The organism is Peribacillus sp. NPDC097295 (assembly GCF_044761665.1).
GTDB lineage: Bacteria > Bacillota > Bacilli > Bacillales > DSM-1321 > Peribacillus.
Genome location: NZ_JBIWCW010000011.1, coordinates 1 through 57,671 on the forward strand (window position 1 = coordinate 1; position 57,671 = coordinate 57,671).

Consider the following 57,671-nt stretch of genomic DNA (forward strand, 5'->3'; position numbering starts at 1 on the left):
CACGGCAAGTACCTTGCGCTTCCTTAGTGGTTGGTCGATGTGTACCCCCACAGTGGACTTTCACCACCTAGATAGTTGCCATGCCTGGCACACAATTGAAAAGGAGGCTCGCACGGAGCCTCCTCACCATGATTTTTATTTATATTTAATGACCAGCGTTCCTGCCACCATATCGTGAAGAGCTTGTTTTCTTTCCGTAAATCCGGCCATGATATAGCCAATATAAAAGATAATCCCTGAAAGGATTGTAGCAAAGTATCGTCCTGAAGCCTTTCCGAAACCAATTCGCTTCCCATTCAAATCTACCACTTTAATGTTCAGCAGTTTCTTCCCGATAGTCCCCTGCCATTTTGAAGAGTGTAATAGCGTATAATAAAAAAAGCTAATAAGTACAGATAAAAACACCGTTATTAAAGTACCGCCCATGAATGCAAATATTTCCCCGCCACCCCCATAAGTGGGGTCATACATGTCTTCCTGTACGCTTGACATGCTGCCGATCCAGAATAGGTTCACGATTGTCATTAAGATTCCTGAGGGGATGCCGATTATAATCCCATCAATAATATTGGCACCAAACCGAATCCAAAAACCTGCATACTCTTTTTTTTCTTCTGGATAACTCTCTAATTTCTTTTCCATTATACCACCTCTTTTTCATATATATGGAAATTATAATAACTTCTTTATTATAACAAAGACACTTATCATATTTCCATCCATACGCTACGCTTCCAAATCAATTCATCTCTTTCGAGGCTTTTTACCTATTTTCAGCCAACCCTTTTTGACGAAGTATCCAAACATCATGAAGGCAATGCCACCCATCATACCAAGTATCACAAAGTACCCATAATGCCAATTCAATTCAGGCATGTACTTAAAGTTCATGCCATAAACCCCCACAATGAATGTAAGTGGCATGAAAATGGTCGTAATGACAGTTAACGTCATCATGGTAGAGTTCATATTATTCGAATTGACCGACAAGTAGCTGTCACGAATGTCGGAAGAGAAATCCCGATAGGATTCAAGCATCTCCGTTAGTTTAAGAAGATGATCATATACATCATGGAAATAAAGGTGCTGATCCTTTAAATAATTCAGTCGGTCAGAGGAAATCATCCTATAAAGTAAGTCACGCATCGGGAGGATTATACGACGGATTCTTGACAAATCCGTCCTCAAATCAAATAACTGATCCATCAATTCCGAAATCGTGTCATCTTGTGTGTTATCCTCGATACTGTTTAACTCACTTTCTATTTTGTAAACAGGAGGAAAGAATTCATCCACGATTCGATCTATCAGTCTATGCATGAGGAAAAAGGGACCTTGTTTCAGTGATTCCAGTTCGGGGATTTCATTCCAAACCTTTTCTAATTCCTCCAGCTCATCCTTATGAAACGTAACTAACCATTTTTTCCCGAGAAAGAGTCCCAATTCTTCAGCCTTGAAGACTTTCTGCCGGATTGCATGTATCACAAGGAACTGATAACCTTCATAAAAATCCATTTTGGGACGCTGAATATAATCATCCAGGCAATCTTCAATCGCTAAATGGTGAAAATGAAAATGGCTCGATAGCAGCTGTACTTCCTCCATCGTAGGTTTTGAAAAGTCCACCCAGAACCATTCAATATGATCTTCATTCAGTTTTTCGATTGCTACATCAAAAATGGCCTCATTTTCTTTTGTTATGGCACAAGTTCTAATCATTCTTATCATTCCTTAAATTCTATTGGTCTTTAATACATTAATCTTATAAAGTTATTTTTTCCTCTTCCCTTACAAAATGATAAAATAGAGTGGATTCGTCAAACCCCAATTCAATATACAACTAATAATGAAAAGTACAAGGAGGATCTTCTCAAATGGAACATTTAGTAAACCCGCTTGTAAAAGAGGTGCAAATATCGGGCATTCGAAAATTTTATAATCTAGTCGCCGATATAGAGGGGACCATTTCCTTAACGATAGGCCAGCCTGACTTCCCAACACCCCAGCATATTAAAGAAGCGGCAAAAAAGGCAATCGATGAAGATTATACAGTCTATACCCATAATGCCGGTTATTTGGAATTAAGAGAAGCCGCTAGTGAATATGTAAAAGAAAAATATCGACTTTCATACGATCCAGTCAATGAAGTCATCGTAACTTCAGGAGCAAGTGAAGGAATCGATATTACATTCCGGACGATCCTTACACCTGGAGATGAAGTGATTCTCCCAGGACCTGTCTATCCAGGCTACGAACCGATCATAAAAATGAGCGGGGCCGAGCCAGTTTATGCAGACACGACTAAGAACGGTTTTCGTTTGACGGCTGATATCCTTAAAGAATACATAACTGAAAAAACCCGTTGCATCGTTTTGCCTTACCCTTCGAATCCTACCGGAGTCACGTTGACTTCAGAAGAGCTACAGGACATCGCAGAGCTCGTGCGGGGCAAAGACATTTTCATTTTGGCCGATGAAATATATAGCGAGTTGGTTTTCGACCAAAATCATGTATCGATTGCTACTTATTTAAGAGAACAAACCATCGTGCTCAACGGTTTATCCAAATCTCATTCGATGACTGGTTGGAGAATCGGTCTGTTATTTGCTCCTGAATCCATCTCGAAACATCTGTTGAAGGTCCATCAATATAATGTTACTTGCGCAAGTTCCATTTCGCAACGAGCTGCTTTAGCTGCATTAACGGTTGGGAAAGACGACAGCATATCCATGAAAACGGAATATGCAAGAAGAAGAGACTATGTTTACGGCCGATTGCAGGCAATGAAGTTGGATGTGGTCAAACCGGATGGTGCCTTTTACTTTTTCGTAAAATTGCCTGCAGGCTACCCATCCTCCTTGGAGTTCTGCCTGGAACTAGTTAAACAGAAAAAGGTTGCTGTGGTTCCTGGCGATGCCTTTTCTCCATTAGGCGAAGGCTTCTTCCGTATTTCCTATGCCTATTCTATGGATACACTTGAGGAAGGGTTGAATCGCATGGAAGCCTTTTTGAAATAACGAATGAAGAGTATAGAAAAATGGCCATCAACAGTTGATCCGTTGAGGCCATTTTCATCATGAAAAAATGTTAATATAATCTCCGTAAAAAACGCACCTCGCGATAGCCTTCTTCCTTATTTGTTGTCGTAAGGCTCACTTCCACTATAGATCCCAATAAGTCCGTCATCACTTCTTCAAATTCCTTGGCGGTTCGCGGTTTTGAATGACCTAAATTTTTCAGCTCTCGCATCAATATCTGAAACCCGGCATCGGTCTCGATATGGCTGAATTTCACCGGTAAGATCAATGGACTTTCATTCATTAATTTCAATTCCCAACGGATGGGCTTTGTTTGGTGAATCGTTTTTTCCCTTTTATACCCTTCGATTCGGACAATGTATATGCCATCTTCTAATTCTTGAAACTTCATATGAATATCATCAAAGTCACCCATACGTCTCACTCCTTTTTGAAAGACTGTCGCTTACAGCTTATTCAAAAAAAGAGTGGTTAGCACTTTTAATTATAGTGTTTATATAATGCCTGGGTGCCACTGTTTTCCTCACCGGCCTCTGCCAGCCCATCATATAATGATTTGCTCAATGTTAATCCAGGAGCATCCAATCCCATTTTTTCCACTTCATCAAGGGCAATTTTCATATCTTTAATGAAATGCTTGATATAAAATCCTGGTTCAAAATCTCCCTTGACCATTCGTGGAACAAGATTGGATAGTGACCAGCTGCCCGCGGAACCCGATGAAATGCTTTGGAGCACCTTATCTGGGTCAAGCCCTGCCCTTTTGGCGTATGAGATTGCTTCCGTAACCCCTATCATGTTGGAGGCAATGGCGATTTGATTACACATTTTCGTATGCTGACCAGATCCAGCGGGTCCTTGATGAACAATATTGTTTCCCATACATTCTAGAATCGGGAGTATCTTTTCAAACGACTCAGGGTCCCCACCAACCATGATGGTAAGCTTTGCATCTCGGGCTCCAATATCCCCTCCAGAAACGGGGGCATCAAGAGCTTCCATTCCTTTTCTCTTTGCTTCCTTGGCTATCTTCACGGCAAGGGAAGGTGTGGAGGTAGTCATATCTATAAAAAGGGCCCCTTCTTTCGCATGTTCGATAAGCCCCTGTTCACCCAGGTATATCTCCTCGACATCGCTCGGATACCCGACCATGGAAATGATCACGTTCGTTTGCTGTCCAATCTCCCTAGCCGTTGCTGCCCATTTTGCCCCCTTATCGATTAACTTGCCTGCCTTTTCCTTAGTCCTTGTATGGACAAACACTTCGTAACCCGCTTTTAATAGATTGCCAGCCATGCTATTCCCCATAACTCCTGTGCCAATAAATCCGATGACCGTGTCTTCTTTTCTCGTCATGTTCATTCCCCTCTCGATCAACTTTTGTTAAATTTAGATGGACTTAACCATTCCGCCATCCACCAAATAAGATTGTCCGGTTAAATATGTATTCGCACCAGATACGAGGAAAGTGACGAACTTCGCAAATTCCTCTGGTTCACCATAGCGTCCAAGCGGAATGTTACTTAGAGATTGTCCGGTTACTTTCTCTACAGTGACCCCTTGTTTCTCAGCATTGAATCTATCCAAATGTTGGATGCGGTCTGTTGCGATCCGTCCAGGTCCAACCGTATTGATTAATATCTTGTCCGGCGCAAGTTCTGAAGCCAAGGTTTTCGCCAACCCGACGATAGCAGTCCGGAATGTATTCGATAATAATAGGCCTGGGATCGGCTCTTTAATGGACGACGAAGCAATATTAACGATCTTACCACCATGTTGTTTTAAATGTGGCAGGCTTTCCCGAATGGTCCGGATGAAGCTTAATAAATTCAATTCAAACGAATGTTGCCAGTCTTCATCATTGAAGTCTGCAAATGTCCCTCCTGGGGGGCCCCCGGCATTATTGATAAGGATATCGATTCCACCAAATTCCGTAGCCATTCTCGCCACTAATGACTTAATATCATCAGGTTTTGTGATATCAGTAACTTTGTAGGATATTTTCCCCTTACCCAGTTTCGATAATTCCTTTTGCACCGCTGCAAGTTTTTCTTCATTCCTTGCTGCAAGCATGACGTTGGCACCTTCTTTAACAAGCTCTTCAGCAATTGCCCTTCCCAGTCCTTGGCTTGAGGCTAAAACCAACGCATTTTTCTTCTGTAAATATAAATCCATCTTACATCCCCCTTATGCTTAGATTAAAACCCACTTTTATTATATCTTTATATGTATAAAGCGAAAAATCTGAATTGTCAATATTTATCTCTTCTAAAAAAAATCGCCGACTGGGAAATCCAGCCGGCTTTAAAAGGGGGAAATGAGAATGTCAGTTGCCTATAATCGAGCTAAACAACTGTGCTTGTTCTTTATTTACCCATGTATATTTTCGTTAAACTTCTTTTTTAAAAAAATCCTTATAAACTTTCACGGCGTTCCATCATTGGATGGAACGCCGACTTTTGTCTCTACTTCTTCACTTTCTCAAGTACAGCTGCCTTCACCTGGTCATTTGTATCCATTGTCAAGACATCTTGCGATAGTTTTTTCATTTCTTCATGTGAAAGTTTCCTGATTAGGGATCGAGCTTTTAGTATTGAGGTGGCACTCATGGAGAATTCATCGAGGCCCATCCCAATTAAAATTGGGACCGCCACTTCATCTCCAGCCATCTCGCCACACATGCCTGCCCATTTTCCTTCTTTATGGGCAGCATCAATAACCATCTTAACGAGTCGTAAAATCGCCGGATTATATGGTTGATATAAATACGAGACTCTCTCATTCATCCGGTCAGCTGCCATTGTATATTGAATCAAATCATTCGTTCCGATGCTGAAGAAATCTACTTCCTTCGCAAAAACATCTGCCATTACCGCAGTGGAAGGAATCTCAACCATGATGCCGATTTCAATCTTTTCTGCCACCGGGATATCATTTCCAAGTAATTCCTGACGCACTTCTTCTAACACAGCTTTGGCTTCGCGGAATTCCGTTAATGTGGCAATCATAGGGAACATGATTTTCAAGTTTCCGTATATGCTTGCCCGTAGCAACGCCCGTAACTGTGTACGGAAAATTTCTTGCTCGTTTAAGCATAAACGGATTGCACGATAACCAAGGAATGGGTTCATTTCCTTAGGAAGCTGCAAATAAGGTAACTCTTTGTCCCCGCCTATATCAAGTGTCCTGACGACAACTGACTTTCCAGCCATCCCTTCTAGGACAGCCTTGTAGGCTTCGAACTGCTCTTCCTCACTAGGCATTTCATTTCTTCCCATGTAGAGGAATTCTGTTCGGTACAAACCGATGCCTTCACCACCATTTTTGTGAACTCCCTGTAAATCCTTAGGTGTCCCAATATTGGCCGCAAGCTCTACTTGATGTCCATCTTTCGTAACCGTTTCTTCATGAACAAGTTTTGCCCACTCAGCCTTTTGCAAGGCATAGTTCTTCTGAATTTCTTCGTATCGCTTCAAAAGTTCAGCGGTAGGGTTGATATGCACCTCACCATTCAGACCATCAATAATGATCATGTCCCCATTTTCTATGGAAGCAGTCACCGTTTTAGCTCCTACTACAGCAGGTATCTCCAATGAACGTGCCATAATGGCTGAATGTGAAGTCCTACCACCAATATCGGTCGTAAACCCTTTAACATAAATCGGATTCAACTGAGCCGTATCAGAGGGCGTCAAATCTTCTGCAATGATGATCACTTCTTCGGCAATCATACTTGGATTTGGAATATGTATACCCAAAAGATGTGATAGCACACGTTTTGTTACATCCCGTATATCGGCAGCTCGTTCCTTCATATATTCATTATCCATTTGTTCAAACATCGAGATGAACATGCCTGCAATTTCCTTCAAGGAAGATTCAGCATTCACTTTCTCTGACTGGATTTTGTCCTGGACGGGACTTAACAGTTCCGGGTCGGAAAGCACCAGTAAATGAGCATCAAATATGGCCGCCTTATCGGGACCTAAATCCTGTTCTGCCTTGTTTCTAATGATTTCTAATTCGACTGTTGATTTTTGAATCGCTTCCTTAAAACGGGATATTTCAGCCTCAACGTCTTCAACGTTTCTGGTTTCGACAGATAATTCCGGCTCGATCAGACGATAGGCTTTAGCGATGGCTATCCCACTTGAAGCTGCAATTCCACTTATCAGTGTGGACATTACTCTGCTAAACCTTCTCTGCTCAATGTGTCAGATAGTGTTTTAAGAGCGTCGTTTTCATCGCTTCCTTCAGCAGTAATCGTGATTTCTGCACCTTTTCCGATACCAAGTGACATAACACCCATAATGGACTTAAGATTCACTTTTTTCTCTTTATATGCAAGGTTAATTTCTGAATCAAATTTACCTGCAGCTTGTACAAGCAATGTAGCCGGACGAGCATGAATCCCTGTTTCTGCTGTTACTGTAAATGTTTTTTCTACCATATCAATCAATCTCCTTTAAGATAAATTAAGAAGAATAGGCTATGTAAGGTTTTCCCCTATTCTTACTAAGAAAGTTACGAAAATCATATGATTTCCTATTCAGAATATCATTATCATTCTCAACAGACAAACCATAACTATCCTGTACTTATGAATCGTACAAAATTAAAGATAAAACTGCAACAATTACTTTACCGGAGTTTTAAGTTTAGATGGCCAATTGAGCGGTCTTTGTGAAAAATGCCTTAAAGCTCAACATGATAAAAAGAATGACCGTTATTGAAACGCTACCAAGAATCCCAATGAGTATCGCAATTTGATATTCTATGGCGATGAGAGGACTGATACCCGAAAGAATTTGCCCAGTCATCATACCCGGAAGGAAAATGATACCCATTCCTAACATGTTGTTCAGGGTCGGTAAAACGGCCGAGTCGAAAGCTGCATCGACATATTTTTTGACTGCCTTTTGCGGAGTCGCACCAAGCATCAATAATGCCTCCACCTTTTCGCGATTAGTGGTAATTCCGTCATGCAGATTTTTTAAAGCTAACGTAACTCCCGTCATCGCATTCCCGACAATCATCCCGGCAATCGGGATAAAGTAACGTGGTTCATACCAAGGCGTGAAGTGGATGACGACTAGGTTAAAATAAAACAAAGCCGCCATCGGCCCAGTGAGCATGCTTAAAATCACCATGCGTTTAATTCTCTTGTTTAGCGTAAATGATATTTGGTTAAAGATATTACGGATGGAAAACCAAGCCATCAAACACAAAAACCCTATCGATAGCAATGGATGAGGATTTTCGAATATATAGGTCAATACATAGCCAGCAAGAATGAGTTGGATCGTCATCCTTATTGTAGCAAGCAAAATTTGTTTTTCTCGTGATATCCCTCGCCATTTCACAATTACTAGTAGTAGTACGACAAATAAATAGGCCGCACATAACCGCCAGAGCTCAATATCTATTATCCCACTACTCTCCATTAATAGTCATCCTCCGTAGACTTTTTAAGGACAATCCTTCTCTCAGCGCAAGTATCCGCAAGTCGCTTCGAATGAGTGATCATGATCACCGTTCCCCTTTCCTGTTTCACTTCTGCTATAAATCGGCTCATGACCTCCAATTCTGTTTCTTCATCAAGCGCGGATGTCGGCTCATCCAATAAATACACGTCAGCCTTTAACAGAAGTAACCTTGCCAGTGCCAATCTTTGCTTCTCCCCACCCGACAGTTTCTCTGCATCAGCTGATAAAGGTTTCTTCAATAAAGTGGTCTCAAGCACTTTCATGAGCTCGTCCTTTGATCGCGGTTCCCTATCCGTCAACGCTAACCCCATTTGCAGGTTTTCTTCAATGGTTCCAGGTAAAGTAAGTGCTGTTTGAGAAAGCATCGTGACTTTTCGACGGAGCGCTACCGGGTTGAGAGTTTCAAGGAGTTGCCCTTGATAAAAAATCTCCCCCGTGTCAGGCTCATTCATTCTATTTAATAGTCGAAGCAGCGAAGTTTTCCCGGCCCCGCTCTCCCCAGTCAAACAGGTGATCGTTCCTGCTGGGATTTCAAGATGATCAATAGTTAGAATCCCTTTAGATGTAACGTTTTCAAGCTTGAACATAGTTTTCGTTCCTACCTTTCATGCCTCACGGTTTCATTATAAGAATAAACCATCAGAGAAAAAAATGGATAATATAAACATAGAATAATTTTCATTTTCTTTCACCATTCAATAAGGTAGTATTATTTTCGAACCCTTACTAATCCATGGCACCATGGAAAACAACTTGAATGGAGGAATAATGGTGAATACACATACATTTTTTAAATCTTATAGACATTTACTCATCCTGATGGCAATATGTCTGCTTACGTTAACAGGTTGCCAGGAAATGGTGGACGATTCAACAGAAGAAAATTCCACCGGGGAAAATACGACGTCTTCAACGGAAAACACCCTTTCTACAGACAACGAAGAAGCCAATGAATCAAAAGGGAAAACCTTCACGGCGAAAATAGTCCGCGTAGTTGACGGAGATACGGTGAAAATCAAAACGGCTAACGGCAAAGAAGAAACGGTTAGACTTCTTTTAATAGATACACCGGAAACCGTCCACCCGACCAAACCCGTTCAACCTTTTGGTCCTGAAGCTAGCAAATTTACTAAAGAGCTGATGCCCGCAGGATCGGAAGTAGAAGTTGAGACCGGAATTGGTGAAAGGGATAAATACGGACGTCTGTTGGCCTATTTTTATGTAGACGGAAAAATGGTGAATAAGCTTCTGCTAGAAAAAGGGCTGGCCCGGGTTGCATACGTATATGCCCCTAATACAAAATACCTTGACGAATTAGAAGCCATTCAGAAACAAGCGCAAAAAAAGGAAGTTGGCATCTGGTCGTTGGAAAACTATGCCACTTCGAAAGGCTTTGATGATTCAAAGGCTGATAAAGTGACAATAGATAAACCAACGAAAAAATCCTCTTGCTCCAATCCGGAAATTAAAGGAAACATCAATTCAAAAGGTGATAAGATCTACCACATACCGAGTGGACAGTACTATGAAATAACAAAAGAGGAAGAATTATTTTGTACAGAACAAGAGGCCGTGAACGCCGGATTCCGAAAATCACAGAGTTGAGCTAGCACCATGCATGTTTCACATCATTTATCAGTAAAAAATGATTACTAAGAAAAATTAAGAAATATCCTGGAGGATACCTTGTGAAATATAATAGAGATGAAGCATTTCGTTTCCCTTTCGACCCTCCACTTTCTGGTTTTTTTAGCATCATTAGAATAAACAACTTGGAAAACAAAAGCCGGAATGGAGCCATGTCCGTTCTCGATATAAGTGCCGGCGGGCTAAAGTTTCAGTCCACTCTTGACCTTCCCGAACAAGCGGACCTCGAACTTTTGCTAACCTTCATCATGAATAGGGATGAAATCACCCTACAGGGAAGAATTCTCTGGAAAAAGAAAAAGGCATCCTTATATATGTACGGACTCATTATGAATGAAAATGATAGATTGAAAGAAATCATAATCAAGGAACTTAAAACCTATCGAAAAAATAATCAATAGGTTATGTCAGGCATATCCGGTCTCCGGATGTGCTTTTTTTATTGTGCCCTTTTCATACAAAACTTCAAAATTCAACAAATGTAATGGCCGTTTTCACAATTTGCCCTTGCAAAATTCAATTTTGCAGCCCAAATTTTATCAATTTTTCCTTTTCGATAAATCCTCTGAATTTATTTAAGCTGTAAGCACCCGGGAATACACAAAAAGTGCACTTTTTAAAAAGGTGTAGAAAATGGACGGATTTTCAAATTTATCCCAACAGTTCACTCCGATGATTCATCATGTTATTAAATCACTCTCCATCTACAAAAATAAAGAGGACTTCTTTCAAATTGGATTGATCGCGTTATGGGAATCACAGGACAAGTACGATGAAGCAAACGGAAAATTCTCCAACTTCGCCTATACAGTCATAAAAGGAAGAATCATCAATGAATTAAAACGCCAGCATAAATACGATACACATAGCCAGCCAGTTGATAGAGCTTTCCTGGATGTTATAGACCCCTTTTCGTTAGATAAAGAAGCTTTCATGATGGAAAACTTCATGGCTTACACGGAAAACTTGACACTGAACCAGAAGCGCTGGCTTATCTTGACTTTCATCGAAGATAAAAACCAGAATGAAATTGCAAACATGTTTAATGTATCAACTGCCGCCGTCAAATCATGGCGAAAAACCACTCTGCATAAATTGAGAAAGGAAATGGAAATTACCTTTTAATAGGAAAAGGACGCCTCCTAATTGAGACGTCCTTCCTAATTTAACTTCTTGCTTCCTCTAAATAAGTATAAATGACTTCCCCATTATGCTGGGCATTTCCTCGGAAATGTTTGAAATCAGCTCTTTGTACAAGAACTTCGCGAAAACTCAAAAAATCTTCTTTATTGATCCTGAATTCCTTCATTTCTCGATTCGCTAATTTATCTAGGACAAGTTTTGCTTCTTCGGCATCCATCCTATTTCCTCCTCAATTAATTGTCGATTTCATACTCGGGGTAGGAGAAATTCCGTTTCTATTTTAACATAAGCTTAACTCAAATAAAGAACCATAAGTTTTTGTGGTCAATTTGCCTATATTATTCTTTACGAATACCCAAAAATAGTGCAAACTGTAAAGTAAAATATCATAATGTAAATAGATTGGTATTTTTCGTACATAAGTATCATCCAGTTACATACAAGTAAGGGTAACTATGCTCATATGATTTTCCATAATATAGCATAAACCACCCATGTTTCACCCAGACCTGTACTTTCTAACTAGTCATTATAACCACTCTGCTCACCGAAGAGATATGAATTCTCTTTACTTGCACTCCCCAGGTCAAAATCTAAACAGCAAGGTGTTCGAATAATCCATTTATTCATAGTTACTGATTATCATTGAAAATGAAATGGGAAAGGATGATTACCATGAAGAAAGCGGAAGTTGGAAATATCATTGAATTTAGAGATGGCTTGCAAGGAATCGTCGAGAAAGTGAACGAGAACTCTGTAATCGTGGATGTCACGTATATGGAAAATTACCTTGACTTGGAACTTGAACAGAAAACAGTTGTCAATCATAAAAATTATAAAATCATTGGATGATGGTACGAGACTTAGCGGAATGGTTAATGACCATTCCGTTTTTCTATTGAGGAACTTTATGGTATATTTGTATACTATACATTATTTGTAACTTTTTTCTTTTTCATTCGTCTATATATAAAAGGCTTGCTCGCCTGAAGGAAATACCTTTACACACATAAGAGAATTCAAACAGAAAGTCGAGGGAAAAAAGATGAGAAAATGGACACAGTATATAGGTGGAGCGACAATGGTGGCATTTCTGCTGACTGGCTGTGGGACAACCACGGATGACAAGACGGCTGAACCACAAAAATCACCGGTAAAGGAAGAGAATAAAGGCGGCTCATCCAATGAGTCTGATAGTAATCCTGAAGAAACAAAAAAAGTGAGACTTATGGAACAAAATCTGCAGTATACACTTAATGGGGAGGCAAAAGAAGAAACGGCTTTCCTGAAAAATAGTGATAACCAACCATTCAGCCTTTATGTATTGCAACAATTTGAATTGACCGCTGAAGAACCTGGAAAAGATATCTTATTCCTTACTGATGATGACTCTGTGTCTATGAGGATTGAATTATTAACGGAGGATGTCAATTGGGATGAAGTTGAGGAAAATGTTCAAACCCAACTGAAAAGCATATCAAATAAGATTGAAGATCCAGCACTAAATATAGATAACGGGTCCGGCTACGAAGTCGTGAACGGCGATGATGTAGTTACTTCAGTCTTGCTTAAAGATGAGAAGGCTCCTGTCCGCTTAACCATGTTCACAAAGACAGACACTGATTACCGCGATGCTTTTCTAGAGATGGCTAAAACACTGATGAAAGAATCATGATCTATACATGGAGGGAAAGGTTGAAACCTTTCCCTCTATATTTATATCCTTTTCCCTGTGTTGCTTTTCCAAACAAGGATTAAAAACAGTAAACTTATGTATCCAAATACCGGATAGAGATAACCCAAGAGCCTTCCATATCCGTATGCGCCAATGATCAATGCTACAATAAAACTGAAGGCAACGATGACTATGCCTGGCACTTTGATATAGTTACTGATTTGCTTCTGCAATCCGTAAATATTTCCGATGACCGAAGTGAAGATTTCCCCATAGATCACAAGAATGAACATCCAATGTAAATGCCCTCCCACCGTTTTCATAATGACCGCCGAAGGAATTTCATAGTTAGTCACATCAGGAAGGGTCATGAGTGAAAAATGGCCAGTCAGCAGAATGACCGTAAGGAATACACCACCGAGGATAGCCCCTTTCTTGATAATCTTTTCGTCATTGACCTCATACGCGACCGGAACAAGCACCGCCTGCGCTAAAGCCAGATTAAAAGCGGTATAGGCAAATGGGGAGAAAATCATCTTCAAGCTGATGCCTTCTTTTGGGACTTGTGTGAGATAAGATATAAAATCACCATTTTCTAAAGTGGAGAAGAAAAGAATCAAGCTAAATAGAATCATGATTGGTACAACAAACGTATTGACTGTGAAAAGCCCTCGCATTCCAAGCATCAATACCAGTGAAGCCAAAGTGACCGTAGCCCAGCTTCCGATACTTTTCGAGATTCCAAGCTGTTCCTCGAAAACGGCACCTGAACCCGAAATCATGACCGCTGTTACACCTAAAAGCATGATAAGGAAAAAGATATTGATAAATACCGCAAGTTTTTTCCCGAATAAAAACTGATTGAACTCTTCATAAGAAGAGGCCCTGATTCTTGCAGAAATCAGCATGATTTTCGTACCACTGAAAATGAAAATATATCCTGCTATTAAAATCCCGATAAAGCCGTAAAAGCCGTAACGGGTAAAAAACTCAACAATTTCTTTTCCCGTTGCAAAACCCGCTCCGACAACTGTACCCACATAAACGGCTGCAACCTGAAAAATCCCTGACCATCTTGAAAGCATGTACTCCCCTCCTCCCTACATCTATATGTAAGTGGGGGGAATTTAAGACAGGCCAAGTCATATTAACCTGAATTAATGGAAATGCTTTCGGTCCAATAAACTAAAAGCGTTTCTTAAGGTAAATCCCCTCAAGAAACGCTTGTGATTCACTAGCCTCCGAAAATTATAAGGCTTGGTCATCGACAGAACTAAGCCATTCATCAATAACCCTTACAACAGATTGAACAGTCCCTTTTGTAAATGGAGAGTCCAGGTTAGCCGATTCCACCAGCTCTAGGAAAGATTTACTTCCACCAAGCTGGCAAAGGTTTAGATAGTCCTTCCAAGCATTCTCGTCTTCTTCCATGGATCTTTTCCAAAATTGGAAAGCGCAGATTTGTGCCAATGCATAGTCAATATAATAAAACGGAGATTCATAGATATGGCTTTGCCGTTGCCAATTGCCCCCACCTTCTAAAAATTCATTTCCTTCATAATTACGGTGAGGTAAATATTCCTGCTCGATTTTACGCCATGCCTGTCTTCTTTCAAGTGGCGATGCCTTTGGGTTTTCGTACACAAAATGCTGGAATTCATCGACAGCTACCCCGTATGGCAGAAACACGAGCGAGCTACTTAAATGAGAAAACTTGTACTTTTCGGTATCTTCTTTGAAAAACAACTCCATCCATGGCCATGTAAGGAATTCCATGCTCATCGAATGGATTTCACAAGCCTCGTATGTCGGCCAATTATATTCAGGAATATCCAGGTTACGACTGCGATACACTTGGAAAGCATGTCCTGCCTCATGTGTAAGAACATCGATATCACCGGAAGTTCCGTTGAAGTTCGAAAAAATGTATGGAGCTTTATAGTCTTCAATAAATGTACAATAGCCTCCACTGGCTTTTCCCTTTTTCGCCACAAGATCCATTAAGTTATTATCCATCATAAAATTGAAAAACTCATTCGTTTCGGCAGAAAGTTCACGGTACATTTTTTGGCCATTTTCCACGATCCAATCCGCATCGCCTTTAGGGATGGCATTTCCCGTACTGTACTGAAAATTCTCATCATAATAATAGAGTTCCTCAAGACCAAGCCGTTTCTGCTGACGTTCCATCAAACGGGTAACAAGCGGGACCACTTCCTCTTTCACCTGTTTACGGAATGCTGCTACCATTTCCGCGTCATAATCAGTCCTAGTCATACGATAATAGCCGAGATCGACGAAATTTTCATACCCTAATGTTGTTGCTATCTCATCGCGCACCTTCACTAGCTCATCAAATATCCGATCTAATTCGTCCTGTTTTTCTGCAAAGAAGTTATAATAAGCTTCACTTGCATTTTTTCTAACCGAACGGTCCTCCGACTCTCTAAAGGGCTGAAGCTGTGCCAACGTCCGCTCTTCTCCCATAAAATCTATTTTTGCTGAGGCAATTAGCTGTGAATACTCGCTTGATAGCTTATTTTCCTTTTGCAATTGCGGGATGATCTCCGGGGAGAACGTTTTAAGCTGTGCCTCAGCAAGATCAAAGAGTTGACTGCCCCACTTTGCCTCAAGCTGCGGGCGAAATTTTGATTGGACAAGTTCAGCATAAAATGTGGAAGTCATTTCTTCCATCTCCGGGGAGAATTCATCTAAATAATCATTCTCAGCTTTATAAAATTCATCTGTTGTATCTATTGTATGCCGAATATAGACAAGATTACTCATCGTGCCTACATAGTTTCGAATGACGTTGATTTCATTTATTGCTTCCACTTGTTTTTCTACATCATTCGCATCCGTAAACTTCTGAAGAGCTTTCGTGAACTTCCCTTTAATTTCATCCAATTCCGGACGTTCATACGCATACTCATTAAATTTCATGCTTACACCCCAATATCATCAATTGTATCGGTCATTTTGAATAACCGTATAATAATAAATTCGCCATGTTCTAATGCATTGCCTTCTTATTCACGAAAAAGCACCTGCATGAACTTGACCGTGGACAAACCTCAGGATAAAAAAATATAAAAACACCTCAATTTAATTAAGGTGCTGGTTTACAAGACTATTGTTTCGTAGAGTAACCGATTTTTTTCAGTAATTCAATTGCAGTCGCTTTTTCCTCTTGCGTAAGGACGCTCATGATATCATCGATTCTTTTTTCATGATCTGGGAAGACACTCTCAATAAAGGCTTTGCCTTTATCCGTGATTTTGGCAAACGTTACACGGCGGTCATCTTTACAAGCTATCCGCTGTAAAAATTCCTTCTGTTCGAGCTTGTCCACCACATAAGTAATGCTACCGCTAGCAAGCAAGATTTTTCCGCCAATTTGTTGAAGCGGTTGATCCCCTTTATGATATAACAGTTCTAGCACGGCAAATTCAGTAGGGTTCAAGCCCGCTTCGGCTATATGTTTATTCACTATATCATTAATCGACCGATGAGCTCTTGACATCACGATAAACAGCTTTAATGACTGTTGGATGTTATCATTTTCCATAACTTCACAACCTTAAAATTTTTAATTAAAATATCTTGAATTAAAAGTTATTATATTCTATTATGTCCTTTTTGTCAATTTTGCCTAATGTGTATGGCTATTGTTTAATCATCCAGTTTGATATACTAAAAGAAAAAATTAAAGTAGTGACCTCATGAGATTTAGACCAAGATTTTTGAAATATATATTCATTGTTATTTTACCATTAATCATTTTAACTATCATTTATTGGTTATACTTCAATCAAGCCATCCAAAAAGAACGGCAAGCCCAAGCCGAGAAGATTGGATCCGTTTATCAAAAATATATCGACCAAGTTATCAGTGAAACCAAGGAAAATGTTGAACTGTTAAGTCTCAGTATCTCCATTCCATATAGGGACGATCGAACAAAGAAAATATTACACTCCATTATAGATACAGACTCAAGGTACTTAGACATATACCTGTTGAATGAAGAAGGAATCGCCATACATAGTACAAGCGAGCAGGCCAACCATTCCAAATTGATCAAGCAAGAGGATATGGACTTGGCTGTTAATACTCATAAACCGTTAGTGGTCAGTAAACCGGAACTTGATGACTTAAATTGTAACTGTTTCACCATGTTTTCCCCTTTATTAGAAAATGAAGAAAAAGTACAGGGGTTTTTAATGGTACACATAGCATTCGATTATGTAGAGAATATCATGAAAATACTTTTACCCAATCAAACGGTTAAACTCCAAGCAAGCAATGGCGATAGGATTCTTGATGTTAATATAGAAGAAGCTACTTCAAATTCAAGATGGGTGAGCATTCCCTTGTCAGAAGCCGACTGGTCTCTATCTGTTAAAATGCCGGATAAGGTCGATACCCACCACATCAATGTATTTTATTCTTGTATATTTTTCACCTTCATCATTACTAACGTGATATATATCATTGATTATGAGTTGCTCTTTCGCAAGGAATCCAAGAAGCAAAAACAACTAATCGATGATCAAAAGCTGAATTTCGTGGGTACGCTTGCCGCAAGTACGGCACATGAAATCAAAAATCCACTTACCGGCATTAAAGGACTTGTCCAATTGCTTAATGAAAAACATCCCGATGAGCAAGACCAGTTCTATTATTCTGTCATCATGAAGGAGATAGAACGGATAAATAGCATCGTCAGTGAGTTTTTAATTTTAGGAAAACCGATGGTACAGCACTTGTCCTCCTATGATGTCCGCGGCATCGTTGCCGAACTAAGGCCAATAATAGAATCCGAAGCCCGGTATTACAATATTGAAGTGGAATGGGATATAGTTAGGTCACCAGTCCCTGTAAACTGTACGAAGGACCAACTTAAGCAGGTCATACTTAATATAGCCAAAAATGGGTTTGAGGCTATGGAGCAAGGTCAAAAGCTAACCATACATATTTATCAAAAAAAGCAAGAAGCTATAATAGAAATCACCGACTCTGGACATGGATTGGATGCAAACGATATCCATAAAGTATTCGAGCCATTCTATACTTCCAAGAAGGAAGGCACCGGTTTAGGACTTTTCGTATGTAAGAGAATCATCGAACTCTTCAATGGAACAATCGAGGTTACAAGTAAACCTTTAGAGGGTACAACATTTATGATTAGTTTACCAACCTTAAAAGAGGACTGTAATGAGTAATATAACCGCCTTCTATAATCTATATGGTGAAAAAGCGCTAAGAATATATAAGATTCTAGTCTAGAAAGAAGGAAAAATACATATGGCGAGTACCACGGCATCAAAACCCATACCTAAAAATCAAGAGATGACCCTCAAAATCATGATTATCATCGGGATATGTCATTTAATGAACGATTCCCTTCAGGCCGTGGTACCGGCCATGTTTCCCATCCTAGAAGAATCAATGTCCCTTACTTATACTCAGCTCGGCATGATTGCCTTCTGCCTGAATATCGTTTCATCTCTCTTACAGCCAGCGGTCGGCTTTTATACCGATAAAAAGCCTCTTCCTTATGCCTTGCCAATCGGATTGACCAGCACTTTAATCGGGGTCATCATCCTGGCTCTCGCACCAAACTATACAATCATACTTGGTGCTGTTCTATTAATGGGCCTTGGATCAGCAATCTTCCACCCAGAAGGCTCACGGGTTGCATACATGGCTGGAGGTCCTCGAAGAGGTCTGGCCCAATCGATTTACCAGGTAGGGGGGAACAGTGGCCAAGCGCTTGCTCCTCTCATCACTGCTATCATACTTGTTCCATTCGGCCAAAAAGGTGCTCTCTGGTTTGCTTTCGTCGCCTTTGCCGCAGTCATGCTATTACTGTACATTGCCAAGTGGTATGCTCACAGGCTCGTGCATTTCCAGCCAAAAACCCTCACTGCCAAAGTCATTAATAAGGATCGTACCAATAAAGTGGCCAAAGCCTTGATCTTGATTTTATTCATCATTTTCGCCCGCTCCTGGTATGTATCCTGCATGACGAATTTTTATAGTTTCTACTTAATCGAACAGCACTTATTCACGATAAAAGCAGCACAAATCTTTCTTTTCGCCTTTTTAGCCGCCGGGGCAGTGGGGACATTTTTCGGTGGGCCGCTCGCCGACCGTTTCGGACGAAGAAACGTGATTCTTTTTTCCTTTGCTGCAAGTGCACCTTTAACGGCTCTGTTGCCATTCGTGCCACCCACCGCAGCCTTTATTCTATTGTTAGCCGCAGGATTCATTATCATGAGCAGTTTTTCCGTTACCGTGATTTATGCACAGGAATTAGTTCCCGGTAAAGTTGGAACGATGGCTGGCCTGACTGTAGGGCTCGCTTTTGGCATGGGGGCGATTGGATCCGTTTCACTTGGGGCGATTGCCGATATTATCGGAATTGCATCCATGATTAAAATTGTAGGGTTCTTGCCATTGCTAGGAATTATAAGCGTGATGTTGCCATCTGATTTGATGTTAAAAAAATGGCATACCGAAACATAATCATCCATTAACATATACCGATCATACTGGCACCAAATCGGATATTCGAAATACAATAAATTATTGTTTCACCTAGAAAAAAGAGAATTGACAAGAACCTGGAAAGGAGAAATTTATGAGTGGAGTTTTATTAGGCAGCATCCTCTCTGCTATGTCTACAGGAGCCGGTGCTCTACCGATCCTTTTCATTAAAGGTTCCATTACCCATCGCTTTAGAGACACACTTTTAGCCTTCACGGCTGGAATCATGATGGCGGCATCTATGCTCAGCCTAATTCCAGAGTCTTTGGCTACCGGGGGATATATTCAACTTATAGTAGGGGTTTTCCTAGGGGTTATAACTTTGACCATGATGGAAAAAAACATTCCACATATCGATCTCGGTCATACGAAAAGTGGCATTCAATTTGATGAAAAAGCTTTGCTCATCGTTACAGCCATCACATTGCATAATATTCCGGAAGGCCTATCGGTAGGAGTAAGTTATGCATCTAACGCGCCTGATACAGGGAATTTGATAGCTTTTGCAATAGGTCTCCAAAATGCTCCAGAAGGCTTGCTCGTTGCATTGTTCTTGATCAATCAAAAGATTGGGAAATTTTTGGCCTTCATCATTGCTACATTAACCGGCGCTATAGAAATCGTCACAGGCCTATTAGGCTATTATTTGACCTCTTATATCGAATTCCTGGTTCCTTATGGTCTTGCCTTTGCGGCTGGAGCCATGCTTTTCATCGTCTATAAAGAATTGATTCCCGAAAGCCACGGGGATGGAAATGAGCGGACCTCTACTTATTCCTTCATTGTCGGGCTCTTATTTATGGTGATTTTATTGGAAATCCTATAACTAGACACATTACAAAGGCTGGCTCTTTTATGGGAGTCAGCCCTTTTTTATATAGCCATAGCTGATAATTTTTCAAGCTGCCTGTTAAGGATATACCTTCTGACGTAAAACAGGTCTTTGACGGAAACCCCTATGAAGCTAGCCCCATACCGATATATATCATCCAACTTCTGTTCATTTTGAATCCTGATAGTAAAATGATTAGTGACATCTTCAATCATAAAGCTTATCACTTGCAACTCCGTATTCAATAGTTTTTTTTCACACGAAAACCCAATACCCCTTATGCTTAAATCAATCAATCGAACTCTTTCGTACTTTTTACCGGATTGAACTTGTCCCTCCACAACATAAGACACCCTTGCTGCTCTTCTCCGTTCACTATCCTGAAGAGCTTCGAACCAGGGAACAAATAAATATAAATTATTGTCTTGCTTTTTTATGATTTTCGTTTCGAATTTTTGAGATTCATACAGGCAGATAACAGTATCACCAGAATTAAATTGATCTGGATTCTTGACGATGACATTCATTAATTCTCCTTCTATGAAAAATAGGGCTGCCTGACTAATCTCCCCTCTTATTAATATTTTTATATATTCCATCCTTGACCTCGATTTCGATTTAGTCACCGCTACCCAGTGTTAAAAATTCATATCCATCAACTTCCTATTCAGCATTTGATAGGAAGTAATCATTGTAAAATGGTTCCTGCATGACAACCACCATGTCTAGTGTTTCCACTCTCATTTCTACAGGCGTATGATGTTGCAGAATCAAATATTCATTAATCAGCTTATCCAGTTCTTCGCTGATTCGAATGGTATGTTCGTGACTCATACCATGTGTTTGTGCAAACTCTATCATTTCCCAACGCTTTATTCGTATTTCACTACAAATTGCTACAGCATTCCGACAATTCATACCTATATTCACTACTCCGTCCTTTTAAAGTTTGATCATAATAAAGAATTATTACAAAATATACCTTATATGTAAATAGGTTCGCAAAAAAAGACAAAACTTCTTAAATTGCGCTAAAATAAAAAGCACTACAAGACAGAAAATGACGGGAACCTCAATATACTGACACCCATGAATAGGTAATATTTTTATCGAAAAAAAAACCTTTCATAATATGAAAGATTTAAAGTCCATTCTGATGAGGAAAAATTAAATTAGAAGACTTCTCTTATGCTTTACTTTTTAAAGGTAAAAATATATGAAACCCTGTCCCTTTATCAACTTCGCTCTCCACTTCGATGTAGCCATTATGTTCTTCTATAATTTTATAGCTAACCATCAACCCTAACCCTGTTCCTCTTTCCTTTGTCGTATAAAAAGGTTCACCTAATTTTTTCAATTTGTCCTCAGAAATCCCATTTCCTTGATCGATAATCGATATACAAACGTGCTTTTCCGAGACTTGACTCTTAATACGGATGGTCCCTCCATCCGGCATAACTTCCAGTGCATTTTTTATAATGTTGATGAACACTTGCTTTAACTGGTTTGCTTCACAAAATACATTGAACTCTGCACCCTCGAAGTCCGTCTCAAACCGGATATTATTAAGTAAAGCTTCTGCGGCTAATAACTCAAGTGTCTCCTTCATGATTATCTGTACATCTTGTGCCAGGTATTGAAGTGCCTGTGGCTTTGCCAAAACCAAAAACTCTGTAATGATGGTCTCTATTCGCTTTATTTCCGAAGTGATGATTTGAAAATAGGTAGAAAAATCTTCCTGGACCATGTCCTCGAGCAACTGGATGAACCCTTTCAAAGCCGTCATGGGGTTCCTAATTTCATGTGCAATCCCTGCAGCAAGTTCACCAACTACATGTAATGTATCTGATTTCCTGATTTGCTCTTGCATCTCAAGATTTTCACTAACATCTCGAAAAACGGTTAAATTCAGATTGGAATATAAATTGCTCCTGGTCAAAAATTCAATATGCTTAACACTTCCATCTTCAAACTTTAGCGGAACGATGGAAGAATATACTCCTTTTTTATACACCTCTTCCACATAGGCATTGAACTGTTCTGCATTTCCCGGTATCTTTTCGATGAATTCCTTAACAGACAAAGATAGAAGTCTTTCCTTGGAGATTCCCAAAATCGCTTTCCCGGATTCGTTAATGTCTGTGAACCCTTCTTTATTCCATAAAATCATTCCATCCATTGAACCCTCAAAAATCTTCCTGAATTTCTTCTCACTTTTCCGTAATTCCTTTTCTATCTCCCAACGTTCGGTTACATTGCGAATAATCGTTACATTATACCCATCGCCCTCATGTTTCTTTGCTGTTAATTCAAGCAATTTTATTTGGTTATTTGGCATTTTATAAAAAATATCGTCCCTAACTTGTCCATCTCTCTCAAAAGTGGCGAGCATTCGCTTAAAGTAATGATTTTTCTTAAAGATATACTTCCAGGTGTCACTGCCGAGCATTTCTTCCCTCGTAGATTCAAATATTTTGCAAGCTGAGTGATTCACCCGGAAAATGATTCCGTCCTCATTCCAAAAAATGATTCCTTCCATGGACTGATCAAATAATTCTGCAAATATCCTTTCGCTCGTCTCTAATTTCTTTTCCATGATTTTTGATTCTGTAATCTTGGAAAAAGTCGACTTGAAATATTCATTGCCGACTGTCGAACTGGTTGAAAAAGTAAACCGACAAGGCTTGCCATGAAGCGTTACCTCCAATTCCCCCATCGATTTCAACGTAGAAAATATTTTATCAACCCCTTTTTTCACGGTAGGCTCATATTCATGCGTCATCAACTCGGACATTTTTTTGCCTATCAGCTCCCCTTTATTGATTTTGAGGCCATCAATGAATGCTGAATTCACCTCCACTACGACTCCTTCACGATCCAAAAGAAGAATGCCCTCTTTTTCCCTATCATAATTACCCAAAAACAGTTTGGGTGACCTCAGACCTTCCCCTACCCGTTTGACTTCTGTCACCTCTTCCAAACGAAAAATGCCCTTACCATTTGAAAGTGTACCAATCCTTATAAACTCAAGTTCCTTCTTGATTCCAGTCAGAAGTTGTACCTCTCCCCTATGAGAATTTTTTAGGCTGTTGAATCCTTCCTGAAGGTTTACATCAAAAAAGGAACTTTCCTGAAGAAAGTCAGTTAGCCTCAATTCAGTCAATTTCTCTCTAGATATATCCAGCAACAAACATGCCGCCTCATTCGCGTAAGAAAAGCCCAGATTTTCATCCATCATTATAAGGGGCTCTATAATGAAATTAAACATTTCCTTATATTCTGCAATTTGCTGATTCAACCTGATGATTTCCTCATTATAGACAGCCTCATACTCCACATTCATAATTTACACCCCTTTCATAACCACGCGTTTCATTTATTTAACATTATAATTCGACATCTCCTCCTAATTCCCTCGCAATTCCAAAAAAACAGTAGAATATAATTATTCATTAATGGTGAATACACCAGGAGCCATCATGAAATTTTATTTTTCAATATGGTGAATATAAGCTTTTTAAAGATTATGGATTTCATTCTATTTTTTTAGGGTATATAAGACAATGAATCTAGCCCTTAAAATAAATTCTTGGAGGCATCTATGAAACAACGTGATTTTTTCTTTGACAATGCTAAGTTCATACTCATGGGCTTTGTTGTTTTTGGACATTTGTTAAACACTTATATAAACGATAGTGAAGTGATTTACGCACTATATAAAACCATTTACTCTTTCCATATGCCAGCCTTTATCCTTGTTTCAGGTTTTTTTGCAAAAGGTTTTTACCAGAAAGGATATCTAGCTAAGATCACGATGAAAATGATCATGCCTTATGTCATTTTCCAAATTATTTACACGGTATACTATTATTTCTTATATGACCGTTCATCCTTCAATGTAGACATGCTAAACCCTCAATGGTCTCTTTGGTTCTTGATCAGTTTATTTTGCTGGAACGTCATGCTGCTCGGTTTCTCGAAACTGAAGCCACTTGTTGGTATTGGTTTATCATTTCTTATCGCCTTACTGGTTGGATATATGGATTTCATCTCCAATTTCCTGAGCCTATCGAGAACTTTTGTGTTTTTCCCTATGTTTTTAATCGGATATCATTTAAATAAAGATCATTTAAAAAAACTATTTACACCCAAAGTCCATATAGCGTCGTTACTTATCATTCTAGTGGTTTTCATTGGTTTTTATTTAAAATCAGACATCAATTACAAATGGCTGCTTGGCTCAAAGCCCTATTCCGAGCTAGAAGAAACGTCCATCATTTCCATGTTTAAACGCCTTGGATTTTACGGATTAAGTGTAATAACGGTGTTTAGCTTTTTATCCTTTATTCCGCGTCAACAGTATTTCTTTACGAACTGGGGTAAGCAGACCCTTTATGTGTACTTGCTTCATGGCTTCTTCATTCGTTTCTTCCGTGAAAGCACACTCCAGGAATACTTTAGTGATACCGAAAGCTTTATCATGTTGGCTGGACTATCCTTCTTGATTACAGTGATGCTTTCAAGCGAGATTATAGGTTCCATGGCACAGCCCATTATCGAATTGAAAATATCCCGGACTAAACAGTTTGCAAGTAAAATCAAAGAATATATAAAGCCTAGTAAAGAAAGTAAAGAATCTTCTACAAGAATATAGAAATGAGAAGGGCAGTCCGAAAAGGGGTAATTGAGCCCCAATTGAATAAATAAAGAGAGGCAGAAATGTTGATTTAACAACATTTCTGCCTCTTCAATTTTACGTTTTCTTACTCGAAAAAGGACTTATAAGACAGCCCCTTTTCGTTTTTTAAAACAACACTTTTTGACCATAATCGGTTTTTCAAATGGACAGGGCTATGGTAAAATTATTCGTTAGTGCTTGTTGACTTTTAGATAACATGTACGCGAAAGGAGATAGGCGTTTTTTCCACGCATTTTTTATGAATATAATTATTAGTACCCTTAATGCAAAATACATCCATACATCTCTATCCATACGATACCTGAAGGCTTATGCACAGCCCGAGTATGATGCACAGCTAGCGGAATACACGATTAAAGACCCGATTATGAACATCGTCGGTGACCTCTATTCTAAAAAGCCAGATGTAATCGGGTTCAGTTGTTATATTTGGAATATCGAAGAAACCATGAAGGTCGTAGCCATGCTGAAGAAAATCAAACCGGAATTAGTTATCATCCTCGGTGGACCTGAAGTTACATACGATGTCCATGATTGGCTAGATCAAATTCCCGGTGCCGATTTTATTGTCATCGGTGAGGGAGAAGTTACCTTCAAAGACCTGCTCTCGGAAATTGAAGGAGAACAAAACTATAAGAAGGTTAGTGGAATTGCCTATCGTCAAGATGGAAAGAAAGTGATTCAGCCCCAGAATGGTAAAGTGGACCTAAAATCCCTTCCATCACCTTACCGTTTAGAGGAAGACCGTCACGAATTATCCAAGCGGGTTACTTATATCGAGACAAGCCGAGGCTGTCCATTTAGCTGTCAATTCTGTTTATCGTCGATTGAAGTGGGTGTCCGTTATTTCGACCGTGAAAAAATTAAAGAAGACATCAGATACTTGATGGATAATGGAGCAAAAACGATTAAGTTTGTGGATCGTACCTTTAATATCAGCCGGAGTTACGCAATGGAAATGTTCAGATTTCTAATAGATGAGCATCAACCTGGGGTCGTTTTCCAGTTCGAAATCACAGCTGACATCATGCGTCCTGAAGTCATTCAATTCTTAAATGACAATGCACCTGCCGGATTGTTCCGCTTTGAAATCGGTGTACAATCGACAAACGATCACACGAATGATCTCGTCATGAGAAGACAAAATTTCGAAAAGCTAACCAGAACCGTCACAATGGTAAAAGACGGTCAGAAAATAGATCAACATCTCGACTTGATTGCCGGGTTGCCTGAAGAAGATTACTCGACATTCAGAAAGACCTTCAATGATGTTTTTGCGCTTCGTCCTGAGGAAATGCAACTTGGCTTCTTAAAAATGTTACGTGGCACTGGGTTGCGAATTAGAGCGGACGAGCACGATTATATTTATAGTGATCACGCTCCTTACGAAATCCTTGGAAATAACGTTTTATCCTTTGATGATATTGTCCGCATTAAACAAGTCGAAGACGTTCTTGAAAAGTACTGGAACGATCATCGAATGAATTATACGACTGAGTTCCTCGTCGAAACGGTATTTAACTCACCGTTCGACTTTTTCCAGGAATTCGGAACCTATTGGGATGAGCAGGGCTGGTCACGCATTGGTCATCAGCTAGAAGATCTATTCAGGCGGTTAGAAGAGTTCCTGGCTGCACGAAATACCGACCAGTTGAAAAACGTACTCGGACTCATGAAATTGGATTACTTTACGAATCAAAAATATAAACCACGTAAGCCTTGGTGGGAAGCCGCTTTAGATAAACAAGGACGTTCAAAGATTTATGATGAGGTCCTTCAAAATCCTGAATATCTTGGAGCTGATTTCAAGGACTTGCAACTGAACGAAAAGGAAATATTCAAGCATACATTGATTGAAGAGCTTCCTTTTGATTTGGAAAGTTATTTGACAAATGGGACCATTATTGAACAACCATCGATCATGCTTGCTTATTTTGATCCAAGTGGTAAAGGTTCAAGGATTTTTTCCCTTTCAAAAACTGAAAGCACAACCCTATAAAAAAAAGGACGGACCCCAATTTTCGGGTCCGTTCTTTTTTATTTTTTATTATTCTTTGTAGCCAATATTTCATAAATCTTGGTTGCATTCATTTCTTCACTAAATTCCATTCCGAATTCCGTTCGTACGTATTGGACTTTATCTTCTTGTTTCTCTGTTTTACGTGTATGTGTATTCATTTAGCTTCTTCCTTTTCTTCCTTGCTTAGAATTGCGGTTGGCACCCTTCATGACATTTTCATCTGCTGCAAACTCATTAGAAAATTCATCTATGCCTTGATTCTTCTTCGGCGTTTTACTTGCTTTGACAGCTCCATCCACATTAGCTTTCCTTTTCATTTTCATTCCACCTCTATAAAAAAGTTTACATGATAGAATGGGGTAATTCGGATCAAAATTATTCACGGATAATTTAAGTTCATTCGCGTAAATTAATACTAAAACAAGGGGGATTACGATGAAAAAAAAGTTGGACAATCCGATCTTATCCGATACTCAGCCCCATCAAATCAATGCGCCCAGCTTTAAAAATACCGGGATACAACCAGAGGCTCCTTTTGTGAATGACTACGGAGTGGTAATTGGGGATAGTAAATATGCCTCCGACAATTCACCACTTGAAAATTGGTCCGAGGATACGGATCCCGAAATCATGGCTGGAGATGAATGGGTACACCCGACAAATGATATTGGCTGGAACTCTACGGAAAACCGGGAACTGTTAGAAGCAAAACGAGACCCTGAAGCTCCTTTTTTTCACCCGGATAAAGACGTTAGCATCGAAACGGATTAACCTTCACATTAAAGAGGGTGTCCTGCAAATCCAGGACACCCTCTTCCTTATTTAACCTGCAAAATCATTTTCCCTTTCGTTTGACGCGAATTCATTTCTTCATGAACCTCTGCTGCCTGTTCAATAGGGTAAACGCCCCCGATTGTCAATTTCAATTTACCTGAGGCCACGTACGAAAATAGCTCTTTGATACTTGGTAACAGCAAATCTGGTTTTTTCATGATTTGCGGCAGGAAAAAACCTACAACAGACTGATTACGGCGCATTAAGGTCTGGGGGTTCATCGTATATGTTTCACGACTCGCATTGCCGAAAACAACCAATCGACCAAACGGGGCCAGACATTTCAATGTTTTATTGAAAATATCCCCACCTGCCATTTCAAGCGCGACGTCCACGCCCTTTCCATCGGTTGCCTCTCTCACCTCTAACTCCCATCCTTCTTGTGTGTAATCAATGAGCACATCCGCACCCATTTCTTTTGCCAGTGTCAACTTTTCCTTCGTACTTGCAGTAGCGATTACCTTTCCAGCTCCGAATATTTTCGCAAGTTGCACCGCAATTGTTCCAACGCCTCCTGCAGCTGCATGGATAAGTACCGCTTCCCCCGGCTGTAGACGTCCCATCGTTTTCAAGATGTGGTACGCACTTAAACCCTGTAGCGGTAAAGCAACGGCCTCATGGAATGAAATTTCATCCGGTAACGGGATCACTGAGAATTCATTGGATATAGCATATTCTGAATACCCGCCTGAGTCGATCAAACTCACAACCCTTGTTCCCGACTTGATTTTTGTAACCTTTTCTCCTACCTCCACCACAACTCCCGCAACTTCCGCACCTGGTATAAATGGGAGTGGGGTCGGCACGACATACTGTCCTTCCCGACGAGCTGTATCGGCATAGTTAACGCCTACACAGTCAATTTCAATCAGCACATCATATCCCGTAGGTGTCGGTTTTTCCTTTTCTGTCAACTTTAAGACTTCTGGGCCACCATAGGCTTCAAATTGTATTGCTTTCATTTTTCTCCCCCTCATTATTGTTCTTTAATGTACAATGCCAGCTCTTTCACATCTTCTTCGTAACATCGGAAGGAAAAATATCAGCCAGCGGAATGGTATGGCGGGCATTGATTTGGGCGGCTACTTCTTTAAGCTTCCGTTTTGTTCTTCCTACCAAAAAAACTTTGCCCCCTCTTCTGCCAGTCGAAGGGCTGTCGATTTGCAAATACCAGAACCTGCACCCGTTATGACAGCAATGGACTGTGAAAATCTCATTGTTTCACCCCTTCCCATCAGTAACCATCTAACGTTTACTGGCTGTTCTTTACAGTTTGAATTTTTCCGTTTATCAACTCAGGAACAAGGGTTATCGATCCCTTTTGAGCTGCCAATTTCCAATCGTCCTTTAAATCATGGTTGTCCAACATGCGAAGATTGTATAATTTGAAAGGCTTCATCGACATTCTTCCTATAAAATGTGCAAGCAGCCAAGGTAGCATCATTCAGTATAAAAGCATCTCGTTTACCTTGAACCAAACAATCAATCAAGTGTCCTGCCCCATAAAAATCTTCCATACTAAATTCACCCGAATTTCTCGAACACACAATAATAATGGTTTCGGTTTGGTAAACGTTTTTTATCTTTTCTGCTACGGATGGATTATTAAGCAAAGAGGAAATATACACCTTTTTGGCAGAACTTGAAATTTGCAGCGCTACCGTGCCATTAGTTATTGATAGGACAAGCGTTTTACCCTGGACCATCCCATTTAAAAGCGTCGGACTCGGGTAGATATAACCTTCAATCGACTTGGTCCTCAGCTCCCCAGCGAGCAGGCATTCCCCTGGGGCCATGCCTTTGCTTTTCACCAGGGCATCCTCAGGGTTAAGGACCGGAATCACTTGCTCTGCTCCGTTATGAAGAGCAGATACGATAGTCGTCGGTAGAACACATCCAGTACGACTGCCACTTTCTCAGCGTCCAGAAGCTTGGCTTTATCTATCCCTTCTTTTTTTAACAGCAATTGTATGTGCACCTTTTTCATCTCATCAGGCTTCCTTCGCGGCCACTTGGGCTGCATGAGTAATTAAACTGTTCACCATTTGCCCCAGTTTGGCAAAGCGGCCGTCCTTGGTCTGTGCCAATTCATAGCGATAATAGATTTGCTGAAGGATGACAGCTAACTTAAAATAGCCAAAAGTCCTATAAAAATCCATGTTTGAAACATCTAGGCCGCTTTTAGTAGCATATGCTTGGATGAATTCGTCTCTTGACATAAAACCATCCAAGGTTGTAATCGAAGCCTGACCTAAACCGACTTTGACCATCTCTGGATCGCTTTCTTCCGTCCAATAGCTCATTGCAACACCTAAATCAGCCAGCGGATCCCCCACAGTTGCCATTTCCCAATCAAAAAGACCGACCATCTCGCTTACATTATGGTTGAACATCGCATTATTGATTTTATAGTCATAGTGGATGATTGAAGTTTGACTATAATGCGGTATATTCGTTTGTAAATAAGCGATGAGCGGGCCTACTTCCTTGATTTCCTCTGTCTTTGCTCGTTCGTATCGGGAAATCCATCCTCGTACCTGCCTCTCCATAAATCCTTCAGGCTTGGAGATCTCCGCCAGTCCCGTCTTTTCATATGGGATGGAATGAAGGTCCGCAAGCTGATTAACCATGATATTGGAGAGTTGACGGCATTTTTCGACAGTCGGAACGATACCTTTTGGAAACTCGGAATCTATTACAATTCCATGCTTTCTTTCCATAAGAAAAAACGGGGCACCAACAATCGAGTCATCATCCGAAAATAATATAGGTTCAGGCGCTGCTTGGTAATACGGGTGGATGGATGAAAGAATATGGTGTTCACGATTCATATCATGGGCTTTAGGAGCGACCGGACCAAGCGGTGGTCTCCTCAGGACAGCTTCCCACTCACCGATTTTAAGCTGATAGGTCAAATTGGAATATCCTATAGAGAACTGTTGCACTTCTAATCGTTCATTTGGAACCTCCACTATGTTTTCCTGAAGGAAAGCCTCCAATCTATTTACATTAAGTTCCTCCCCGGAACGAACAGGAATTGTATCACCCATCTTTTCCATCACCCCTTTGACATACATGAATTAAACTAGCTATGAACTAGATGCGGGACTAATTTTTCTTTTACCCTTTCAGGAATTGGTTCACTTTTTTGTTCCGTAAAATTGAAACAAACCAAAACCGCCGTACCTTTTGAGATGGGCTCACCGGTTTGCGAACAGAGAATATCTTGGCTCAACTCACAGCTTTTCGTTCCTACTTTAGTCAAATACGTCCGAACGGTGAGGAGTTGGTTAAAGTAGCCTTGGGAAAAGAAATTGCAATTTGTCGAAGCCAACAAGAAGTTCCAGCCTTCGACGCTTGACACCAATCCCAGCGCTTCAAAAAATTTAAGGCGGGCCTCTTCAAGGTAAATGAAATAACTTCTGTTGTTGATATGGCCCAATGCATCCGTTTCCGAAAAACGGACATTCACTTTTAGTTCATGCATATGATACCTCCATTTTTAGCGATGTGAGAACGCGGGTTTTCGCTTTTCCAAAAATGCCGTAACTCCTTCTTTCACATCTTCCGTTTGAAAGATTTCCTCAAAAAGGTTCGCTTCAATTTCCAATCCATGTTCAAGAGTCGCTTCGCTCCCTTCATCGATTGCCTTTTTGATTCTTGAAAGAGCCTGTAATGAATGACTTGTCATTTTGGAAGCTAACTTCTTAGACTCCATTAAACCGTCTCCCTGTTCCACAACTTTATTGACAAGCCCTATTCTTTCGGCTTCTTGTGCAGTCAGTGGATCACCAGTGAAAATAATTTCCTTCGCTTTAGCATTTCCTACAAGTCTCGACAAACGCTGCGTGCCTCCAGCTCCAGGAAATAATCCTAATTTCACTTCCGGTAAACCAATTTGTACGCTTGCTTCGGCAACACGTAAATCACAAGCTAGAGCCAATTCGCAACCACCGCCTAAAGTTATACCATTTAAGGCGGCAATGGTTGGTTTAGGGAATTTATCAATTTTAGTTAAAATCTCATGGCTTTCTCTTACCGTTTCCATCATATTGGGATTGCCCATCATTTGTGGGAACTCCTTTATATCCGCACCAGCGGCAAAAGCCATATCTCCAGCTCCTGTAATAAGAACTGCTACGATTTCATTATCATTTTCAAGCTGTGTGAAAATCCCCAATAGTCCTTGAAGCACTTGTTTGCTGATTACATTTAACGGGGGATTATCAATCGTCACGATGGCAAGCATATTTTCTTTTTCTACTCTCACTAAGTTCGTCATATATTCTTCACTCCTTGATTTGTATAGTCATACCAACCTTTACCGGTTTTCCTACCTAAATCACCCTGTTTAACCTTTTCTTCTATACAAGCATTAGGCTTATCTTTTGGATTTCCCGTTTCTTTATAACGTTGTTGCATGACGAAATACCCTACATCAATACCTGACAAGTCCATAAGCTCAAAGGGGCCGATGGGATGGCTTAATGCTTTTCGGCAAATTAAATCGATATCCTTGTAATCCGCTATGCCTTCTTCATATAGGTAGAGTGCTTCCTTCTGCAATGCACCCAATATACGATTAGCGACAAAACCCGAAATTTCCTTACGTAGTAAAACGCCTGTCCGATTCATTTTCTCAGTGACTTCTAAAGCAAGCTTTGCTGTTTCTTCGGATGTTTGATCGCTCATGACTACTTCCACGCAATCCATGACAAGCGGCGGGAAAAAGAAATGCATGTTGATAAACTTTTCAGGGCGACTTGTCACTCCAGATAGCAAACTATTCACGATGGTCGAACTATTCGTCGCAAAAATGGTTTCTGAAGGTGCCACTTGCTCTAACTTGGCGAAGACTTCCTGCTTCACTTCAATTTTTTCCACTACCGCCTCAATGATCAAATCCGCACCGCTTGCGGCCTTATTCAAATCGGTCGTAAGTTGAAGATGGGTGAAGGCTGCCAATTTACTGTCTTCAGTCAGCTTTCCTTTTTGTACCCATTTACTCATGAGTCCTTCTAATTTCCCTTTTGCGGTTTGTAGAGCCGTTTCTTGAACATCCTGTAATATCGTATTGAAGCCACCAAGGGCAGCAAGCATCGCAATTTGGTGACCCATCTGGCCCGCCCCAATGACCGTTATGGACTGAATTTTATTGTTCGACATCGACTCATCCTTCCTTTTTAACTAGTTTTTCTCGATTCCCTGCAAAATCATTTCCATGAATATTTCCGCCACTTCCCGGTCCGTTTTTTCTCCATTTGGATCGAACTGTTAAAATATCAGTTGAATTGCTCCATACGGTTTCGTACAATCAAACCATTTTATTTCCTCGCCATTTCTTCCCTTAATGCTCGCCTTAAAATCTTCCCAACATTTGTTTTTGGAAGTTCATCTCGAAATTCGACTAATTGAGGGATTTTGTAAGCAGCTAGATTTTTACGACAGTATTCGATGATTTCCTGCTCACTGGTTTCCTGATTCTTTTTAAGAACAAGTATCGCTTTTACGGTTTCTCCCCTATACGCATCTGGAACTCCGATAACCACCGCTTCCTGGACCGCAGGATGCTCATAAAGCACTTCTTCTACATCCCTTGGGTAAATGTTATATCCGCTGGCGATGATTAAATCCTTTTTCCGATCGACAATATAGAGGTATCCATCCTCGTCCACCTTCGCTATGTCCCCCGTATAAAGCCAACCGTCCTTCAAAGTGACCGCCGTCTCCTCCGGCATATTCCAATACCCTTTCATAACTTGTGGGCCTTTAACCACCAACTCCCCCAATTCACCAGGAGACACTTCATTCATCCCCTCACCCAGGTCTACAACTTTATAATCCGTCGATGGAAACCCGATTCCTACACTACCTGGCTTTCTTTCAGCAAATGCCGGATTGCAATGCGTCGTGGGCGATGCTTCCGAAAGTCCATACCCCTCCAATATCTTCGCACCTGATTTCCTCTCGAACTCACGAAGCAATTCAAGAGGCATAGGAGCACTTCCACTATTACAAAGTCGTATGGAATCCATACCGTATTCTTCGGCTTTAGGATGGTTGGTCAATGCGACATACATCGTCGGTACACCAGGAAACGTAGTTGGCTGTTCACGCTTGATGGTTTCAAGCACTTCTTCTATTTCAAAACGAGGGAGCATAATCGAATCCCCGGCCGTGTATATGGATAAATTCATTGCAGACTGCATCCCAAATACATGAAAAAGCGGGATGACCGTCAACGTTCGCTCACCGCCCATTGTTAGCTCATGTTTAAAAAATTCATACGATTGAACAACGTTTGCCAAGATGTTGCGATGTGTCAGCATGGCGCCTTTGGATCGACCCGTTGTTCCCCCTGTATATTGAAGGACGGCTATATCGTTTATAGAGTCAAATGTAACAGGAGATATGTTTCCATCACCCGTTTTCATAAACTGGTCAAAAGAGACATCCGTTTTAAAATCTGCTTCAGATGGCTGGAGGCTGACTACAATGACATTTTTCACATTTCCATTCGGCTGGACGCTCTTCAATTTTGGATATAATCCGTCTAAAACGACAATGGTCTCGGCACCGGAATCCTGTAAAATTTGCTGTAGCTCCCGTTCGACCAACATCGGATTGACCTGGGTGATGATCGCTCCTACGGTCAACGCCCCATAATAGGCAATAACGTATTGAGGACAGTTAGGTAGCATGAGGGCGACGCGATCACCTTTTTGAACTCCTTTTTTTTGAAGACTCGATGCAAAATCCTGTGAGGCAAAGAAGAGCTCTTGATACGAAATCTTTTTCCCATAAAAGGTGATCGCTATGTTGTTTGGATAGGCTTTACATGCATTTTGCAGGATTTGTTGCACCGGGATATCCGGAACCTCTATTTCCTTGGATATTGAATCTGGATAAACGGTCAGCCATTTTTTATTGTTCATTACATCACCCTCCAGCCAATTTTTAGTTCTTTTTCCTACATGACATGTGAACCGCCATCAACAATCAGGATATTGCCTGTCACATAATCTGAAGCTTTTGAGGCAAGGTATACCGCAGCCCCCTTCAGATCATCCTCGTTACCTAACCTTTTAAGCGGAGTTGATTCCAATATAGGGATTTTCCCTTTAGCAAGGACGTCTTTTGTCATAGTTGTCGGAAAGAAGCCAGGGGCTATCGCATTTATGTTAATATTATGCTGGCCCCATTTAGCCGCTAAATCCTTCGTTAACGTTATTACCGCTCCTTTGCTCGCATTATAGCCGACCGCATCAAGAACATTGGGATCCGTACCTCCAAGCCCCGCAACGGATGCGATGTTGATAATCTTTCCATGTCCCTGTTCGACCATGATCCTACCAACGGTCTGGCACATGATAAATGTTCCCGTCACATTGACATTCATCACTTTATTCCAGGCTTCGAGGGGCATGTCGATGGCCGGTGCCCCCCAGGACGCACCGCTATTATTCACCAAAATATCAATGGAACCGAAAGACCGAAACGTTTCATTGACGACTTCTTGTACATCAGCGGGATTCGTGATATCACATTTAAAGGAAAGTGCCTTCACACCAAGTTTCTCGATACGAGCCGCTACTTCATCACATGCTTCCTTCTTTCTTGAACAAAGGACTACATTAGCCCCAGCTTCGGCAAAGCCGATCGCTATCTGTTCGCCCAGCCCTCTTCCACCGCCAGTTATGATGGCTGTCTTTCCAGTTAGATCGAATAACTCGGTTATTTTCATATTTTCACCTCGCTCTTTTCGTATTTACGAAGTTCGATTTTAGCGACCTGTGAACGGTGAACCTCATCCGGACCATCCGCAAGCCGCATGGTCCTAGCATTGGCCCAATGTGCAGCGAGTGGGAAATCGCCGGAAACCCCTGCAGCTCCAAAACCTTGGATTGCACGATCTATCACTCTCAAAGCCATATTAGGTGCTACTACTTTTATCATGGCTATTTCTGCTTTCGCTTCTTTGTTTCCGACAGTGTCCATCATATGAGCGGCCTTTAACGTCAAAAGCCTGGCTTGTTCAATTTCGATCCTCGAATCCGCCACCCATTCCATGATCACCCCTTGTTTCGACAATGGTTTACCAAATGCAACACGATTTTGTATGCGCTTACATAATTCTTCAAGCGCTCTTTCTGCTGCTCCGATCAGTCTCATGCAATGATGTATCCTGCCCGGCCCTAGCCTACCTTGAGCGATTGCGAATCCTTTCCCTTCACCCCATAGTATATTTTCTGCAGGGACCTTCACGTCATTAAAAGTAATTTCAGCGTGTCCATGTGGCGCATGGTCATATCCGAATACAGAAAGCATTCGTTCAATTTTGACACCCGGTGTATCTAACGGTACAAGAATCATCGATTGCTGCTCATATTTGGGAGCCTCCGGATTGGTCTTACCCATGACGATGGCAATTTCACATCTCGGGTCACCGGCCCCTGATGACCACCACTTTCGGCCACTGATGACATATTCATCACCTTCTCTTACAATTTTGCACTCAATATTAGTTGCATCAGAAGACGCCACTTCAGGTTCAGTCATCGAAAAACACGAACGTATTTGCCCAGCAAGCAAGGGTTTCAGCCACCGTTCTTTATGTTCATCCGTACCATATCGGACCAACACTTCCATATTCCCAGTATCTGGGGCGTTACAGTTGAATATTTCAGGTCCTATCATGGACCTCCCCATGATTTCACAAAGTGGCGCATACTCGAGATTCGACAAACCCGCTCCATGAGCACTATCTGGTAAAAATAAATTCCATAGTCCCGCTTCCTTTGCTTTATCGGTCAATTCAGACAGAATGGGCGGTATATCACTCCAGCGGGTGTTTTGATTTTCTAATTGCTTTTGATACACAGATTCATTAGGGTAGACATATCGCTCCATGAACTCGATTAACTTTTTTTCTAAATCCTTCACTTTTTGAGTGTGTTCAAAATTCAAGATAATTCCTCCCTTTACTAACTAACTGGTCGGTATGTTATTTCACTTCCGATATATTATTATTTTTACAAAATTATGAATTGTTATTTTTACAATAATTCATTGCCTATGATAGATGGCTCTTCTTTAGTGCTGTTTGACATTAGAGAATGCAACAATTATGGCAAGATAAAATGCCCCAACGGAAACCTACCTTCCTAGGGACGGCATTTATACGAGGCAAAAGATGGAATGTTAAAATATCCCTATTAAATTAAAATTCAACAGTTCCTCCTTAATTCCTGCCACTAATAAAAATAACCTCTCCGATTTTGGGGAGAGGTTTATCTTGACTATTTTATGATCAGCCAATTATGACGCGTTCTTTAGGATAATGGTAGTTCTCTGTAACTTCTTTATGACCAATGATATAAAGGAAGGAAGTAATTCCCACACGACCAATAAACATAATAATCATAATAACTATCTTACCGATATTACTCAGTTCAGGCGTGATTCCCATCGAAAGGCCCACGGATCCAAAAGCAGAACAGACTTCAAAAATAATCTGTATTAAAGTGAAGTTCTCGGAGATCGATAAAATGAAGATGGCAATAATGCAGAGCAGGGATCCCATTATCATGACAGCAGTCGCTTTGCGAGTATCTTCAGGATGTATTTCCCTTTTGAATATTTTAATTGACTTTCTCCCCCTCATGAAATTCCATAAAAAGAGAATCATGATAGCCAACGTCGTTGTCCGTATCCCTCCACCAACTGAACTGGGCGATGCACCAATAAACATCATAACGCTCATAAGTAATAAAGAGGGTTCCGAAAATTCACTAACATTCATCGTGGAAAGTCCACCACTTCTCGTATTGGACGACATGAATAAAGAGTAGAAAAGTGATTCATGCCAGTTTTTCCCGCTAAAGAAACCCTTTATTTCAAGTAGGTAGATAAGGATGGCCCCTCCAATGATAAGACCGAAAAAGGTTACAGACGTTAGTTTAGTGAATAAGGAAAAATGAAATTTATACGTTCGGGAACTATTCGACAAGAACTCTTTCAATTCAATTAAAACAGGAAAACCAATGGCCCCTAGGGTCAGGAGGATAATCGTGATGAATTGCACAAAATAATCCCCTTTAAATGGAATCATCGAAATCCCACTAATATCAAAACCAGCATTCGTGGTGGCGCTGACAGCTAAAAAGAGGCCATTGATGAAGGCTTCTTTCCAATTCGGATAAAAATTCAAAAAGTATAGACCTAAAATGAGAGCCCCAATTAATTCAATTGCGACAAAAATCTTAATGATCTGTATCAATAATTTAACGAGGCCAGAAAGATTCGTCTGATTTTGGTCAGTCATGATCAGTTGTCTTTCTTTGATTCCGATTTTTTTACCTAAAATCAACCAAAAAAACGTTCCTAGTGTCATTATGCCAATCCCGCCGAATTGGAGAACAAACATTAAAATGAAATAGCCGGTCTGGCTAAATACTTCGGGTGTATTGACTACAGTTAATCCTGTTACACTCACTGCACTAACGGCTGTGAAAAGCGCGTCCATGAAATCCCATTCTACTCCAGGCCTCAAAGCAATCGGCAGACTTAAAAGGACAGTGGAAATGGTGACAGCCATAAAATAATAACCAACGATAAGTTGGGCCGGCGTTAATTTTGATAATAGTTTTTTGATAGCTCTCATGCAGAGTTTTCCTTTCTTACTCCTATGTAATTGATGATAGAACCATTCCAAAATCTATATTAGTGTACACTTTTTCCGTCCTTTTTTCCATTACCTTTTAGTATCTCCCTTACCTGCAACAATAAGGTAAGGTTACCAATAAGTTCGATATCCCTGCATAAGTAAAAACACCTTTTTTACTTATACTATAATTACAGCGGCACAAGCCGCTGACAAAAGGGGGAATTCAAATGGCTAACAGCAGTAACAAACTTCTTGTTCCGGGAATCGAACAAGCATTAGACCAAATTAAGTATGAAATAGCTTCAGAGTTCGGTGTCCAATTAGGCTCAGACACAACAGCTCGTGCCAACGGTTCTGTTGGTGGGGAGATTACAAAGCGGCTAGTCCAACAAGCACAGTCTCAACTTAAAGGTCAGTAAAAAAATTGAATAAAATGGCTAAGAGCCCAGCAATTGCTGGGCTCTACTTACTTTTTATCTTGACTTTCTTTTAAGCCTCTATGATTGAACTGATTTCCTCTTTGATTTTGTTTTGGAGGGTTTTTCCTTTGCGGGTGTTGCCTCACAGTTTCTTCCTTTTGTACTTGGCGATTTGATACTTTTTCCTTCTGCCCATGTTGCTTTGGGGCTTTTCCCTTGTGAGCTTGCTGCTTTAGGAGTTTTTCATCCTGCCTCTGCTTTGAAGCTTTTTCTTTCTGAACTTGTTGCTTTGGGTTATTTTTTTTAAACCTTTGTTGTTTTGGGGGTTCTTCCTTTTGACCTTGATGCTTTGGGGTATTTTCCTTTTTCACTTGTTTCTTCTTTATCTCTTTTTCTTTTGGCAAGTTCACTTTATATTCCTTTTCGTGAGACTCAATCTTTTTTGCCTTTACTTTCTCGTTGGTTTCGATCGCTTTTTGTTTTTGTTCAGTCACCTGTTTTTTTATATGTATCGTTTCAGCTTCATTTTTAGGGGATTCATTGTGGTGACTATTATTTTTCTTACCGGTTATTGAACTTGAACTTTCCACTTGTGTTTCCTTAGCCTTCTCTTTACCATTCTTGCTTTCTTTTTCATTCTTGCTGCTTGCTTTATCTAACTTCTTTTCAACGAATTTACCAGTTGATATACCTTGTTCCTTGGCCTTCTTCCGGTCATTTTTTGTTGCGGGAATAACTTTAAGGTCTGTTTGGGCAAAATTCTCCTGCCTTGAGACTTTTTTAATTTCTGCTTTTAGGTTCTTATCAAGTGCTTTATTATCATCTAATAAAGTTGTTGAAACGACAATTTGTTTTTTCCCTTCCATATAACCGAGTTTTCTTGTCGTCATGACGATACGATTTGTGACTACTTTAACATTCTTGCCTTTCCAGTTTGAAATCTCCTTAATTACGAGCTTCCCATCACTATTCAAGCCAGTGAGTTTGAGAACCTCCAATTCATCATTTAGTTCCAGTTCGATACTTGGATTTACATCGAATGTCATATAAGCGGAGACATGTTCAGTAAAGAATGATGGTAGGACGGATATAAGAATAAGAAAACTGGATGCCAAACTGAACACCACTGTTTTTTTTGCAGGCATATTCAAACTAGAGAATGAAAACGTGAACTTCTGTTTAACGCTCGAAAAGGATATTTCTTCTCCGACTTTATAAGGCCGGCTTTGTCGTTTAGTTTTTAAAAACTCACCTTCTGGGGTCAAAAGAGTGACGAACCGTTTATTTATAGAAAGAACAACTCCTCTTTTCATCCATTAATCACCCCTTTTATATACTCCTTCAGGTACAGGAAATCACCATTTAAAATGATGGCCACGGCAATGATGTACTTTCGATTCCGCTCTATGGTTTTTCTGCTTACATCCACCCTGCCTTCAAGCTGTTTAACAGGAAGACGTTTCTTAGTAAACAGGATTTCTTTTAACTCGTCATCCTCCATTAACATTTTAGCCATCATAACTGCTCCTTTCCTCGCATCAGCATGTTTGGGAGAGTTGTCGACAAGGTCCTCAAATGATAGGCCAAAATCTTGTAAATGACTGATATAAAGCTGAATTTCTTCATTCCTTTTTTCTGATTCTAATTGCTTTTCATATTCCTGAATGGAATTTATATTATCAAAATAATCCTGGTTTTGATGACCTTCGTCGTCCAGCGCGATATCCACTGCCACTTCTTTGCGCCTTGACTGGCTCCGCAAATAGTCAATAACCCTTCTTTTCACAATGGTTTCTGCAAATGCAAGTAAGGAGCTTCCTTTTTCAGGGGAGTATTTGTCAATCGCTTCATTAAAAGCAATCAACCCAATACTGAATTCATCATCTGATTCATATATGTAACGTCTGCAAACGGAAGAGACGGTTTTAGCTATAAAAGGCTTGAATGATTCTATGGTATCGTTACGAAGGCTTCTATCGCCTTGTTGAATTTTCAAAACGGTTGATTCTAAAGAACGCTTTTTTTTGAATGCTGTAAACAACAAACCAAGCATTTGGTCACCTCGCTCCTGTTGAAGGTACAATTACACATCAACATATTTATCTTAAGCGGAGGGAGCCTAAAAGACAGTTCCAAAAGACCTATTTTCGTAAAAACGGCATATTAAATTATAAATGTAATATGATAAAATACTTAGTTTTTTCTCGTTTATTACATAGTAATTACATTAAAATAAAAAACTTTAATCAATCCCGCTATTTTATAGGGCGATTGTCATTTTTATTACTTTAATTTAATATTCGACTCTTAATCATAAACTTCGAATTAGCGGTATTTTTTTTGTGGGTTACATGTGAATTTTCCAGTAAATGATTAATTTATCACTCATAAAAAAGTCAGGCGTGATTTTCACGCCTGACTTTTTTATACTTCTTGAATTTGTTTTTCTTTTTTACTGGAAATGATCCACGCACCGACAGCAATCCCTATTAACACGGTCCAGAAAATGGATTTCCAAAGGGTTGATTCCGGAAAATGTTGCTCCAAAACTCCAAGCGAAGGGTGTGCAAGCGTGTAGACGGCCAATTTCACCCCTACCCAGCCAACGATCAAGAAAGCTGCAGTTTCAAGCGATGGACGTTGATGAAGCAATTTGACAAATCCATTAGCTGCAAATCGCATGATGATCAATCCTATCATCCCGCCGAGGAACATGACCGCAAATTGCCCCCCGTCTATGCCACCAACTTTCATCCACCCTGTCGCTGGAAGTGTAACGGCTAATGCAACTGCTGCAAGCATCGAATCAATGGCAAATGCAATATCCGCTACCTCAACTTTAACGACGGTCATCCAGAAGCCAGCTTGTTTCTTAGGTTTCTTAACTTCAGATTCGCCTTTACCGGCATATTTTTTATAAAGATGTTGAAATGCAATGAAGAGTAGGTAAAGCGCTCCGATTGCTTGCACTTGCCAAACATCGACAAGGAAAGAAATAAGAAATAAACTCGCAAAACGGAAAACAAAAGCACCCAGCAATCCGTAAAACAAGGCTTTCCGCTGTTGATCTTTTGGTAAATGCTTAACCATCACTGCCATGACAACTGCATTATCAGCTGCGAGTATCCCTTCAAGTCCAACTAAGATAAGAAGGACCCAACCATATTCCAATAATAATGAAACTTCCATCTATTCTACCTCCAATAGTTTTATATTTTCCTACCTATCGGCATTTGGCAAAATAAAAAGACCTCTGCCGTATAGGCAAAGGTCTTGCTGAACATGAAAAATCATGTCAACAAAGCCGATGAATGTCTCCATTCACGTAATGACGACTTTGTTTTAGGGCGAACCCTAACGCTACTCCCCTTTGATTAAAGGAAAATCAGATATTAAGTATATTAAGTAGTATACGTGTTAATGGTAAAAAGAACAATCATTTTTTCGTTTTTTCTTTGGAAATCCTTAATAAGTGCATATATTCCTTACCAAATTGAATCCAATTCGTTTTAGCTGAAAAATAGTGTTGGAACAGCGATAAAAACCTTGGGTATTTCCCTTCATACGGATACCACTGGATTTCCGAATTCTTTTTCCCTTTATCCACCATGATTGCTTTTTCATGACAGAAAATTCGCATACCCTGTTCTCCATGATAACGTCCGATACCACTTTGTTTTGCGCCGCCAAATGGCAGGCCATGATTGGCAACCGTGATCAAAACATCATTAATGGTAACCGCCCCCGTCACTATTTGGCAGGCAACCCGATTGGCTTTCTCCTCATCCATGCTCCAAACGCTTGAATTAAGTCCATATTGGCTCTCATTCGCAAGATGAATCGCCTCTTCTTCACTATCGAATGGGACGATGGGAAGAATTGGACCGAATGTTTCCTCATTCATGATTTTCATTGAATGATCGACATTAGATAGTATAGTCGGTGGGATGAAATAGGTTTGTCCAGATTTCCAGTCATTCGGTTTGCTACCGGATTCGATTACGGCTCCCTTATTCAGTGCGTCATCAAGGTGCTCTGCAACAATATCAAGCTGTGCAGGGAACGTCATCGAACCAACATCGTCTGTCAATTGTGTACCCTGCCTTAAAGCATTCGCCTTTTCTTTAAGCAAGGACAAGAATTCCTTATACACCGACCTTTCCACATATACCCTTTCAACACTCATGCAGACCTGTCCACTGTTGGTAAAAGCTCCCCACAATGCCCCATTCACAGCACGTTCCAAGTTTGCGTCCCCGAATACGATCACCGGGTCCTTGCCCCCAAGCTCAAGGGTGGTGGGGATTAATTGTTTAGCAGCGACTTCACCGATAATTTTACCTGTTCTTACAGAACCAGTGAAAAATATATAATCCGGTTTTTGTTCCGTTAATGCTGCACCAAGTTCTTTCCCACCATGCGCAAATTGAATGACCCCATCGGGAAATCCAGCTTCTTGAAACAAGTCATCCATGTTCACTCCTACTAAAGGCGTTACTTCCGAAGGTTTGGAAATAACCGTATTTCCTCCAACTAAAGCATTCAGAATGGGCACCATCGCCAGTTGGAATGGATAATTCCAAGGTGAGATGACGAGTACGGTCCCTCTCGGCATATAGTCAATGAAAGATTTCTTTCCGATTAGCATTAATGGTGTGGTTGCCTTTTGTCTCGAAAGGGCTTTCCTTGCATGTTTTTCAATATGCTTGATTGCATCGATCGTTGGCATTATATCAGCGACCAAGGCTTCAATCTTGACCTTCCCGGTATCCTTCGATATAGTTTCTGCTATCTCATCCATCTTTTCAACCATCAGTAATCGAAGGCGCTTTAAATATTTCAAGCGTTCATCGATAGATAGTTTTGACCAAGACACAAAAGCCTGCCTTGATTTTGTATATAGTTTAGGAATGGATTCCATTGGGGTTTCATCCAGCTCGGCAATCATCTCCCCGGTTGCCGGAGAGTATACTTCCCACTTTTCATGTAACTCTTCCATAACTTTTCCCCTTGCTTCACCTTATTTTTATTTGGTATCTTTTTTCATTCTTGTATTTTAAATAAAACTCGACCATGGCTGGCACACCTTCTCTGAAATCCGGGCAAATGATTCCTGACCCTGCTAAATCCTTTTGGGCTTCAGTACAATCGAATCGCCCCTGCCAGGTGAAGTATTCCAATGCTTCTTTTTCGACACCTAAATAGGCTCGTACAGGACGAATCGATAAAAAAGCCTGACTTAATGCCATTGGCACGTGGCCTTTTGGTTTTTTCTTATATAATTCACCGACAAAAAGTTCATATATTTCTGTGGCCTTACACGGATTGGGATCGGTCAGATGATACGTCTTCCCCACCCCATCTTTATATAATGCCAGATAAGCCGTTGCCTGTATAATATAATCGACCGGTACCAGGTTGACGACTGTCTCCCTTTCCGACGAGATATACGGATATATGGGGAGAAAACTTAGACGATCGAGAAAATTGAGGATGAAATATGGTCCGTCAAATTTGATGGTTTGTCCCGTTTTGGAATGTCCTTTGACAATTCCTGGCCGGATGATTGTGATCGGCACTTCGCTTTTCAATTCCTCGACTAACACTTCTGCATCATATTTCGTCCGCTCATAATGGTTCTTGAAGCTTTTGGGAAGTAAAAGTTCGTGCTCGTACAAATTGCCTTCTCGATTTCCAGCAACGTAAGCTGTACTAAAATACGTATATCGTTTCAGGTTGCTTATGCCCTTAACCCACTCATTCACATGCTTTGTACCCACGACATTGACAAGCTGGGCAATTTTTTCCGGGACAGCTAAATCATATATCGCCGCCAGATGAAAGACATGTGTAATCTTTTTATGAAGAATTTGAATCACCTCGGCGGAAATATTAAGATTCTCCTTCGTTATGTCACCTATTATCAACTCGAAATCCACCTTTGTTCCATCGAGCTCACTTTCTATCTCTTTGATATCCGCTTCCGCTTTTACCATTTGATCGGGTAATACGAGCAAATAGATTTTATTGGCTGCTTCATCCCTTTTTAACAGCTCCCTAATCAGCTGATTGCTTATAAAACCCGGGAAGCCAGTAAAGAAGTATACATGATTCATGATTATCCCCCCTTGTATTTCTTGATTGTAATTTATTTTACAAATTATTACTATTTATACATCAACAAAAGGAAATATATTTTGTTTTTGAAAGGATAATCATCATTGGTAGCGAACTTCTTTCTTAAGGAAGGATCATGGATTCGTGTTGGTAGTTTCTTCGGTTAAATATATTACGTTCATTACTTTTTGGTTAAATTCTACTTATTAAATAAAATTATTATCTATCTAGCCGATTTTCCGTTACTATATAAGAAGGCGAATTTTTCGCGCATACATATTCGAGGTGAGCGCACAAGTGAAAAGAATTATTAAAGCATATGACTTCCCCATTTTCATCGCAGTCATATTACTCTGTCTATTCGGTTTAGTCATGATTTATAGTTCGAGCATGATTACTGCAGTTGCTCGATACGGCCAGCCCATGGATTTCTTCTTTGAGAAACAAAAAATGGCCTTTATAATCTCATTCATAGCCATGGTTGTGACGATGATTCTACCTTATAAAATGTACAAGCACAAAACATTTTTAATGAGTATGATGTTCGGGATGGCAGGTATCCTTTTGCTTCTCTTCATCTTCGGCCATACGGCAGGTAATGCCACAAGCTGGTTTAAATTAGGGACAAGTTCTATTCAGCCAGCTGAATTCTCTAAGCTGGCCATGATCATTTACCTGGCAGCCATGTATGGTAAAAAGCAGGATAAAATCAATAGCATTGATAAAGCCGTCATACCTCCTATTGTCTTTCTAGTTGGTATTTGTTTTTTAATAGGCATCCAACCTGATTATGGAACGGCAGCCGTCATATTCCTTATTGCAGGGACGATGGTGCTTTCATCTGGCATGTCTCTACAAAGTATCTTTAAACTTTCAATACTGACAATGATATTAATTGGTATTGTTGCTTTAGGCGTACTAGTGACAGGGAATTTTTCCAGTATTTTCTCTGAAAACAAAGTATCCCGGTTTACCGGATTCGCTGATCCATTTGGTACAGCAGGAGCAGATGGGTATCAGCTTGTGAATTCCTTATTTGCGATCGGTTCTGGTGGCATTACGGGAGTCGGACTTGGAGACAGTGTTCAAAAATATGGATACCTTCCCGAATCTCATACCGATTTCATTATGGCAATCATAGCGGAAGAGCTAGGAATATTTGGCGTGGCTTTCGTCCTTCTGATACTTGGTTTCATTGTCTTAAGGGGCTTTATCCTGTCTGCAAAATGCAAAGACCCATTCGGAAGCCTGCTCTTGATTGGCATTTCTTCCATGATTGGAATTCAAGTGGGTATTAATGTCGGCGGAGTGACTGGGCTTATTCCAATCACTGGGATTACCCTCCCGTTTATAAGCTATGGTGGTTCATCCTTGCTTCTACTTATGCTTTCAATGGGGATTTATCAAAATGTTGTGATGCGAATGAATTTACTTGAACAAAAAGAGAAATTCATGTCGACGGTTCCAACTGAAGACATTATCTCTTCAAAATAATATGTATTCATGTAAAAAAAGGCTGTCCCAAAATTCATTAACCATGATTTTTGAGATAGCCTCTCTTTATGTTAAGAAGGTTTGTAGTTAACGATTATCATTAATATATTTGTGACTATAATTAATAATATGAGGTTGTTAAAGTCACTGTTAATTACGCGTTAGGTGAATGCTGTTTCTCTGCAGCCGCTGGACATAGAAATGGAGGACATTGATATCAATGACTACATTGACAAGCTGGTAGCAAATGAATGGCGTATAGCATCAAAAGATGAATTATTACTTAACTAAATTACTTTCCAGAAAAAATACTAAAAAAGAAGAACAGGTGAAGAAAAACAAATAGTTTTTCTTCACCTGTTCTGTTTTAGGAGAATATTAGATATCCCTTTTTTCACTTATTATAATGAATCCCGATTTTTGTAAAACCACTGATCAAACTTAGCAATGGACAGAGCAGACAGAAGAAAGCAAATGGTGCATAGTCCATTGTCGAAACACCTAATACCTGTGTCAAAAAGACCCCACATACTCCCCAGGGAACTAGTGGATTCACAACGGTTCCCGAGTCTTCGAGAACCCGTGCCAACGTTTTAGGCTGTAACCCCATATCATCATACTTTTGCTGAAACGTCTTTCCCGGAAGCAACACCGATAGATACTGTTCTCCAACAAGGAAGTTAACACTGATTCCTGTGAAAACCGTGGCTGAAATTAATTTTGAAACACTAGTCAACGAATCTTGAATGCTGTTTAATATGGATGGGATAATACCCAATTCAAATAATAGCCCACCCATGGCCAATGCCAATAACACTAGTGAAATGGAGAACATCATGCTTTCAATGCCGCCCCGCGATAAAATGGAATCCAGTTGTTCCATTCCACTATCAAGGACGAAGCCGCTAAATAGTATATCCGCTAGTTTCGGAATGGAAAGCCCTGGCGTTTGTATAAGTGCAATGATGGCTGCGGAAACGATACCTGCCGCTAAAGTGGGAATCGCTGATATCTTTTTAATTGCCAGACCTAAAACAATTACAAAGGGAAGCAAACTCCACAAACTTATATTCGTTTCCTTTTCCAAGATACGGCTCATCACTTCAATTTCCTCTATCCGGGCAATTTTAATGTCAGGAGAAAGAAAGAAAAAGATAACAAGCGTGATGACGAACCCTGGAATGGTTGTCCAAAGCATATTTTTAATATGCTCAAATAAGGCTACTCCGACGGTTTCAGAGGCAAGGTTCGTCGTATCGGATAGCGGAGACATTTTATCCCCTAGGAATGCGCCCGAAATAATGGCACCCGCAGTGATAGCTAACGATAAATCCATTGCCGCCGCCATTCCGATGAAAGCCACCCCTATTGTTGCCGAAGTGGTGAGCGAGCTCCCTATGCACAGCCCTAGCAGCGAAGTCACCAAAAAGGTCACAGCATAAAAGGATTGACCAGAAATCCAGTCAAATCCATAATACATGATGGTAGGGATGGTCCCGCTCGCCATCCAGATTGAAATTAACATGCCGATAAAAAAGAAAATGTAGATGGCTCCCATGCCAGAGACCGCCCCTTTAACGATGGCCGACTCCATGATTGAGAAAGGTAGCTTCTTTATTTTCCCATAAACAAATAAAAAAAGGATGGCCGCAATAATCGGGATATGCGGATCCAAACCATAATGTATAATTCCAGTCGCGATAATCAATAAAAGAACGGCCAAAACACCTAGTGCCTCAGGCAATGAGAGTTTTAGCTTGGCATCTTCCAGACGCATGATCTGATTCCCCACTTTCAAGTTGCTGCTAAGATTCACTTCCACTTAAACGCTTTTAAGCGCTAAAGAATAGGCTTAATATATATGAGTTTCTGAAAATTGTCAAAGGAATATTATTCTATACCTAATAAAAAAGTCCTATGGACTTTAATAAACTAGATAATCCACGATTAATTCATACTATTTTCACTCAACAAAAGGAATTGGTTACATATAAATATTTCTAAGGTACCAACAGGGCTATAAAAAAAAGCCCGTGTAAAAAACGCACGGGCTTTACCATTATTTCATATCCATTGGGTTATATAATGTCACATCTGGGTTCTTATCCTGGAACCAACGTAGTGCGAATTCATTTTCAAACAAAAATGCATATTTATCATAACGGTCCTTAACAAGTATGCTTCTAGAACTGTGCAGGTTTTCATCGAGTTTTTCATCTTCTGCCCAACGGGTGATCTTGCTACCCATACGCTCCATCATGACCTCGACATTGTATTCGTTTCTCATCCGATGCTCGAATACTTCAAATTGAAGTTGACCCACGGCACCAAGAAGATATTCTTCCATACGAACCGTTTTGAATAGCTGAATGGCACCTTCTTGGACCAGTTGGTTAATGCCTTTATGAAAATGTTTCTGCTTCATTACGTTTTTAGCCGTTACCCGCATGAAAAGCTCAGGGGTAAACTGAGGTAAACGTTCAAATTGATACATATCTTTACTTGTCGTAATCGTATCACCAATTTGATAATTCCCAGTATCGTACAGCCCAATAATATCTCCGCTTACCGCTTCATTAACCGTGTTCCGGTCATCCGCCATGAATTGGGTAGAAGACGAAAGATTGATCGGTTTACCTGTTCTACTCAAGTTCACATTCATTCCCCGCTCAAATTTCCCTGAACAGATACGAAGGAAAGCAATCCGGTCACGGTGTTTCGGATTCATGTTCGCTTGAATCTTGAAAATGAATCCGGAAAATTCTTCACTAACAGGATTCACTTCACCTGAAGTAGTCATACGGGCTTGTGGCTCAGGTGCAAACTGCAGATAAGCATCTAAAAATGTTTGTACACCGAATGCCGTCAGGGCACTACCGAAAAATACGGGACTTAATTGACCATTAGCAATTCTCTCTTCCGAGAACTGGTTTCCGGCTTCCGTCAATAGCATGATTTCTTCTAATGTTTGCTCATATAACGGTGATTCCTTCAGTATATGGTCTCCATCAAGTTCACCTTCGTCATTCAAAGTAAGGTAACGTTCCGGACCTTCCGTCTTGAATTGTTCGATGCGGTTATTGAATCGATCGTAAATCCCGACGAAATCTTTCCCCATCCCGATTGGCCAGTTCATTGGATATGTTTCAATACCTAGCACTTCCTCAAGTTCGGCAAGCAGTTCAAGCGGCATTTTTCCTTGGCGGTCCATTTTATTGATGAAAGTAAAAATCGGAATGCCTCTCATCCGACACACTTTGAACAATTTAACCGTTTGGTCTTCAATCCCTTTTGCCGAATCGATGATCATCACGGCACTGTCGACAGCCATCAGTGTACGGTACGTATCTTCACTGAAATCTTGGTGACCTGGTGTATCCAGGATATTCACGCGAAAATCATCATAATCAAATTGCATGACCGAAGATGTCACGGAGATTCCCCGTTGCTTTTCAATCTCCATCCAGTCACTTGTCGCATATTTCCCTGTTTTTCTAGCCTTTACCGTTCCGGCATCACGAATCGCGCCACCAAACAGCAGTAATTTCTCTGTTAATGTAGTTTTCCCGGCATCCGGGTGGGAGATTATCGCAAAGGTCCGTCTAGAATGGACCTCATCTTTTAAAGTAGGCATAATATGTTCCTTTCATTATTGGAATTGTCACTTAGCATTTATAGAGAACCTAATTGGTTTTTTTACATTGGAATGTCAACCTTTCTTAGTTATGTAAAAGTCTTGACCCTACAAAATATATATACGAAAAATATATCATAAGGCTTATACCTTCGCTACCCGGCATCCATTTCAATCAACCTTACTATTTTAACACGATATGAACGAAAGATGTAGGGGTGAATGAACCCAGGAATTGAAAGGGGCAATAAAAAACAAAAAGACGCTGTATCAGCGCCTTCTCCCCTGGTTCTTATAAGGTTGTTTGTTCTTAATAGTTACTTATCTTACAAGCCTTCATGGCTTTTTGATTACGCTTTTTTTTCCAACGTTTCTTGACTTCTTTAAAAATCAATGGAGCGGCAAAAATAACAGCTCGTTTCAGGAGTTTTTTCATATTCAATCATCCTTTCTTTTTTTCTTATACCCAAAGTGTCATCTATGAAAACTTATGACAGCAACAGCCTTCAGCTTAAATAAGCCTATTCTCATTTCCACTCCCCTCATCATTGATTTTAGTACTACTGAGTTGAACCATCTTTCCAACCAGCCATCGAGACTGCAATAAATATTATGAAGCCCCCCGTGTAATCCCCCATACCATTACTTTTCCCATTAATAAGAATAAATTACGCACACACCGATATGGATGAAGGAAGGAATCGCAGAACCCTACATTAAACTAAAAGGGATACTCTCCAATTGCATGAATTGGAGAGTATCCCTTTTTCTATCTATGCAATTCCTTTGAGGAATAACTCATTCCTTAATTGCTTTCTGGCTCTATACAAATTGATTTTAACTGTCGCTTGCTTAATCTCGAGAACAGTGGCGATTTCCCGTTCTTTTAATCCGCCATTCACTTTCAGTAGCAATATTTCCCGTTGTTTCTGGGATAATTTAAATAAGAGATTGTTGATATCTTCTTTTAAAATCCATACATCCATTGGATTTTCCCCATCATTTTGGCGACATGGCTTGCTTTCCAACCAATCCACCATCTCCTGGTAGAGGACTTGACATCCCCGCTTTTGCTTACGCGAAAAATCAATGGCCGTTCTCGTCGCAATGCATGCTAACCATGGACCCATTTTCCCGTTATCCTTAATCGTATCCAGTTTAGTATAGGCCTTTAAATAGGTTTCCTGCGTGATATCCTCTGCCAGATAGGGACATTTGATAATCGATAATGCGATGTAATAGATTCGCTTATAAAATGAATGATAAATCCAAGAAAAACCTTCCGATTCACTAAATTTCCCTTCCATAAAATCCCCCCCTTTTTAATCATTTAAAGTAGTCCGAAATGAAACTGGGAACATGGGGACTAGAAAAAGACCTTATCTCAAAATCCCGGCTATCCTTATAATAAATAACAGCTACATAATCGCCATCCCCGTAATTTATTCTACTGTTTTCGATAACCGAATCGATTTCAACTGGCCCGTCAATTCTCATTTGAACTGGCTGCTTTTCTATTTCCACTTCGATTTCTTCTTGGGTTAAATTAGATAATTTCAAATCAGACTTGGCTACAAGAATATGAGAGATATCATCTACCGTTAGTCTTGCCTCATCCGCTTGTCCTGTTTTTTCCATCCAATTTGTGAAAGCTGGATAAGAAGAATTCCAATTCATATAGATGGTCTTGTTATTTTCAAGAAGAATTTCAATGTAGGCATATTCTCCCCAGTATTGTGTCATTTGAGCAAGCGTCTGATTATTCAAGTCTTCCGATAATGCTTGCACTGCTTCCAGGGACTGTTTTCTATCTGCAATAGTTACAGATTTATCCAATTCTCCCATCGCATCGATTTTAAGTTTATAAACTTCCTCAACAGGTACATTTAATAGCTCATTGACCATATGTTTATATTCGCTAGATTCATAGATTTTCGCTAACAGCGGTAAATAAGCTTCATAATTTTTCAAATGGTACTCTCTCGCTAACCGCCTACCATTCTCCAGTTCGTATATAAGGAACACGGAGTTTTCGGGATTCGTTTCTTCCAAGCTCTCCATTTTACCCTTTTCTAGTATTTGCTGATGTAATAATCGAATGGCTGAGATATTTTCTTTTTCTTTTAGGAAGGAAGATTCCTTTTCCGTTTCGTCATCTCCATCATACAAGGGTGAATAGTTCCCGATATATATATGGTTAATCATGTTTTTATCAGGCACCTTTGATTCAAAAGATACCGGATCCAACTTCAGAATGATGACAACCGTAATGACAGCCACCGCAAAAATTGCGTACCCTCTTAAAGAGACCTTGATTCGCCAAGTCTTTTGTAAGACGAGATCGCCTAAATAATAGCCAATCATGGACCCAACAACATAACCAACTAATACCCATTCCATTTTCCCTGTAGACTGACTAAAATAAAATCCGGCAAAAAGCATCATGCATGTCGTCAAGCCATATTTAAAGATTGGTTTAATCATAGGAAAAACGAAAGCCTGTGATACATGCTCCAATTTTCTTCGTTCATAAAGAATTAATGATAGCCATAGAAATAGGCAGACGACGATTGCATAGATCAATATTTGGAATGAGAAAAAAGGCAATTTTTCCATTTCCGTAGCCGCCAGCAAAGGCGAAATACTATTCATTTTGGCATTTAAGTAATATTCGGAATAAAAACCCTTCAACAAAAATCTCGCATTCGCTATAAGTAAGATAAATAATCCAGCTGGCAACCCAAGAGTTATATAGGTAAGTAATCCTTGTAGGGATGAGAGCCCCGTCACCATTCCAATTAGAACAGCTACGGAAAAAATCACTCCCTCCATCAAAAAGGTAATTCCCATCCAGGATCCAATATCTGCAAGGTTATATAGCTTTTCAACATCTAATGCTGAGTGGAATATACCCAATACTGACCCTGTAAGCAAAATGGGTAGGATGATAAAAACAATCCCCATCCCTATCATATGAAAATATATACTTCTTCGCGTAATTGGTAAACTATGTAAAAAATCAGAAGCTTGTTTTACATGCAAGAACCGAAAAAGAAAAATGGCAAGCAGCACCGGAATGGTAATGACTAAGACAAATTGAATCATCTGCTGACTGGAAAATAGATTTACAAAGTTCATATATTCACTATTATCATTAAGAATAATTGTTAATATTTCCAAAGGCAGCGCAAAAATAAGACCTATGAAATAAAGAAAACCAATCCATCCGGAACTTCTGAAAATATAAAATATCAGTTCTCTATTAAATGATGTTATTCTGGATGGCATACCCTATATCCCCCATTTCATAAATGAAGATTTCTTCTAAAGTAAGGGGTAGCATATCGAATATTTCAGGTTGAAATTGATTGAAATGCTCCTTAATATCTGATTCTTTTCCTTTTACAATGCATACGATGACGCTGCCACGCCTTTCCTTATTCAGGATGTGTATGCCACGGTAAATACCATATGGAATATTATTTTTAAAGGCAATTTGAACTTTATGTACATCCGCTTTTAAATCATCCAAATCCTTCTGAATGATCAGCTCCCCTTGATGCAATATCCCCACATGATCGGCTAAATCTTCAATTTCCCGAAGGTTGTGGGAAGAAATTAAAATCGTCATTTCTCGTTCTGATACATCCTGAATCAATAACTGCTTCACATTTTTACGCATGACCGGATCAAGCCCATCAAAGGGTTCATCGAGTATGAGCACTTCCGGCATCGTTGAAAGCGCCAGCCAAAAAGCAACCTGTCTCTGCATTCCCTTAGAGAGTTTATGAATCTTATATTGAAAGGGAATCGTAAACACTTCCTGCAATTGACAAAAGCGTTCTTGATTCCAGTCACTGTATACGTGACTATAAAAACCTGCCATTTGTAAGACGGAATAATTAGCCAAGAAATAAGGCATATCAGGAAGGAAGAAACACCGATTTTTCACTTCGCGGTTTTCAAATACCGGGGATTGATCAATAAGAATTTCTCCACTATCCTGAATTAAATTACCTGATAGCATTTTCAAAAGGGTCGTCTTTCCTGCCCCATTCGATCCCAATAATCCAAAAATAGACCCTCTTTGGATGGATAGGGTTATGTCCTTGATTGCTTCTTTCCCATCATATAACTTATTAACCCGCTTTATTTCAATCATGTATTTCCCCCCTTAGCTAACAAACTAGTTTCTTCGACTATCCTATAAATCTCCTTCTTTTCAATTCCAATATATAGTGCTTCCGCAAGCACCTTTGTGAGCTCTGACTTTATCTTTTCTTCTTTTAATGAATTTTTCGAATTTCTTTGTGGTAATACAAAATTACCTTTTCCAGGTATTGTATAAATGTACCCATCCGTTTCAAGCTGCCTATATGCTTTTTGAATGGTATTAGGATTAATGGTCAGTTCCTGAGCCAGTATTCTAACAGAAGGCAATTGATCATGTTCTCGTAGTACTTCACTAATCATAAGCTCCTTGAATTTCTCCATTAATTGTTCATAGATGGGTCTTCTACTTTGTACGTCCAGCTCAAACATTATCAGCCCCCTCACTGTCCTAGGTGTACTACGCTGCTTAATACAGTTATTATAAAACAGATTATTCCAAATTAATACATATATTTAAAATATTATCCATTTTTCATTCATAGCGAACTCTCTATCTTTTGTTTAAAAAATCTCATATAGGGAAACTATAAACTAACTAAATCAAAAGGAGTTGTTTTTTTGAAACCATTATATACAACTGCAGTTACCGTACACGGTGGTCGTGAAGGACATGTTAAATCAGAAGACGGCATCCTAGATTTTGATGTAAGGTCACCAAAGGAATTAGGTGGCTCAGGTGAAAAGGCAACCAACCCCGAACAGTTATTTGCCGCAGGATATGCCGCTTGTTTTGACAGTGCTTTGAACCTTGTTCTAAGTAAGGAAAAAAAGAAAGTTGATACATCAGTTACTGCCAATGTCACGATTGGGAAAGATGAAACCGATGGTGGTTTTAAATTGGCTGTTAGATTAGATGTTTCCATACCAGAACTAAGCAAGGAAGAAGCAGAACAATTTGTAAAGAAAGCGCACGCTACCTGCCCTTATTCCAAAGCAACCCGCGGGAATATAGAGGTTACGCCAATCATCGTATAATAAAAGGCATGGAACCAGCTGCTGAAGCTGGTTCCATTTCTTTTTCAATTGATTCATCTACTCAACATTTCACGCTACTCTTTCATTGGTACCTTCATTACTTCTACTTCGATATTAGATTACTTTGACAAAGTTCTTTTAATTCATTTAAATTGGGGTAGATAACTAATGTCGGTATATCTAATGAAGGAGTGTGCACATTGAAAGAGCTTTCCCTAATAGTCTTTATAATCTTTTTGGTCATTATAGTAATCTCTCTTAATAGAAGAAAAAAGCCTATCCCCATCCTCTCAGAGCATCATTCACCTCTGAAAATTGGACATCGCGGCGCATCAGGATATTGCCCTGAAAATACGATGGCATCTTATCATAAAGCCATTGAGATGGGTGTTGATGTCCTCGAGGTGGATATCCATCTAAGTAAAGATGGGGTGCTTGTGGTTCACCATGATCCCACACTGGAGAGGACAACGAACGGTAAGGGGAATCTAAAGGATTATACAGCGGCCGAGTTACTGAAACTGGATGCCGGCAGTTGGTTCCATCCTGATTTTAAAAATGAGAGAATTCCCTTACTTAGCGAGGTATTAGAAGCATTTTCAACGATTGATGTTGGAATATTGATAGAAATTAAACATCCCTCTCTATACCCCGGTATTGAGAAAAAGTTGGCAGAAGAACTGCTAAAAAGGCCGAGTGGTTCAATGAGTGAAAATAAGATCATGGTTCATTCTTTTGACATGACATCCATGAAGAATTTTCATGATCTCTTGCCCAACATTCCAGTGGGTGTACTGATAAAACGTCGAATTTCGAATCAAAAACTGAAAGAAATATCGGAGTTTGCAACTTTTGCGAATCCAAAGCAAACTTTGTTAACCCAGACTCTTAAAGCACGAATCCAAAGTCATGGAATGAAAGTATTTACCTGGACAGTCAACAATAAAAAACAAATGCACTCATTAAAGAAAATGGAATTGGATGGAATCATTTCTGATTTCCCCGACTTTTTTTGATAAGGAGACAAAATTGCCTAAAAAAACAATCCGAGAAATCGGATTGTTCAGTTTGTCGACAAAAGGCATCGCCTGTTTTTTTAAAAAGTCCCTTAAAGTAATCTAAACCATACTCTTTTGCCAATATATAAATTTTACTTGATGATAACGCAAAGTTGATTGGAACGGAAGGTACGAGACTCCTGCGGGACATGCGCGTCTAGGGGAGACACCGCAGGCGAAGCCGAGGAGGGCTCCCCGACCGCCCGTGGAAAGCGAGTGCCTGAAGTGGAAATCAACGTCACATTTTTCATCGAGTTTGTCTACAGTCTAAACAATCCGAGAAATCGGATTGTTTTTTTAATAGCATTGAAAAGATTGGATTTCATCTTCATCAGTACCATAATATGCCCATCGTTTTTGGTTGGGCCTCCAGCGGTAACCGGCCACAGAATTACGACCGACGTAAGTAGGATAGAACCAAAATGATCGACCATTCCTTAGCCATACATACGTATTTTGAAATAAACACCTTCTCATTGCCCCTGCTTCAATTCCAAAAAACCCTACATTTAGAAGTTGCGGAATAAATAACGGAGGTGGCGCGGAAGGTGGACCTCCTCCTTGAGGCGGACGCGGTGGCGGGCCTCCTTGAGGTGGTTTCGGTGGCTGACCGCCTTGGGGCGGTCTCGGCGGTGGCCCTCCTTGAGGGGGACCTGGTGGTTGACCGCCTTGAGGCGGACGTGGCGGTGGCTGCCTCTCTCCTTGAAATGGATCTCCAAGTTGATTTGGATTTACCGGAAAATCTCCACCCATATATTGGTTAAATGGATTAGGGTATAACTGATAATCATAATAATTTTGAGAATTTAATGGATCGTATGGATTCATCCCTATATCACCTCGTTATTAAACTTCCTTTTATTCATATGTAGACTGATGACCATATGTGAAAAAATGGACTGATTCGCCCACATCGGATTGAATTTGAAACATCAGTTGCTTCCCTGAGAATAATATCTTTCATATTTTTAAAAAAACTATATTATTTTTTCGCTTTCTCTATCTCTAATCTGGTATAGTGTTCTTACAGAATTTAGAATGCTTTGTGAGCAGAAACTATCCTTATCCAATACAAACGAGGGATTCCTATGTGGGAGTTATTATTAGAGTTTGATTATCAAACGATCCGCCATGCACTATGGGCAGGCTACTTGTTGACCTTTGTCTTCCCCTTTGCGGCATTTTACTTTATCAATAAAAATCAGACACTCT

The 57,671-nt window shown here is 40.1% G+C and carries 59 protein-coding genes and 1 riboswitch (1 of these 60 running past the window's edge); of the genes, 18 read left to right on the forward strand and 41 right to left on the reverse strand.

Going from position 1 to position 57,671, the window contains the following annotated elements; genetic code table 11:
* Positions 1-135: 135 nt before the first annotated feature.
* Both ACIQXN_RS15975 and corA read right to left on the reverse strand, forming a co-directional pair.
* The gene (locus ACIQXN_RS15975) at positions 136-642 is read right to left on the reverse strand and encodes an RDD family protein (protein ID WP_402968575.1); all 507 of its coding nucleotides are present in this window, start codon (positions 640-642) and stop codon (positions 136-138) included.
* Positions 643-744: 102 nt separating this feature from the next.
* Positions 745-1,728 (reverse strand): magnesium/cobalt transporter CorA, encoded by a 984-nt coding sequence (gene corA, locus ACIQXN_RS15980; protein WP_402968578.1) that lies wholly within the window; start codon positions 1,726-1,728, stop codon positions 745-747.
* A 146-nt stretch (positions 1,729-1,874) separates the two neighbouring features.
* On the opposite strand from corA, the gene ACIQXN_RS15985 reads away from it, so the two are divergent.
* A complete protein-coding gene (locus ACIQXN_RS15985) occupies positions 1,875-3,017 on the forward strand; it encodes an aminotransferase A (RefSeq protein ID WP_402968581.1) in 1,143 nt (380 codons plus the stop codon).
* 70 nt (positions 3,018-3,087) lie between these two features.
* Here ACIQXN_RS15985 and ACIQXN_RS15990 read toward each other — a convergent pair whose 3' ends face one another.
* The 7 genes from ACIQXN_RS15990 to ACIQXN_RS16020 form a co-directional block, all read right to left on the reverse strand.
* Positions 3,088-3,453, reverse strand: a complete 366-nt coding sequence (locus ACIQXN_RS15990; protein ID WP_402968584.1) for a hypothetical protein — start codon at positions 3,451-3,453, stop codon at positions 3,088-3,090.
* A gap of 65 nt (positions 3,454-3,518) precedes the next feature.
* The gene (locus tag ACIQXN_RS15995; protein WP_402968586.1) at positions 3,519-4,394 is read right to left on the reverse strand and encodes an NAD(P)-dependent oxidoreductase; all 876 of its coding nucleotides are present in this window, start codon (positions 4,392-4,394) and stop codon (positions 3,519-3,521) included.
* Between the two features lie 33 nt (positions 4,395-4,427).
* Positions 4,428-5,213, reverse strand: coding sequence for an SDR family oxidoreductase (locus tag ACIQXN_RS16000; RefSeq protein WP_402968589.1), 786 nt, complete (start codon positions 5,211-5,213; stop codon positions 4,428-4,430).
* 290 nt (positions 5,214-5,503) lie between these two features.
* Complete coding sequence (ptsP, locus tag ACIQXN_RS16005) at positions 5,504-7,222, reverse strand: phosphoenolpyruvate--protein phosphotransferase (RefSeq protein ID WP_402968592.1); 1,719 nt, start codon at positions 7,220-7,222, stop codon at positions 5,504-5,506.
* The gene (locus tag ACIQXN_RS16010; protein ID WP_402867991.1) at positions 7,222-7,488 is read right to left on the reverse strand and encodes a phosphocarrier protein HPr; all 267 of its coding nucleotides are present in this window, start codon (positions 7,486-7,488) and stop codon (positions 7,222-7,224) included. The genes ptsP and ACIQXN_RS16010 overlap by 1 nt, the downstream gene beginning before the upstream one ends.
* A gap of 208 nt (positions 7,489-7,696) precedes the next feature.
* The gene (locus ACIQXN_RS16015) at positions 7,697-8,482 is read right to left on the reverse strand and encodes an ABC transporter permease (protein WP_402968595.1); all 786 of its coding nucleotides are present in this window, start codon (positions 8,480-8,482) and stop codon (positions 7,697-7,699) included.
* A complete protein-coding gene (locus ACIQXN_RS16020) occupies positions 8,482-9,111 on the reverse strand; it encodes an ABC transporter ATP-binding protein (protein WP_402968598.1) in 630 nt (209 codons plus the stop codon). The genes ACIQXN_RS16015 and ACIQXN_RS16020 overlap by 1 nt, the downstream gene beginning before the upstream one ends.
* Before the next feature lie 184 nt (positions 9,112-9,295).
* Between ACIQXN_RS16020 and ACIQXN_RS16025 the strand changes: the two genes are divergently transcribed.
* The 3 genes from ACIQXN_RS16025 (at position 9,296) to ACIQXN_RS16035 (ending at position 11,296) form a co-directional block, all read left to right on the forward strand.
* Positions 9,296-10,129 carry a thermonuclease family protein gene (locus ACIQXN_RS16025; RefSeq protein ID WP_402968601.1) on the forward strand — a complete coding sequence of 278 codons (834 nt, stop codon included), beginning with the start codon at positions 9,296-9,298 and terminating at the stop codon, positions 10,127-10,129.
* 83 nt (positions 10,130-10,212) lie between these two features.
* Positions 10,213-10,572 carry a PilZ domain-containing protein gene (locus tag ACIQXN_RS16030; RefSeq protein ID WP_402968604.1) on the forward strand — a complete coding sequence of 120 codons (360 nt, stop codon included), beginning with the start codon at positions 10,213-10,215 and terminating at the stop codon, positions 10,570-10,572.
* Positions 10,573-10,804: 232 nt separating this feature from the next.
* Positions 10,805-11,296 carry a sigma-70 family RNA polymerase sigma factor gene (locus ACIQXN_RS16035; RefSeq protein ID WP_402968607.1) on the forward strand — a complete coding sequence of 164 codons (492 nt, stop codon included), beginning with the start codon at positions 10,805-10,807 and terminating at the stop codon, positions 11,294-11,296.
* 40 nt (positions 11,297-11,336) lie between these two features.
* Here the strand turns inward: ACIQXN_RS16035 and ACIQXN_RS16040 are convergent, their stop codons facing one another.
* A complete protein-coding gene (locus ACIQXN_RS16040; protein WP_402968610.1) occupies positions 11,337-11,531 on the reverse strand; it encodes an abortive phage infection protein in 195 nt (64 codons plus the stop codon).
* A 458-nt stretch (positions 11,532-11,989) separates the two neighbouring features.
* Here ACIQXN_RS16040 and ACIQXN_RS16045 point away from each other — a divergent pair, with 458 nt between their 5' ends.
* Together ACIQXN_RS16045 and ACIQXN_RS16050 are read left to right on the forward strand one after the other, a co-directional pair.
* Complete coding sequence (locus ACIQXN_RS16045) at positions 11,990-12,166, forward strand: YkvS family protein (RefSeq protein ID WP_402968613.1); 177 nt, start codon at positions 11,990-11,992, stop codon at positions 12,164-12,166.
* 193 nt (positions 12,167-12,359) lie between these two features.
* The gene (locus ACIQXN_RS16050) at positions 12,360-12,989 is read left to right on the forward strand and encodes a hypothetical protein (protein ID WP_402968616.1); all 630 of its coding nucleotides are present in this window, start codon (positions 12,360-12,362) and stop codon (positions 12,987-12,989) included.
* A 41-nt stretch (positions 12,990-13,030) separates the two neighbouring features.
* On the opposite strand, the gene ACIQXN_RS16055 is transcribed toward ACIQXN_RS16050, so the two are convergent.
* The 3 genes from ACIQXN_RS16055 to ACIQXN_RS16065 form a co-directional block, all read right to left on the reverse strand.
* The gene (locus tag ACIQXN_RS16055) at positions 13,031-14,074 is read right to left on the reverse strand and encodes a YkvI family membrane protein (protein ID WP_402968619.1); all 1,044 of its coding nucleotides are present in this window, start codon (positions 14,072-14,074) and stop codon (positions 13,031-13,033) included.
* Positions 14,075-14,237: 163 nt separating this feature from the next.
* On the reverse strand, positions 14,238-15,932 hold the full coding sequence (locus tag ACIQXN_RS16060) for a M3 family oligoendopeptidase (RefSeq protein ID WP_402968622.1): 1,695 nt from the start codon (positions 15,930-15,932) through the stop codon (positions 14,238-14,240).
* Positions 15,933-16,119: 187 nt separating this feature from the next.
* Entirely contained in the window at positions 16,120-16,557 is a 438-nt protein-coding gene (locus ACIQXN_RS16065) for a MarR family winged helix-turn-helix transcriptional regulator (RefSeq protein ID WP_402968625.1), read from the reverse strand.
* Between the two features lie 154 nt (positions 16,558-16,711).
* Between ACIQXN_RS16065 and ACIQXN_RS16070 the strand changes: the two genes are divergently transcribed.
* From ACIQXN_RS16070 to ACIQXN_RS16080, 3 genes are all read left to right on the forward strand, one after another.
* Complete coding sequence (locus ACIQXN_RS16070; protein ID WP_402968628.1) at positions 16,712-18,211, forward strand: ATP-binding protein; 1,500 nt, start codon at positions 16,712-16,714, stop codon at positions 18,209-18,211.
* 82 nt (positions 18,212-18,293) lie between these two features.
* Positions 18,294-19,517, forward strand: a complete 1,224-nt coding sequence (locus ACIQXN_RS16075) for an MFS transporter (RefSeq protein WP_402968631.1) — start codon at positions 18,294-18,296, stop codon at positions 19,515-19,517.
* 115 nt (positions 19,518-19,632) lie between these two features.
* Positions 19,633-20,364, forward strand: coding sequence for a ZIP family metal transporter (locus tag ACIQXN_RS16080; RefSeq protein WP_402968633.1), 732 nt, complete (start codon positions 19,633-19,635; stop codon positions 20,362-20,364).
* 47 nt (positions 20,365-20,411) lie between these two features.
* Here the strand turns inward: ACIQXN_RS16080 and ACIQXN_RS16085 are convergent, their stop codons facing one another.
* From ACIQXN_RS16085 to ACIQXN_RS16095, 3 genes are all read right to left on the reverse strand, one after another.
* Positions 20,412-20,969, reverse strand: a complete 558-nt coding sequence (locus tag ACIQXN_RS16085) for a PilZ domain-containing protein (protein ID WP_402968636.1) — start codon at positions 20,967-20,969, stop codon at positions 20,412-20,414.
* A gap of 64 nt (positions 20,970-21,033) precedes the next feature.
* Complete coding sequence (locus ACIQXN_RS16090; protein ID WP_402968639.1) at positions 21,034-21,300, reverse strand: aspartyl-phosphate phosphatase Spo0E family protein; 267 nt, start codon at positions 21,298-21,300, stop codon at positions 21,034-21,036.
* Positions 21,301-21,556: 256 nt separating this feature from the next.
* Positions 21,557-23,713, reverse strand: coding sequence for a PAS domain-containing protein (locus ACIQXN_RS16095; RefSeq protein ID WP_402968642.1), 2,157 nt, complete (start codon positions 23,711-23,713; stop codon positions 21,557-21,559).
* A 258-nt stretch (positions 23,714-23,971) separates the two neighbouring features.
* Here ACIQXN_RS16095 and ACIQXN_RS16100 point away from each other — a divergent pair, with 258 nt between their 5' ends.
* Complete coding sequence (locus ACIQXN_RS16100) at positions 23,972-25,024, forward strand: acyltransferase family protein (RefSeq protein ID WP_402968645.1); 1,053 nt, start codon at positions 23,972-23,974, stop codon at positions 25,022-25,024.
* A gap of 283 nt (positions 25,025-25,307) precedes the next feature.
* The gene (locus ACIQXN_RS16105; protein WP_402968648.1) at positions 25,308-27,068 is read left to right on the forward strand and encodes a B12-binding domain-containing radical SAM protein; all 1,761 of its coding nucleotides are present in this window, start codon (positions 25,308-25,310) and stop codon (positions 27,066-27,068) included.
* A 38-nt stretch (positions 27,069-27,106) separates the two neighbouring features.
* Here ACIQXN_RS16105 and ACIQXN_RS16110 read toward each other — a convergent pair whose 3' ends face one another.
* Entirely contained in the window at positions 27,107-27,247 is a 141-nt protein-coding gene (locus ACIQXN_RS16110) for a hypothetical protein (protein WP_402968651.1), read from the reverse strand.
* Positions 27,248-27,406, reverse strand: coding sequence for a hypothetical protein (locus ACIQXN_RS16115; protein ID WP_402867950.1), 159 nt, complete (start codon positions 27,404-27,406; stop codon positions 27,248-27,250).
* A gap of 118 nt (positions 27,407-27,524) precedes the next feature.
* Between ACIQXN_RS16115 and ACIQXN_RS16120 the strand changes: the two genes are divergently transcribed.
* Positions 27,525-27,860, forward strand: coding sequence for a DUF3905 domain-containing protein (locus tag ACIQXN_RS16120; RefSeq protein WP_402968653.1), 336 nt, complete (start codon positions 27,525-27,527; stop codon positions 27,858-27,860).
* 47 nt (positions 27,861-27,907) lie between these two features.
* Here ACIQXN_RS16120 and ACIQXN_RS16125 read toward each other — a convergent pair whose 3' ends face one another.
* The 11 genes from ACIQXN_RS16125 to ACIQXN_RS16175 all read right to left on the reverse strand — a co-directional run bounded on the left by ACIQXN_RS16125 (position 27,908) and on the right by ACIQXN_RS16175 (position 38,586).
* Positions 27,908-28,885, reverse strand: a complete 978-nt coding sequence (locus ACIQXN_RS16125) for a quinone oxidoreductase family protein (RefSeq protein ID WP_402968656.1) — start codon at positions 28,883-28,885, stop codon at positions 27,908-27,910.
* Positions 28,886-29,275: 390 nt separating this feature from the next.
* Positions 29,276-29,767, reverse strand: a complete 492-nt coding sequence (locus tag ACIQXN_RS16130; protein WP_402968659.1) for a 2-phosphosulfolactate phosphatase — start codon at positions 29,765-29,767, stop codon at positions 29,276-29,278.
* The gene (locus ACIQXN_RS16135) at positions 29,764-29,910 is read right to left on the reverse strand and encodes a hypothetical protein (protein WP_402968661.1); all 147 of its coding nucleotides are present in this window, start codon (positions 29,908-29,910) and stop codon (positions 29,764-29,766) included. The genes ACIQXN_RS16130 and ACIQXN_RS16135 overlap by 4 nt, the downstream gene beginning before the upstream one ends.
* A gap of 4 nt (positions 29,911-29,914) precedes the next feature.
* The gene (locus tag ACIQXN_RS16140) at positions 29,915-30,982 is read right to left on the reverse strand and encodes a phosphotransferase family protein (protein ID WP_402968664.1); all 1,068 of its coding nucleotides are present in this window, start codon (positions 30,980-30,982) and stop codon (positions 29,915-29,917) included.
* Between the two features lie 26 nt (positions 30,983-31,008).
* Entirely contained in the window at positions 31,009-31,410 is a 402-nt protein-coding gene (locus ACIQXN_RS16145; protein WP_402968667.1) for an acyl-CoA thioesterase, read from the reverse strand.
* Between the two features lie 15 nt (positions 31,411-31,425).
* Positions 31,426-32,205, reverse strand: a complete 780-nt coding sequence (locus tag ACIQXN_RS16150; RefSeq protein ID WP_402968670.1) for an enoyl-CoA hydratase — start codon at positions 32,203-32,205, stop codon at positions 31,426-31,428.
* Complete coding sequence (locus tag ACIQXN_RS16155; protein WP_402968673.1) at positions 32,202-33,089, reverse strand: 3-hydroxyacyl-CoA dehydrogenase family protein; 888 nt, start codon at positions 33,087-33,089, stop codon at positions 32,202-32,204. The genes ACIQXN_RS16150 and ACIQXN_RS16155 overlap by 4 nt, the downstream gene beginning before the upstream one ends.
* Before the next feature lie 158 nt (positions 33,090-33,247).
* The gene (locus tag ACIQXN_RS16160) at positions 33,248-34,858 is read right to left on the reverse strand and encodes a long-chain-fatty-acid--CoA ligase (protein WP_402968676.1); all 1,611 of its coding nucleotides are present in this window, start codon (positions 34,856-34,858) and stop codon (positions 33,248-33,250) included.
* Positions 34,859-34,893: 35 nt separating this feature from the next.
* Positions 34,894-35,667 (reverse strand): SDR family oxidoreductase, encoded by a 774-nt coding sequence (locus tag ACIQXN_RS16165; protein ID WP_402968679.1) that lies wholly within the window; start codon positions 35,665-35,667, stop codon positions 34,894-34,896.
* On the reverse strand, positions 35,664-36,833 hold the full coding sequence (locus ACIQXN_RS16170; protein WP_402968838.1) for an acyl-CoA dehydrogenase family protein: 1,170 nt from the start codon (positions 36,831-36,833) through the stop codon (positions 35,664-35,666). Before ACIQXN_RS16170 ends, ACIQXN_RS16165 begins: the two co-directional genes overlap by 4 nt.
* 400 nt (positions 36,834-37,233) lie before the next feature.
* Complete coding sequence (locus ACIQXN_RS16175; protein WP_402968682.1) at positions 37,234-38,586, reverse strand: TrkH family potassium uptake protein; 1,353 nt, start codon at positions 38,584-38,586, stop codon at positions 37,234-37,236.
* Between the two features lie 230 nt (positions 38,587-38,816).
* On the opposite strand from ACIQXN_RS16175, the gene ACIQXN_RS16180 reads away from it, so the two are divergent.
* A complete protein-coding gene (locus ACIQXN_RS16180) occupies positions 38,817-39,008 on the forward strand; it encodes an alpha/beta-type small acid-soluble spore protein (RefSeq protein ID WP_402968685.1) in 192 nt (63 codons plus the stop codon).
* 47 nt (positions 39,009-39,055) lie between these two features.
* Here the strand turns inward: ACIQXN_RS16180 and ACIQXN_RS21565 are convergent, their stop codons facing one another.
* From ACIQXN_RS21565 to ACIQXN_RS16210, 5 genes are all read right to left on the reverse strand, one after another.
* The gene (locus ACIQXN_RS21565; protein WP_483878344.1) at positions 39,056-40,321 is read right to left on the reverse strand and encodes an anti-sigma factor domain-containing protein; all 1,266 of its coding nucleotides are present in this window, start codon (positions 40,319-40,321) and stop codon (positions 39,056-39,058) included.
* Positions 40,318-41,061, reverse strand: a complete 744-nt coding sequence (gene sigI / locus ACIQXN_RS16195; protein WP_402968688.1) for an RNA polymerase sigma factor SigI — start codon at positions 41,059-41,061, stop codon at positions 40,318-40,320. Before sigI ends, ACIQXN_RS21565 begins: the two co-directional genes overlap by 4 nt.
* Before the next feature lie 371 nt (positions 41,062-41,432).
* On the reverse strand, positions 41,433-42,197 hold the full coding sequence (locus tag ACIQXN_RS16200; RefSeq protein ID WP_402968691.1) for a TerC family protein: 765 nt from the start codon (positions 42,195-42,197) through the stop codon (positions 41,433-41,435).
* 89 nt (positions 42,198-42,286) lie between these two features.
* Positions 42,287-42,389, reverse strand: a riboswitch (yybP-ykoY riboswitch).
* A gap of 55 nt (positions 42,390-42,444) precedes the next feature.
* Complete coding sequence (locus ACIQXN_RS16205) at positions 42,445-44,007, reverse strand: aldehyde dehydrogenase family protein (RefSeq protein ID WP_402968694.1); 1,563 nt, start codon at positions 44,005-44,007, stop codon at positions 42,445-42,447.
* Between the two features lie 16 nt (positions 44,008-44,023).
* Positions 44,024-45,124: an SDR family oxidoreductase gene (locus tag ACIQXN_RS16210; RefSeq protein WP_402968697.1), complete on the reverse strand. Its 1,101-nt coding sequence runs from the start codon at positions 45,122-45,124 to the stop codon at positions 44,024-44,026.
* A 298-nt stretch (positions 45,125-45,422) separates the two neighbouring features.
* On the opposite strand from ACIQXN_RS16210, the gene ACIQXN_RS16215 reads away from it, so the two are divergent.
* Complete coding sequence (locus tag ACIQXN_RS16215) at positions 45,423-46,619, forward strand: FtsW/RodA/SpoVE family cell cycle protein (RefSeq protein ID WP_402968700.1); 1,197 nt, start codon at positions 45,423-45,425, stop codon at positions 46,617-46,619.
* 394 nt (positions 46,620-47,013) lie between these two features.
* On the opposite strand, the gene nhaC is transcribed toward ACIQXN_RS16215, so the two are convergent.
* From nhaC to ACIQXN_RS16250, 7 genes are all read right to left on the reverse strand, one after another.
* Entirely contained in the window at positions 47,014-48,396 is a 1,383-nt protein-coding gene (gene nhaC / locus ACIQXN_RS16220) for a Na+/H+ antiporter NhaC (RefSeq protein ID WP_402968703.1), read from the reverse strand.
* 282 nt (positions 48,397-48,678) lie between these two features.
* On the reverse strand, positions 48,679-50,253 hold the full coding sequence (locus tag ACIQXN_RS16225; RefSeq protein WP_402968706.1) for a peptide chain release factor 3: 1,575 nt from the start codon (positions 50,251-50,253) through the stop codon (positions 48,679-48,681).
* A 310-nt stretch (positions 50,254-50,563) separates the two neighbouring features.
* Positions 50,564-50,689, reverse strand: coding sequence for a hypothetical protein (locus ACIQXN_RS16230; protein WP_402968709.1), 126 nt, complete (start codon positions 50,687-50,689; stop codon positions 50,564-50,566).
* Between the two features lie 337 nt (positions 50,690-51,026).
* Positions 51,027-51,560: an RNA polymerase sigma factor gene (locus ACIQXN_RS16235; protein WP_402968712.1), complete on the reverse strand. Its 534-nt coding sequence runs from the start codon at positions 51,558-51,560 to the stop codon at positions 51,027-51,029.
* 19 nt (positions 51,561-51,579) lie between these two features.
* The gene (locus ACIQXN_RS16240; protein ID WP_402968715.1) at positions 51,580-53,541 is read right to left on the reverse strand and encodes a DUF6449 domain-containing protein; all 1,962 of its coding nucleotides are present in this window, start codon (positions 53,539-53,541) and stop codon (positions 51,580-51,582) included.
* The gene (locus ACIQXN_RS16245; protein WP_402968718.1) at positions 53,516-54,415 is read right to left on the reverse strand and encodes an ABC transporter ATP-binding protein; all 900 of its coding nucleotides are present in this window, start codon (positions 54,413-54,415) and stop codon (positions 53,516-53,518) included. The genes ACIQXN_RS16240 and ACIQXN_RS16245 overlap by 26 nt, the downstream gene beginning before the upstream one ends.
* Positions 54,412-54,795 (reverse strand): GntR family transcriptional regulator, encoded by a 384-nt coding sequence (locus tag ACIQXN_RS16250; RefSeq protein ID WP_402968721.1) that lies wholly within the window; start codon positions 54,793-54,795, stop codon positions 54,412-54,414. The genes ACIQXN_RS16245 and ACIQXN_RS16250 overlap by 4 nt, the downstream gene beginning before the upstream one ends.
* A 189-nt stretch (positions 54,796-54,984) precedes the next feature.
* Between ACIQXN_RS16250 and ACIQXN_RS16255 the strand changes: the two genes are divergently transcribed.
* From ACIQXN_RS16255 to ACIQXN_RS16270, 4 genes are all read left to right on the forward strand, one after another.
* Entirely contained in the window at positions 54,985-55,401 is a 417-nt protein-coding gene (locus ACIQXN_RS16255; protein ID WP_402968724.1) for an organic hydroperoxide resistance protein, read from the forward strand.
* Between the two features lie 200 nt (positions 55,402-55,601).
* A complete protein-coding gene (locus tag ACIQXN_RS16260; RefSeq protein ID WP_402968727.1) occupies positions 55,602-56,417 on the forward strand; it encodes a glycerophosphodiester phosphodiesterase in 816 nt (271 codons plus the stop codon).
* A 674-nt stretch (positions 56,418-57,091) separates the two neighbouring features.
* Positions 57,092-57,223, forward strand: coding sequence for a hypothetical protein (locus ACIQXN_RS16265; RefSeq protein WP_402968730.1), 132 nt, complete (start codon positions 57,092-57,094; stop codon positions 57,221-57,223).
* A gap of 324 nt (positions 57,224-57,547) precedes the next feature.
* Positions 57,548-57,671, forward strand: the beginning of a protein-coding gene (locus ACIQXN_RS16270) for a hypothetical protein (protein ID WP_402968732.1). It continues 164 nt past the right edge of the window; only the first 124 of its 288 coding nucleotides appear in the window; it begins with the start codon at positions 57,548-57,550; its stop codon lies beyond the right edge, outside the window.

Bases quoted from the DNA above. Each gene is read 5' to 3' on its own strand.
- ACIQXN_RS16020 (WP_402968598.1), bottom strand. From the start codon at position 9,111: ATGTTCAAGCTTGAAAACGTTACATCTAAAGGGATTCTAACTATTGAT.
- ACIQXN_RS16075 (WP_402968631.1), top strand. From the start codon at position 18,294: ATGGCGAGTACCACGGCATCAAAACCCATACCTAAAAATCAAGAGATG.
- corA (WP_402968578.1), bottom strand. From the start codon at position 1,728: ATGATAAGAATGATTAGAACTTGTGCCATAACAAAAGAAAATGAGGCC.
- ACIQXN_RS16115 (WP_402867950.1), bottom strand. From the start codon at position 27,406: ATGAAAAGGAAAGCTAATGTGGATGGAGCTGTCAAAGCAAGTAAAACG.
- ACIQXN_RS16085 (WP_402968636.1), bottom strand. From the start codon at position 20,969: ATGGAATATATAAAAATATTAATAAGAGGGGAGATTAGTCAGGCAGCC.
- ACIQXN_RS16210 (WP_402968697.1), bottom strand. From the start codon at position 45,124: ATGAATCATGTATACTTCTTTACTGGCTTCCCGGGTTTTATAAGCAAT.
- ACIQXN_RS16145 (WP_402968667.1), bottom strand. From the start codon at position 31,410: ATGCATGAACTAAAAGTGAATGTCCGTTTTTCGGAAACGGATGCATTG.
- ACIQXN_RS15995 (WP_402968586.1), bottom strand. From the start codon at position 4,394: ATGACGAGAAAAGAAGACACGGTCATCGGATTTATTGGCACAGGAGTT.
- ACIQXN_RS16140 (WP_402968664.1), bottom strand. From the start codon at position 30,982: ATGGAAAAGATGGGTGATACAATTCCTGTTCGTTCCGGGGAGGAACTT.
- nhaC (WP_402968703.1), bottom strand. From the start codon at position 48,396: ATGCGTCTGGAAGATGCCAAGCTAAAACTCTCATTGCCTGAGGCACTA.
- ACIQXN_RS16040 (WP_402968610.1), bottom strand. From the start codon at position 11,531: ATGGATGCCGAAGAAGCAAAACTTGTCCTAGATAAATTAGCGAATCGA.
- ACIQXN_RS16045 (WP_402968613.1), top strand. From the start codon at position 11,990: ATGAAGAAAGCGGAAGTTGGAAATATCATTGAATTTAGAGATGGCTTG.
- ACIQXN_RS16055 (WP_402968619.1), bottom strand. From the start codon at position 14,074: ATGCTTTCAAGATGGTCAGGGATTTTTCAGGTTGCAGCCGTTTATGTG.
- ACIQXN_RS16135 (WP_402968661.1), bottom strand. From the start codon at position 29,910: ATGAAAAAGGTGCACATACAATTGCTGTTAAAAAAAGAAGGGATAGAT.
- ACIQXN_RS16160 (WP_402968676.1), bottom strand. From the start codon at position 34,858: ATGAACAATAAAAAATGGCTGACCGTTTATCCAGATTCAATATCCAAG.
- ACIQXN_RS16050 (WP_402968616.1), top strand. From the start codon at position 12,360: ATGAGAAAATGGACACAGTATATAGGTGGAGCGACAATGGTGGCATTT.
- ACIQXN_RS16065 (WP_402968625.1), bottom strand. From the start codon at position 16,557: ATGGAAAATGATAACATCCAACAGTCATTAAAGCTGTTTATCGTGATG.
- ACIQXN_RS16095 (WP_402968642.1), bottom strand. From the start codon at position 23,713: ATGAATGTGGAGTATGAGGCTGTCTATAATGAGGAAATCATCAGGTTG.
- ACIQXN_RS15985 (WP_402968581.1), top strand. From the start codon at position 1,875: ATGGAACATTTAGTAAACCCGCTTGTAAAAGAGGTGCAAATATCGGGC.
- ACIQXN_RS16230 (WP_402968709.1), bottom strand. From the start codon at position 50,689: ATGAAAAAACTCCTGAAACGAGCTGTTATTTTTGCCGCTCCATTGATT.
- ACIQXN_RS16200 (WP_402968691.1), bottom strand. From the start codon at position 42,197: ATGGAAGTTTCATTATTATTGGAATATGGTTGGGTCCTTCTTATCTTA.
- ACIQXN_RS16060 (WP_402968622.1), bottom strand. From the start codon at position 15,932: ATGAAATTTAATGAGTATGCGTATGAACGTCCGGAATTGGATGAAATT.
- ACIQXN_RS16010 (WP_402867991.1), bottom strand. From the start codon at position 7,488: ATGGTAGAAAAAACATTTACAGTAACAGCAGAAACAGGGATTCATGCT.
- ACIQXN_RS16150 (WP_402968670.1), bottom strand. From the start codon at position 32,205: ATGACGAACTTAGTGAGAGTAGAAAAAGAAAATATGCTTGCCATCGTG.
- ACIQXN_RS16225 (WP_402968706.1), bottom strand. From the start codon at position 50,253: ATGCCTACTTTAAAAGATGAGGTCCATTCTAGACGGACCTTTGCGATA.
- ACIQXN_RS21565 (WP_483878344.1), bottom strand. From the start codon at position 40,321: ATGAAAAGAGGAGTTGTTCTTTCTATAAATAAACGGTTCGTCACTCTT.
- ACIQXN_RS16175 (WP_402968682.1), bottom strand. From the start codon at position 38,586: ATGAGAGCTATCAAAAAACTATTATCAAAATTAACGCCGGCCCAACTT.
- ACIQXN_RS16125 (WP_402968656.1), bottom strand. From the start codon at position 28,885: ATGAAAGCAATACAATTTGAAGCCTATGGTGGCCCAGAAGTCTTAAAG.
- ptsP (WP_402968592.1), bottom strand. From the start codon at position 7,222: ATGTCCACACTGATAAGTGGAATTGCAGCTTCAAGTGGGATAGCCATC.
- ACIQXN_RS16100 (WP_402968645.1), top strand. From the start codon at position 23,972: ATGAAACAACGTGATTTTTTCTTTGACAATGCTAAGTTCATACTCATG.
- ACIQXN_RS16245 (WP_402968718.1), bottom strand. From the start codon at position 54,415: ATGATTGAAATAAAGCGGGTTAATAAGTTATATGATGGGAAAGAAGCA.
- ACIQXN_RS16015 (WP_402968595.1), bottom strand. From the start codon at position 8,482: ATGGAGAGTAGTGGGATAATAGATATTGAGCTCTGGCGGTTATGTGCG.
- ACIQXN_RS16155 (WP_402968673.1), bottom strand. From the start codon at position 33,089: ATGTCGAACAATAAAATTCAGTCCATAACGGTCATTGGGGCGGGCCAG.
- ACIQXN_RS16105 (WP_402968648.1), top strand. From the start codon at position 25,308: ATGAATATAATTATTAGTACCCTTAATGCAAAATACATCCATACATCT.
- ACIQXN_RS15975 (WP_402968575.1), bottom strand. From the start codon at position 642: ATGGAAAAGAAATTAGAGAGTTATCCAGAAGAAAAAAAAGAGTATGCA.
- ACIQXN_RS16240 (WP_402968715.1), bottom strand. From the start codon at position 53,541: ATGCCATCCAGAATAACATCATTTAATAGAGAACTGATATTTTATATT.
- ACIQXN_RS16235 (WP_402968712.1), bottom strand. From the start codon at position 51,560: ATGGAAGGGAAATTTAGTGAATCGGAAGGTTTTTCTTGGATTTATCAT.
- ACIQXN_RS16170 (WP_402968838.1), bottom strand. From the start codon at position 36,833: ATGGAGCGATATGTCTACCCTAATGAATCTGTGTATCAAAAGCAATTA.
- ACIQXN_RS16070 (WP_402968628.1), top strand. From the start codon at position 16,712: ATGAGATTTAGACCAAGATTTTTGAAATATATATTCATTGTTATTTTA.
- ACIQXN_RS16110 (WP_402968651.1), bottom strand. From the start codon at position 27,247: ATGAATACACATACACGTAAAACAGAGAAACAAGAAGATAAAGTCCAA.
- ACIQXN_RS16000 (WP_402968589.1), bottom strand. From the start codon at position 5,213: ATGGATTTATATTTACAGAAGAAAAATGCGTTGGTTTTAGCCTCAAGC.
- ACIQXN_RS15990 (WP_402968584.1), bottom strand. From the start codon at position 3,453: ATGGGTGACTTTGATGATATTCATATGAAGTTTCAAGAATTAGAAGAT.
- ACIQXN_RS16080 (WP_402968633.1), top strand. From the start codon at position 19,633: ATGAGTGGAGTTTTATTAGGCAGCATCCTCTCTGCTATGTCTACAGGA.
- ACIQXN_RS16250 (WP_402968721.1), bottom strand. From the start codon at position 54,795: ATGTTTGAGCTGGACGTACAAAGTAGAAGACCCATCTATGAACAATTA.
- ACIQXN_RS16205 (WP_402968694.1), bottom strand. From the start codon at position 44,007: ATGGAAGAGTTACATGAAAAGTGGGAAGTATACTCTCCGGCAACCGGG.
- ACIQXN_RS16165 (WP_402968679.1), bottom strand. From the start codon at position 35,667: ATGAAAATAACCGAGTTATTCGATCTAACTGGAAAGACAGCCATCATA.
- sigI (WP_402968688.1), bottom strand. From the start codon at position 41,061: ATGCTTGGTTTGTTGTTTACAGCATTCAAAAAAAAGCGTTCTTTAGAA.
- ACIQXN_RS16180 (WP_402968685.1), top strand. From the start codon at position 38,817: ATGGCTAACAGCAGTAACAAACTTCTTGTTCCGGGAATCGAACAAGCA.
- ACIQXN_RS16120 (WP_402968653.1), top strand. From the start codon at position 27,525: ATGAAAAAAAAGTTGGACAATCCGATCTTATCCGATACTCAGCCCCAT.
- ACIQXN_RS16035 (WP_402968607.1), top strand. From the start codon at position 10,805: ATGGACGGATTTTCAAATTTATCCCAACAGTTCACTCCGATGATTCAT.